Annotated in this window: 48 protein-coding genes and 2 pseudogenes (2 of these 50 only partly in view); 29 read left to right on the top strand and 21 right to left on the bottom strand. The window is 66.8% G+C overall.

The window, feature by feature from the left end; genetic code table 11:
• From AB0L60_RS21225 to AB0L60_RS21205, 5 genes are all read right to left on the bottom strand, one after another.
• Positions 1–965, bottom strand: partial view of a DNA sulfur modification protein DndB gene (locus AB0L60_RS21225; protein ID WP_364616515.1) — the 5' portion only. Its footprint begins 268 nt before the window's first position; only the first 965 of its 1233 coding nucleotides appear in the window; its start codon is at positions 963–965; its stop codon lies beyond the left edge, outside the window.
• A 739-nt stretch (positions 966–1704) separates the two neighbouring features.
• Entirely contained in the window at positions 1705–2343 is a 639-nt protein-coding gene (locus AB0L60_RS21220) for a DUF4352 domain-containing protein (protein WP_364616512.1), read from the bottom strand.
• A gap of 278 nt (positions 2344–2621) precedes the next feature.
• Positions 2622–2951: a hypothetical protein gene (locus AB0L60_RS21215; RefSeq protein ID WP_364616509.1), complete on the bottom strand. Its 330-nt coding sequence runs from the start codon at positions 2949–2951 to the stop codon at positions 2622–2624.
• Between the two features lie 36 nt (positions 2952–2987).
• Positions 2988–3362: a DUF732 domain-containing protein gene (locus tag AB0L60_RS21210; protein ID WP_364616506.1), complete on the bottom strand. Its 375-nt coding sequence runs from the start codon at positions 3360–3362 to the stop codon at positions 2988–2990.
• A gap of 100 nt (positions 3363–3462) precedes the next feature.
• Entirely contained in the window at positions 3463–4398 is a 936-nt protein-coding gene (locus AB0L60_RS21205) for a hypothetical protein (RefSeq protein WP_364616503.1), read from the bottom strand.
• Positions 4399–4556: 158 nt separating this feature from the next.
• Here AB0L60_RS21205 and AB0L60_RS21200 point away from each other — a divergent pair, with 158 nt between their 5' ends.
• The 4 genes from AB0L60_RS21200 to AB0L60_RS21185 all read left to right on the top strand — a co-directional run bounded on the left by AB0L60_RS21200 (position 4557) and on the right by AB0L60_RS21185 (position 14674).
• Positions 4557–6533 (top strand): N-6 DNA methylase, encoded by a 1977-nt coding sequence (locus tag AB0L60_RS21200; RefSeq protein ID WP_364616500.1) that lies wholly within the window; start codon positions 4557–4559, stop codon positions 6531–6533.
• Positions 6534–6632: 99 nt separating this feature from the next.
• Positions 6633–7349 (top strand): hypothetical protein, encoded by a 717-nt coding sequence (locus AB0L60_RS21195; protein ID WP_364616498.1) that lies wholly within the window; start codon positions 6633–6635, stop codon positions 7347–7349.
• A 29-nt stretch (positions 7350–7378) separates the two neighbouring features.
• On the top strand, positions 7379–8827 hold the full coding sequence (locus tag AB0L60_RS21190) for a serine/threonine-protein kinase (RefSeq protein WP_364616495.1): 1449 nt from the start codon (positions 7379–7381) through the stop codon (positions 8825–8827).
• A gap of 120 nt (positions 8828–8947) precedes the next feature.
• A complete protein-coding gene (locus tag AB0L60_RS21185) occupies positions 8948–14674 on the top strand; it encodes an AAA domain-containing protein (protein ID WP_364616579.1) in 5727 nt (1908 codons plus the stop codon).
• A gap of 12 nt (positions 14675–14686) precedes the next feature.
• On the opposite strand, the gene AB0L60_RS21180 is transcribed toward AB0L60_RS21185, so the two are convergent.
• A complete protein-coding gene (locus AB0L60_RS21180) occupies positions 14687–17452 on the bottom strand; it encodes a DEAD/DEAH box helicase family protein (RefSeq protein WP_364616492.1) in 2766 nt (921 codons plus the stop codon).
• 186 nt (positions 17453–17638) lie between these two features.
• Here AB0L60_RS21180 and AB0L60_RS21175 point away from each other — a divergent pair, with 186 nt between their 5' ends.
• Positions 17639–19306, top strand: a complete 1668-nt coding sequence (locus AB0L60_RS21175) for a DUF262 domain-containing protein (RefSeq protein WP_364616489.1) — start codon at positions 17639–17641, stop codon at positions 19304–19306.
• 103 nt (positions 19307–19409) lie between these two features.
• Here the strand turns inward: AB0L60_RS21175 and AB0L60_RS21170 are convergent.
• Positions 19410–19822 (bottom strand): annotated as a pseudogene (locus AB0L60_RS21170) (Fic family protein); the annotation flags it as partial.
• Between the two features lie 395 nt (positions 19823–20217).
• Here AB0L60_RS21170 and AB0L60_RS21165 point away from each other — a divergent pair.
• Entirely contained in the window at positions 20218–20598 is a 381-nt protein-coding gene (locus AB0L60_RS21165; protein WP_364616486.1) for a hypothetical protein, read from the top strand.
• A gap of 156 nt (positions 20599–20754) precedes the next feature.
• On the opposite strand, the gene AB0L60_RS21160 is transcribed toward AB0L60_RS21165, so the two are convergent.
• Complete coding sequence (locus tag AB0L60_RS21160; RefSeq protein ID WP_364616483.1) at positions 20755–21357, bottom strand: YbhB/YbcL family Raf kinase inhibitor-like protein; 603 nt, start codon at positions 21355–21357, stop codon at positions 20755–20757.
• 482 nt (positions 21358–21839) lie between these two features.
• On the opposite strand from AB0L60_RS21160, the gene AB0L60_RS21155 reads away from it, so the two are divergent.
• Positions 21840–22964 (top strand): CapA family protein, encoded by a 1125-nt coding sequence (locus AB0L60_RS21155; protein WP_364616480.1) that lies wholly within the window; start codon positions 21840–21842, stop codon positions 22962–22964.
• Positions 22965–23102: 138 nt separating this feature from the next.
• Here the strand turns inward: AB0L60_RS21155 and AB0L60_RS21150 are convergent, their stop codons facing one another.
• On the bottom strand, positions 23103–24941 hold the full coding sequence (locus tag AB0L60_RS21150) for a long-chain fatty acid--CoA ligase (protein ID WP_364616477.1): 1839 nt from the start codon (positions 24939–24941) through the stop codon (positions 23103–23105).
• Between the two features lie 179 nt (positions 24942–25120).
• Here AB0L60_RS21150 and AB0L60_RS21145 point away from each other — a divergent pair, with 179 nt between their 5' ends.
• Entirely contained in the window at positions 25121–25744 is a 624-nt protein-coding gene (locus AB0L60_RS21145) for an antibiotic biosynthesis monooxygenase (protein WP_364616474.1), read from the top strand.
• Positions 25745–26009: 265 nt separating this feature from the next.
• On the opposite strand, the pseudogene AB0L60_RS21140 reads toward AB0L60_RS21145, so the two are convergent.
• Positions 26010–26241: pseudogene (locus AB0L60_RS21140) on the bottom strand (IS1380 family transposase); the annotation flags it as partial.
• A gap of 402 nt (positions 26242–26643) precedes the next feature.
• Between AB0L60_RS21140 and AB0L60_RS21135 the strand changes: the two are divergent.
• The 5 genes from AB0L60_RS21135 (at position 26644) to gcvT (ending at position 31717) form a co-directional block, all read left to right on the top strand.
• Entirely contained in the window at positions 26644–27372 is a 729-nt protein-coding gene (locus AB0L60_RS21135) for a PHB depolymerase family esterase (RefSeq protein WP_364616471.1), read from the top strand.
• 330 nt (positions 27373–27702) lie between these two features.
• Complete coding sequence (locus AB0L60_RS21130) at positions 27703–28377, top strand: hypothetical protein (protein WP_364616468.1); 675 nt, start codon at positions 27703–27705, stop codon at positions 28375–28377.
• A gap of 2 nt (positions 28378–28379) precedes the next feature.
• Complete coding sequence (locus AB0L60_RS21125) at positions 28380–29384, top strand: exonuclease domain-containing protein (protein WP_364616465.1); 1005 nt, start codon at positions 28380–28382, stop codon at positions 29382–29384.
• 77 nt (positions 29385–29461) lie between these two features.
• Positions 29462–30478: an alpha/beta hydrolase family protein gene (locus AB0L60_RS21120; protein ID WP_364616462.1), complete on the top strand. Its 1017-nt coding sequence runs from the start codon at positions 29462–29464 to the stop codon at positions 30476–30478.
• A 138-nt stretch (positions 30479–30616) separates the two neighbouring features.
• Positions 30617–31717 carry a glycine cleavage system aminomethyltransferase GcvT gene (gene gcvT, locus AB0L60_RS21115; protein ID WP_364616459.1) on the top strand — a complete coding sequence of 367 codons (1101 nt, stop codon included), beginning with the start codon at positions 30617–30619 and terminating at the stop codon, positions 31715–31717.
• 330 nt (positions 31718–32047) lie between these two features.
• On the opposite strand, the gene AB0L60_RS21110 is transcribed toward gcvT, so the two are convergent.
• Positions 32048–32833, bottom strand: a complete 786-nt coding sequence (locus AB0L60_RS21110) for a hypothetical protein (RefSeq protein ID WP_364616456.1) — start codon at positions 32831–32833, stop codon at positions 32048–32050.
• Positions 32834–32996: 163 nt separating this feature from the next.
• Here AB0L60_RS21110 and AB0L60_RS21105 point away from each other — a divergent pair, with 163 nt between their 5' ends.
• A complete protein-coding gene (locus tag AB0L60_RS21105) occupies positions 32997–34097 on the top strand; it encodes a branched-chain amino acid aminotransferase (protein ID WP_364616453.1) in 1101 nt (366 codons plus the stop codon).
• Positions 34098–34184: 87 nt separating this feature from the next.
• Here AB0L60_RS21105 and AB0L60_RS21100 read toward each other — a convergent pair whose 3' ends face one another.
• Positions 34185–34898 (bottom strand): MBL fold metallo-hydrolase, encoded by a 714-nt coding sequence (locus tag AB0L60_RS21100; RefSeq protein ID WP_364616450.1) that lies wholly within the window; start codon positions 34896–34898, stop codon positions 34185–34187.
• 110 nt (positions 34899–35008) lie between these two features.
• Between AB0L60_RS21100 and AB0L60_RS21095 the strand changes: the two genes are divergently transcribed.
• Entirely contained in the window at positions 35009–35329 is a 321-nt protein-coding gene (locus AB0L60_RS21095; RefSeq protein WP_364616447.1) for a hypothetical protein, read from the top strand.
• Positions 35330–35466: 137 nt separating this feature from the next.
• Here the strand turns inward: AB0L60_RS21095 and AB0L60_RS21090 are convergent, their stop codons facing one another.
• Both AB0L60_RS21090 and AB0L60_RS21085 read right to left on the bottom strand, forming a co-directional pair.
• Positions 35467–36432 (bottom strand): carbohydrate kinase family protein, encoded by a 966-nt coding sequence (locus AB0L60_RS21090; RefSeq protein ID WP_364616444.1) that lies wholly within the window; start codon positions 36430–36432, stop codon positions 35467–35469.
• A 203-nt stretch (positions 36433–36635) separates the two neighbouring features.
• The gene (locus AB0L60_RS21085; protein WP_033089671.1) at positions 36636–36986 is read right to left on the bottom strand and encodes an iron-sulfur cluster assembly accessory protein; all 351 of its coding nucleotides are present in this window, start codon (positions 36984–36986) and stop codon (positions 36636–36638) included.
• 238 nt (positions 36987–37224) lie between these two features.
• On the opposite strand from AB0L60_RS21085, the gene AB0L60_RS21080 reads away from it, so the two are divergent.
• Positions 37225–37872, top strand: a complete 648-nt coding sequence (locus AB0L60_RS21080; protein ID WP_364616577.1) for a DUF3043 domain-containing protein — start codon at positions 37225–37227, stop codon at positions 37870–37872.
• 50 nt (positions 37873–37922) lie between these two features.
• Here the strand turns inward: AB0L60_RS21080 and AB0L60_RS21075 are convergent, their stop codons facing one another.
• Positions 37923–38147, bottom strand: a complete 225-nt coding sequence (locus AB0L60_RS21075) for a hypothetical protein (RefSeq protein ID WP_364616440.1) — start codon at positions 38145–38147, stop codon at positions 37923–37925.
• Positions 38144–38266, bottom strand: a complete 123-nt coding sequence (locus AB0L60_RS21070; protein ID WP_364616437.1) for a hypothetical protein — start codon at positions 38264–38266, stop codon at positions 38144–38146. Before AB0L60_RS21070 ends, AB0L60_RS21075 begins: the two co-directional genes overlap by 4 nt.
• 86 nt (positions 38267–38352) lie before the next feature.
• On the opposite strand from AB0L60_RS21070, the gene AB0L60_RS21065 reads away from it, so the two are divergent.
• From AB0L60_RS21065 to AB0L60_RS21040, 6 genes are all read left to right on the top strand, one after another.
• A complete protein-coding gene (locus tag AB0L60_RS21065; protein WP_364616434.1) occupies positions 38353–39318 on the top strand; it encodes a helix-turn-helix domain-containing protein in 966 nt (321 codons plus the stop codon).
• Positions 39319–39378: 60 nt separating this feature from the next.
• A complete protein-coding gene (locus AB0L60_RS21060; RefSeq protein ID WP_364616431.1) occupies positions 39379–39651 on the top strand; it encodes a hypothetical protein in 273 nt (90 codons plus the stop codon).
• A gap of 97 nt (positions 39652–39748) precedes the next feature.
• Positions 39749–41674, top strand: a complete 1926-nt coding sequence (cobT, locus tag AB0L60_RS21055; protein WP_364616428.1) for a nicotinate-nucleotide--dimethylbenzimidazole phosphoribosyltransferase — start codon at positions 39749–39751, stop codon at positions 41672–41674.
• 432 nt (positions 41675–42106) lie between these two features.
• The gene (locus tag AB0L60_RS21050; RefSeq protein WP_364616425.1) at positions 42107–42853 is read left to right on the top strand and encodes an adenosylcobinamide-GDP ribazoletransferase; all 747 of its coding nucleotides are present in this window, start codon (positions 42107–42109) and stop codon (positions 42851–42853) included.
• Between the two features lie 303 nt (positions 42854–43156).
• Entirely contained in the window at positions 43157–43963 is an 807-nt protein-coding gene (locus tag AB0L60_RS21045; RefSeq protein WP_364616422.1) for a DUF4239 domain-containing protein, read from the top strand.
• 42 nt (positions 43964–44005) lie between these two features.
• Positions 44006–44968: a hypothetical protein gene (locus tag AB0L60_RS21040; protein WP_364616419.1), complete on the top strand. Its 963-nt coding sequence runs from the start codon at positions 44006–44008 to the stop codon at positions 44966–44968.
• 25 nt (positions 44969–44993) lie between these two features.
• Here AB0L60_RS21040 and AB0L60_RS21035 read toward each other — a convergent pair whose 3' ends face one another.
• Positions 44994–45857: a MetQ/NlpA family ABC transporter substrate-binding protein gene (locus AB0L60_RS21035; RefSeq protein ID WP_364616416.1), complete on the bottom strand. Its 864-nt coding sequence runs from the start codon at positions 45855–45857 to the stop codon at positions 44994–44996.
• A gap of 147 nt (positions 45858–46004) precedes the next feature.
• Here AB0L60_RS21035 and AB0L60_RS21030 point away from each other — a divergent pair, with 147 nt between their 5' ends.
• The 3 genes from AB0L60_RS21030 to AB0L60_RS21020 are packed head-to-tail and all read left to right on the top strand — an operon-like array spanning position 46005 to position 48669.
• Positions 46005–46880, top strand: coding sequence for a MetQ/NlpA family ABC transporter substrate-binding protein (locus AB0L60_RS21030; protein ID WP_364616413.1), 876 nt, complete (start codon positions 46005–46007; stop codon positions 46878–46880).
• A complete protein-coding gene (locus AB0L60_RS21025) occupies positions 46877–47980 on the top strand; it encodes a methionine ABC transporter ATP-binding protein (protein ID WP_364616410.1) in 1104 nt (367 codons plus the stop codon). Before AB0L60_RS21030 ends, AB0L60_RS21025 begins: the two co-directional genes overlap by 4 nt.
• 26 nt (positions 47981–48006) lie before the next feature.
• On the top strand, positions 48007–48669 hold the full coding sequence (locus AB0L60_RS21020) for a methionine ABC transporter permease (protein ID WP_364616575.1): 663 nt from the start codon (positions 48007–48009) through the stop codon (positions 48667–48669).
• A 28-nt stretch (positions 48670–48697) separates the two neighbouring features.
• Here the strand turns inward: AB0L60_RS21020 and AB0L60_RS21015 are convergent, their stop codons facing one another.
• A complete protein-coding gene (locus AB0L60_RS21015; RefSeq protein WP_364616407.1) occupies positions 48698–50116 on the bottom strand; it encodes a DUF1254 domain-containing protein in 1419 nt (472 codons plus the stop codon).
• A 48-nt stretch (positions 50117–50164) separates the two neighbouring features.
• On the opposite strand from AB0L60_RS21015, the gene AB0L60_RS21010 reads away from it, so the two are divergent.
• A complete protein-coding gene (locus AB0L60_RS21010; RefSeq protein ID WP_364616404.1) occupies positions 50165–50764 on the top strand; it encodes a DUF234 domain-containing protein in 600 nt (199 codons plus the stop codon).
• 90 nt (positions 50765–50854) lie between these two features.
• On the opposite strand, the gene asnB is transcribed toward AB0L60_RS21010, so the two are convergent.
• Entirely contained in the window at positions 50855–52822 is a 1968-nt protein-coding gene (asnB, locus tag AB0L60_RS21005) for an asparagine synthase (glutamine-hydrolyzing) (protein ID WP_364616401.1), read from the bottom strand.
• A gap of 565 nt (positions 52823–53387) precedes the next feature.
• On the opposite strand from asnB, the gene AB0L60_RS21000 reads away from it, so the two are divergent.
• Together AB0L60_RS21000 and AB0L60_RS20995 are read left to right on the top strand one after the other, a co-directional pair.
• Positions 53388–54398 (top strand): cytochrome c oxidase subunit II, encoded by a 1011-nt coding sequence (locus AB0L60_RS21000; protein WP_364616573.1) that lies wholly within the window; start codon positions 53388–53390, stop codon positions 54396–54398.
• A gap of 12 nt (positions 54399–54410) precedes the next feature.
• Positions 54411–54827, top strand: coding sequence for a cytochrome c oxidase subunit 4 (locus AB0L60_RS20995; protein WP_354847810.1), 417 nt, complete (start codon positions 54411–54413; stop codon positions 54825–54827).
• Between the two features lie 132 nt (positions 54828–54959).
• Here the strand turns inward: AB0L60_RS20995 and AB0L60_RS20990 are convergent, their stop codons facing one another.
• Complete coding sequence (locus AB0L60_RS20990; RefSeq protein WP_364616397.1) at positions 54960–55778, bottom strand: SDR family NAD(P)-dependent oxidoreductase; 819 nt, start codon at positions 55776–55778, stop codon at positions 54960–54962.
• A 122-nt stretch (positions 55779–55900) separates the two neighbouring features.
• On the bottom strand, positions 55901–57160 hold the full coding sequence (locus AB0L60_RS20985) for an FAD-dependent oxidoreductase (RefSeq protein WP_364616394.1): 1260 nt from the start codon (positions 57158–57160) through the stop codon (positions 55901–55903).
• A 167-nt stretch (positions 57161–57327) separates the two neighbouring features.
• Here AB0L60_RS20985 and AB0L60_RS20980 point away from each other — a divergent pair, with 167 nt between their 5' ends.
• Positions 57328–57671: the 5' end (the start) of a hypothetical protein gene (locus tag AB0L60_RS20980; RefSeq protein WP_364616391.1), read on the top strand. The gene runs 859 nt beyond the window's last position; the window shows 344 of its 1203 coding nt (coding positions 1–344); its start codon is at positions 57328–57330; its stop codon lies off the right edge, out of view.

The raw sequence follows: 57671 nt of genomic DNA, 5'->3' as shown, positions 1-57671 counted from the left end.
AAGTCGGCGACCTGGTTCGCGGGTCCACCAGTGGTGGGCAGCTCGCAGATCTCGCGCCACGGATCCATATGCTCGGAGAGGATCTCGATGAGAGTGACTGCGTCCGTGACGAATTCGTCGCGTGTCGTCTTGTCGCCGATGAGCTGGGCGCTCTGCTTGGCGACCGAATCTTCACTGAGGGCGTAGTCGTTGAACAGCAGTTCCTTGACGAACTGGCGAACCTGGTTGAGCAGGAACACCGCCTGCGAGGCCTTGGGTAGCTTGCTGGAGGTGGCGTCGACCCGGCCCCGGAAAAGGCGGGTCTGGTCGACAAGATCGGCGAGGACGCCGTTGATGGGTTCGCGGGTGTTGTACACCGCGAGCAGGCTCGCCGGAATCTGCTTGGTCTGTGCAGCATCCGCGAAATCCTGATGAATGCGCTTGAGATCGTCCTCGACGACGATGAGCACCGCGAGACTGTCATCCTCGAAACCGATCTCCAGGTCGAGCAGACCGGGGATAGCGCTGCGGCCGGTGCCGTGCCCCTTGATCGCGGTGATGCGGTGCTGGCCGTCGGTGACATAGAACCGCACGCTGTCGCCGACGACCATGAAACCGAGGCGATTCTTGAAGTTGCCCCGGGGTACGTGCAGTGCCGGCAGCTGGCGGGCGTTCAAGGTGACCGGCGGGAGGATGTAGTTGCCCCGGTTCTCGCGGACGTAGTGGTTGATGCTCTTGACGTGGTCGGTCATCAGCGGGCGGTTCGTCGTATTCGCGGGATCACCACCCTTGTCGGCGGATTCGGCGACCACCTGACGGGTGAGGAACGAGTACGGGAAGGAGGTCGAGATCATCGTCCGAACGCCCTGCTGGAAGACGGTGCACGGGAAGACGCGAGCGCCGGCCGCGGCGGCATCGGCAGATGCGGCCGCCAGTGCGTGATCGAGGCCATCGTGCTCCATGAGTCCCATAGGGTTGCCGGTCATTGAGGGTCCTTTCGTTCGGGAGTAATTGGGTGCGCCGGTCCGGGCCGGCGTGGGTAGTTCATTCGGGGTCCGGTTTCAGCCGTTCGCTCGGCAGTACGCCGACGATCAGGTCTCCGGTTGAATTGCGGTAGCGGACTATTGCGAACCATCGACGGTCCGGTGTCTCGCGCCAGCGCACGATGCTCCCGTACCGCATGCCCTCGTGGGTAGCGATCGTGCAGTCCCGTAGCAGGGATTCGTCGGTCCGACTACGGTCGCATACGGGGCAGGCGAGCGGTGTTGCGCGAGAACATACTTTCTTGTACCCGTGAGGTTCGATGGCTGGGCTGCCGCCGCAACGGTGAGCCAGGGCTCGCTCGACTGCGAGAACATCGCAGTCCCGAGTGGAATGGTGTACAGCGACGGCGGGAAAGCCCGGGTCTACCAGTACCCACACCAGCTCGTCGGGAGAGATCGGATTGGCATGTGTGGGCCCGTAGTTTCCGGGGTCGCGTCTCGAATAGCCCCACCGTCCCGACACATACGGGCCCCAATCCTCGGGAGGTCTCCAACCCGGACCTGATACGTCTGCCCAATGATCCATCGGATGTGCCTCACGTGAAATGTCAAGGTGTGCAATAGTTACCGGCAGACTGTATGAATCTGCCTGCGTTGCAGTACTTTCCGAACAGCTCTATCGATGGCCGTGAGCCCGAGTTCGCCAGTGCCTCGGATGAGTGATTTCGCTGCGGCTTTGCCGCTACCGCAGCGACACCGTCGCCCCGCCCGAGAACATCGAGTCGTGCAGGACGATGTGGTCCGGGGTGGAGTCGGCGGGGAGGTCGTAGACCACCTGGGCGGTAATGGAATTGCCGGGGTTGAGGTTGGCGTAGAGGCTGGTGTCGGACTGGAGGTTCATCGCGGCTGCGGCGTCGTTGGAGAATTTTCGGTTCTGGGCGTCGTAGACGTCCTGGTCGGACGGGGAGAAGCCGTAGGGAACCTTGCCGATGTTGCGGACGGTGAGGGAGATGATGGTGTAGCTACCCTGGGCGGTTTTGCGGAGATAGGGGTTGGTGCCTACTTGCTTGATGCCGGTTTGGATGTCGGTGACGACGAACTCGAACTTGCCGTCGCGGACGGGGGTGTTGAGGCCCGGGGCGGGGGGCTTTTCGGTGGTGGGGGCGGGTGTGCCCGCAGCGGGGGCCGGGGCGTTGCCAGCGGGAGCGGGGGCGTTGCCGGCGGGCGTGGGGGAGCTGGTTGCCGAAGTCGACACGGGTTGAGCGGTTTTGGTGTTCTTGCCGCCGAGCACTCCGCCGACGCCGCAGAGGGCGACGATGCCCGCGATGATCAGCAGGATGATCTTGAGAGCATTCGACTTCTTGGGCGGGACAGGCGCCATGGGGTACTGCGGTGGGTACTGCCCAGGGATCTGCGCCTGAGGGTAGGGCCGTGTGGCCTGGTAAGGCGGTGGCGTGGCCGAATAGGGTCCTGACGTGGGCTCGTTGGGCGGTAGCGGGGGCTGATAAGTCATTGGCGTTCCTGGTATTTCGCTGGGTGGGCGAGGCGGGAGACGGGGTGGTTGCCGCGCTTCCCGCCTCGGAGGCGGGATAGAACGAGCGATGCCGCACGCGACCGGCATGTCGGCTACGCGAGGGCTCGGTTACTGGAAGCGCTCGGTTACTCGAGGGTCCAGGCGCAGCCCTCGACGGTGATGACGTCGCCGGCCTTCAGGCGCACGTAGGATGCACCGGAGTAGGACTGGATGTCCGTGGCCTCGGAATCCTTGGCGCCCTTGTAGGGCAGCCAGGTGATGAAGCAGTAGCCGTAGTCCTGCTCGCGGGGGCCGGGTGTGGAGTACGTGCCGGGGGCGACGTCCTGCCCGACCACCTGCATGCCCTCGTGGAGCCGGGTGGCGGGGTCGGCGTGGGCGGTTCCGATGGTGGCGAGCACGGTGCAGGTCGCGGCGAGGGCGGCTGTGGCGAGAGTGCTGATGAGGTTGTGGCGCATGGCGTTTCAGCTCTTTCGTGTGTTTACGGATAAGGGTCAGAGCTTGTACTGCGGGCAGTACGCGCTGATGGCGGCATCGAGGAAGGTGTAGGGGTACTTCAAGGTGTTGCGGGCTTTCTCGGCGAGCACGATCTGGTTGTGCGCGGAGTTGCCGTAGGCGTCGAGCCACTGGCACTGCGCCTGGGCGAGGCTGATGGCCCGGTCCTGGACTGTGCAGCTGTTCTCGTTCTCATGGGAGGCCCGCAGGAAGCGCAGGTCGGCGGCGCTGCGGGGGCCGCAGCCGGGGCTCGAGGAGCCGTTGGAGGAGCCGCTCGCGGATCCGGTATCGGGGGCGGCCAGGGCGGCGGGCGCCGCGGCGGAGAGGGCGACGGCGGTGGCGCCGGCGGCGAGCAAGGTCGAGAGGGTGCGCATGATTCCTTCTGGAATAGGGTTGATGGGGGATCGCGACGCCCGATGGGCGTGCGGGGTCGCCGCGGCCGGGAGCACCGGCCGCGGGACGTCAGATAGCAAGTCAGCTGCGGCGGAGTCGCCGCACGAGGCGGCGCAACATGGCACGCAGCATGTTTCGAGGCTTGGCGGGAGCCGGAGCCGGATTCCGCTGTGTGGCAGCAGCGTTCGCCTTCGCGGTCGCCTCGGCTTGTCGGCGGGCCGCCTCCGCCCGCTTGATCGGCACCGTACGTGCGGCCACCTCGGCGGGTGACGGCATGGTGCGTGGGGGCAGAGCCACAAGCGCTGGCGCGGCGTTCGGCAGCGGCAGTGCTGATTGCGGTGAGGGCAGCGCCGCAGGTGAGGGCGGCACCTCGGCAGGCGTAGCAAGCGCCTGCATCACGCTCCCGAGCGGCGTACGCGGCGTGAGCTCGGGCGATGCGGTCGGCGCGAACTCGGGCGGTTCCATCGTCGGGGACTCAGAGGGTGCAGTCGTCGCGGGCTTGGGCGACGCGGCAGGTTTGGGCGCGAGCAGCCCCGCTAGCCCTCCCTCGAACGGCGCAGAAGCGGTTCGCATGGCTACCTCGGCCGGTGTCGGCACGGGGGCAGTGTCTGCCGCGATGCTGCTCAGATCCAGTGGCTCCCTGGTGGTTTCCGCCGCTGGGACGTACGCCGATAGGGGGAATACGCGGTAGTGCGATGCCGCGGCCGAGAATGCGACGGCCACGTAGTCCCCGTGCTCCGTGGTCGTCCAGCTGGTGAGGTGCCAGCCGCCGCACGCGGTGCAACGGTACGAATTCTTTTCCCGCCGTGCCGGATTGGTGCGGTCCAAGGTTGCCAGGACGAGATCGGCCTCGCGCTGGGTGGAGTAGCGGATCTTGCCGCAGTCGGCGCAGCGGGGGATCGCGGTGTAGTCGGGCTGAACGTTGTGAGTGCCGGCAACTCGGAGGGATAGCTCGCGGCCGTGGGCCCGGGTCGCTCGGCGGTGAGCGCGGTTGCGGAGATGGCGTTGCCGAGTCATGTCTTCCTCCCCGATCGGCGAGTGGTGGTTTCACCGGGCTCGATGTCTGTGCGATGCAAAACACTAAGATGGCGTGAAAGCATTGTCAATGAGAACGCCAAGATTGATTTTTGCTCATCTGTCGACCAGGGTGGAGGAAGGTACACGAGAGGAGTGGCATGCCGAAGCCCGTGTCAACAGTCAGCGCTGCGGAGATCTCCCGGCTGGCGGGTGTCACCCGCGCCACCGTCAGCAACTGGCGACGACGGCACGCCGACTTTCCAAAGTCCATCGCGGGCACTGAGGCTCGTCCGGAGTTCGACCTGCACGAGGTCCAGCAATGGCTGGCCGATCATCGGCTCGGCTCCGAAACGTCGGCGGTGAACGAGCTGCGTGCGTTTGCCCGCGCACGCACCACACCCGACGCGGCCATGCGTGTGCTGGAAGCACTGAGTCCTACCGGGGCAGGCTGGGCAGCCCCCGATCTCACGGAGGACTTCGCTGACGAGGCGGTGGACATCTTCGAGCGCGCGGCGGACACGGAAGGTGCCCGAACGGCCATCGACATCCTGGGAGAGCGAGCGCTCGAGGACACCACGGCGACCGGCTTGTATGTAACCCCGCCCCGGGTGGCGGAATTGCTGGCAGCACTGGCGAATTCCCCAGGGACGGGTGCCGCGCACGTCGTGCTGGATCCGGCTTGCGGCAGTGGCTCGGTACTGCTCGCGGCCGCCCAGGCCGGTGCGAGTGAGCTCTACGGGCAGGACGCCCTGCCGGTGCAGGTGCAGCGCACCCGGCTGCTACTGGAGGCGGAAGCCAGCGCGCGGCTGGTGGTGCGAGCGGGCGACAGCCTCACCGCCGACGCCTTTCCTGACCTGCGCGCTGATGCCGTGTTGTGCAATCCGCCGTACGGTCAACGTGACTGGGGATCAACGGAGCTGGCCTTCGACCCGCGATGGGATTATGGCCTGCCTCCCCGGGCGGAGTCGGAGCTCGCCTGGGTTCAGCATGCGCTCGCGCACCTACGCCCGGAGGGGACCGCCGTCCTGTTGCTCCCGCCCGCCGTGGCGACGCGTGGATCCGGCCGCAAGATCCGTGCCAACCTGGTGCGCACCGGCGCCTTGCGCGCCGTGATCGGCCTGGCTCCGGGTGCCGCCCAGCCTTGGCATGTGGGCCTACAGATCTGGATCCTGCGTCGCCCGCAACCGGGAGCGCCGGTGCCGGACTCGGTGCTGTTCATCGACACCACCGGCCTTCCCTCGAGCACGGATGGTGAGGACCGCGCGCTCGGCGACGCAGTGCTCAAGGCCTGGCGGGCCTTCGACGGCCCGAGGCCGGAGGATGCGACCGAATCGGGTTTGGCGGTGCCCGTCCGACTGGTGGATGTGCTGACCGAAGAGGTCGACCTCACGCCCGCCAGATATATGAGATCCTCGCTGGACGCGGATACCGTCTCCGATGAGGTCGAGGAGGCGATTCGCCGACTCGATAGCGCGGCGTCGGAATTGTCCTCGGTGACAGGCGACTTGGGTGGATGGTCGGCCTCGCCAGGCAAGTCGTGGCGCTATATGACCATTGCCGACCTGTCGAATCACGGTCAGCTGGAATGGATTCGGTCCGAGCCGCCGAGCGCGGAACCTGCCGTACTGGACGATCAGCGCCGTATTCTCACTGCTCCGGACATCGCGACCGGCGTCCCAGCCTCGGGTACCGCAGCGTCCTCCGCACCGGCGACCAACATTGATGTCGAAATCGGCGACGTCCTGATTCCAACCGTGCGGAGCGACCGCACCGGCGGGCGCAGCGCCCGGGTGGCAACCGCGGAGGATGCGGGGTCGATCCGCGGCCCGCACATCCACACCTTGCGAGTTGATCCGGACCGGCTCGATCCCTGGTTCCTCGCCGGATTCCTGACCGGCGCCGAGAATGTCTCGGCGACACGGACATCCACCGTTCGTTTCGATCCGTCCCGGTTGCGCATCCCGGTGCTGGGACTGGCCGAGCAGCAACGCTACGGCGAGATGTTTCGGCTACTGTTCCTGCTGCGCACCGCCGCGCGGCGTGCTACCTACGCTACTGAGAACGTCGCGGAACTCGTGACCACGGGACTCACCGCCGGAGCGCTGCTTCCCGAGCGTGCCGAGGACCGACAATAAGTGCCATCCATCGCGCGTACCCGACGCGTGGGCTACACCGCTGCTACCGTTACTGCTGGTCGGACAGTTGATGTGGGTGTGGGGAGAGCGGCGGTCATGATGCGCGAGGCCGCGGGGCAGCAGCACCGCACCGTTGTCGAAGGTGAAGACGGTGACGCATCCGAGATTGCCCGCCGCCCGGACCCATACGACGAGTACGCCACCTGCTGCTCGGCATTGCTGGGGCAATCAGCGTGGAGGCCACCGGTATTGGAACCGGACTCCGATTCGCATCCGTCGATTCCCCTGGAAGATCTCGTCGAGGCGGGCGTGATCGACCTCCACGAAGCACCGCCGACCGTCGGGGCCACCGGCGGAGACACTCCCATGTTGTCAGCCAAGGATGTTCGGCTCGGCCGTGCGCCGTCGCGCTGGGGTGATGCCTGCGCGCCGGGCGCGATCGAAATCCGCGTCGGCGATATCGCGGTGGCAATCAGCACCGAGCCGGCCGTCCGGGTCTGTACCGACAATGGTGTGCTGCTCGGGCCGGGCATTCGCCTGGTGCGCGCCGACTCCGACGCCATCGATGCTTATTTCCTGGCGGGGATCCTACGGGCGGCAGTCGAAGCGGCCGACGGGAACCACATCGACATCTACGAAGTCGCCGTTCCGCGCATCCCACTGGCCGAGCAACATAGGTACGGCAAGGCATTCGAGCAGTTGACCGCCCTCGAGGCCGCCTTGCAGAGGCAACGGGCGAATATCGGACTATTGGTACGAACCGGATTCGGTGGGCTGGCTCAGGGCAAGCTCCGCCCCGTAGCTGGCGACGAGTAGGTTGGCGTGTCGGCTTGTCAGGAGTCACGGTGGTAGAAGCGGTGCAACCGCAGGTTGTGGGCGGCCGGTACGAGCTGCTCGACGAGATAGGCGCGGGCGGCATGGGGCAGGTCTACGAGGGGTTCGACCGTCACCTCAAGCGCCGTATCGCCGTGAAATTCACCCACCCGAGCCTCGATCATGATCCTGACTGGGACAAGCGCTTCTTCCGGGAAGCGGAGCTGATGGCCAGGTTCAATCATCCGGGGCTACCGGTGATTCATGATGCCGGGACCGGCTCGCCGACTCCAGGTGGACCCGAACGTCCCTATCTCGTTATGGAATTCATCGAGGGTAAGACCCTCGACAAGCTGCTGGCCGAACGTGGACCGCAACCGGTCGGAGTCGTCGCCAACCTGGGTGGGCAGGCTGCGGCGGTGCTTGCGGCGGCACACCGCAACCGCATCTTTCACCGGGACCTGAAGCCGTCCAACCTGATGCTGTGCGCCGACGGCACGGTGAAGGTGCTGGATTTCGGTCTTGCGGTCGCGCCCGATTCGGATATGACGCGCTACACCATGACCGGTCATACCCTCGGTACCCCGGCGTTCATGGCTCCCGAGCAGGTCGAGGGCGGTGAGGTGGTGCCGCAGACCGACCTCTACGCACTGGGACTCGTCCTGCACGAGCTACTCACCGGCGACCGGGTGATGACGGGCAGTTCGCCGTATGCGGTGTGGCAGAACCAGGTTCATCTGCAACCGCTCGATATCCGGCACGAACGCCCCGAGGTACCGGTCGAAATGGCCCGGCTGATCATGAGCATGCTGGCCAAGTCGCCGGACCGGCGGCCCGACGGTGCCGCGTCGGTGCACGCGGTGTTGGTCCGGCACGCGACCGATCTCGGTGAGCTACCCGAGGTCAACGACAATCACAGCCCCGCACGAATGTACGCCCTCGCTGTCGGCTCGATGGTTTCCGCGCGTACGGCCATGACCCTCGTCGCCCCCACCCACCAGCTGCCCAAACCCGAGGCGCCCCAGCCCCTTATCGCCCCGGCAGGCGATTTCAGCCGGGCCGACCTACAGCGGGCCGTGCGCCGGGCACGCGATTTCGCCGACGAATCCCGCTACGACCCGGCGATCCACGAGTTGCAGACCGTGATGGAAGCGGCTGTCCCGCTGCTGGGTTCGCGCGACGCGGATGTGGTCGAGGCTCGGGTGAAACTGGCCGATCTGCGTTTCGAGAGCGGCGACTACTCGTCGGCCGCCGATATGTACCGCGCGCTGATCGACGATCTGACCGCCGAGCGCGGTCCCTATGACGACCAGGTCATGTACTGCCAGCGGCAGCTCGCCACCTGTCATGTGCAGCTCGGCGACACCCGCAATGCCCTGACCCGGTTGAAGCGGCTGCACAGCCAAATGGCCGTCCGTTACGGCGAACAGGATCGTCGGGTGATCGAGCTCGCCGGGCAGATAAGCCACATCAAGCCGTAGCGCAGTGAATTCGGCAGTTCCGGACCGAGCGGACATGTCGAGTAGCGGATGCGCGGCGACCGTCGATAGCTTGCCGTGGCCGCGATTTCAGGGAAGTTGATGGAGGAGCAGGTGCCGAGTATGGGAGCGGACCGGACGCCCGTCATGAACGATCTCGCCGATCGCGGCGCGCGATTGTTCGAATATCTGGCGAAAGCCCAGACGCTGCGCATGTCCCGCATTCAGGACATTGCCGCGTATCAGCGGGACGGCGAGGTCATCTGGGTCGCCGACCTGCCCGAACATCCGGCCGTCAGCTATCAGCAGGCCGATCCGGGCAAGCCGTTTCTCATGGTGCAGAAGGTGACGATCGGGTCCGCGCCGGAACCGGATTCGCAACTGGGTCGGTGGCTCGACAAAGCATGGGACAACCCGGAACGTGAGCCGGGATTACGCCCCACCCGGAATGGTGAAGCGGGCGAGGTGCTTCGGCTCGATGACCATCCCGAGATTCGCAAAGCCTTCGGAGAATGGTTGCCGCGCTGGCAGGAATGGGCGCGGGAGGCGTTGCCCAAAGTGGCTGTGCGGCGTCTCTATCAGACCATGTATGAGATGTACACCCGCTATGGCGGGGCCACTGAAACCCTCGAAGCCGTTCTCGCCCTGGGCTTTCTGACCTGGCGTAACAGCGAGGTCGGTCTCGTGCGCCGGCATGTGCTCACTATGCCGGTGGTACTGGGGTTCGATTCCGACTACGGCGCGATCTCGGCATCGATCGATCCGGGCGTCACGGGGTACACCGCAGAGTTGCAGGAGATTCTCGATCCGTCGCAGATGTCGGCCGCGAGCGATCTACAGCGTGCCGAGACCGAGGCGCGGGACGGTCAGATCGACCCCTTCGATCGGGAGAATGTTGGCGCGCTGGTGCGCATGTTCATCAACTGCATCAACCCGGACGCGGTGTACGCCGATGACATTCGACCTGGAGATGCGGTGGCGCATCCGGCGGCTGGTTATGCACCGGCCGTCATCCTCCGCAAACGTGGCAATCGGGGCATGGTGACCGCGCTGCGCACCATCGCGGAGACTATTCGTTCCACCGGTGAACTGCCCTCAGGCATTCACAACCTGGTCGACCCGAACTTCGAGCCCGTGCCGGCGCCCACCGCGGGCGATGGTGCGATCGTGCGTGACGGCGCGGATCAGTTTCTCCCCTTGCAGCTCAACGATGTTCAGCTGCGGATCCTCGAGCACGTGGACAAGCACGCGCACACGCTGGTGCAGGGTCCGCCTGGGACCGGTAAGACCCACACCGCGGCGGCCCTCATCACGCACTTACTCGCACAGGGCAAGCGGGTCTTGATCACCGCGCACACCGACCGCGCCCTGCACGAGGTGCGCGCCAAATTGCCCGACCAGATCAAACCGCTGTCCGTCGCGGTGGTCGGCGACTCGCGGCGCGAACTCGAGGACCTCAAGGCCTCGGTCAATCGCATCTCACACGCCGCCGACGAGCATGATCCGGCGGCCGGTGCGGCCGCGGTCGCTGCCAACGACCAGGCGATCGCGCTGGCACGGCAGCGGCGGGCGGCAATCCAGCAGGAACTGCTGACGCTGCGTGAGCGCGATGTCACGACACACTCGGTCGGGGGCTATACCGGAACCATCGCCGATATCGCATTGCGTTGGCGCGAGGCACGATCGGAGTTCGGCTGGATTTCCGAGCTGGTAGTCGACGAGGTCGAGCAGGATTGCCCGATTGCCAGCGAACTTGTCACCGAATGGCGAACGTTGTTGCTGGACAATAATCTCGACGATCCGGAAGTCGCCGCACCCGACATCGTCGCAGCCACGGCGCTGCCGCCGGCGGATCTGTTCGGCCAATGGTGCTCGGCTGAAAAGCAAGCGGCGCAATACCGCCACGGCTACGCGCACTACGACGCCGACCCGGCCGCCGCGCGGATAGCCGGGCTGTCCGGCGACGAACGCCGCCGGGTGTGCGCACTGCTCGACGAGCTCGCCGACCGGTTACGGCACCTGAGCCACCGGACCGAACCCTGGACCGCCACCGCCCTCGCCGATATACACAGCGGACGTGACTTCGAATGGCGTTCCCGGGCCGCGGCTATCGCGGATCTGCTCACGCAGGCCGACGTGGTGGTGGCCGCGCTCGCGTACGCGACCGTCCAGGTGACCGTCGATGACCCGGCGACGCTGCTCGGCCTTGCCGAAAACCTGAAGTCGCACATTGAAACCCATGGCGCACTGAAACTCCATCCCGACGGTCGCCCGAAGGCCGGGCTCACTGCGCCTCGCGTGGTCAAGCTCTCCGAGCCGCTGTTCGAACAGGTCCGGATCGACGGTCGCATCCCCGTCACCGTCGAGCAGCTCACCCATTTCCTGAACGCACAACTTGGCCAGCGACTCCTCGAGCAGCTCGACCTGGCCTGGCCTGGTGGCGGGCAGGCTACCGCGCCGGGTGTGCTGCGCGACCGCGTCGCCCGGCATCGTGTGGCATTCACGCTGCTGGCAGAGGTGCTGGACTACGCGGGCAGGCTCGAGTACACCGCGACCTGCCTGCGGGATCTCGCACTGCCCGTACCGGATTGGGCCGACCCGATCGGCGTGCGCGGCGCGCGGGAAGCATTCGACGCGGTGGACGCGCGGGAGGCGCTCGACCGCGCGGTCGAGCCTCTCGATGAGCTGACCCGACGGCTGGACGCGCTGCGCGAGGATCCCCGGGCCACCGCGACCGTGGATCAGCTCGCTGTCGCCGCCCACGACCGGGACACGGCAGCCTACCGTCAGGCCCACGACCGGCTGGCCGAGCTGAATCAATTGCGCCGCAGGCTCGCTCGCAGGCACGAGATCGACGTGGATCTGACCGCCCTGCCACTGCTGCGCGACGCGATCACTGCCGATCCCGCGGACCCGGACTGGGATGCGCGGCTCGCCGGCTTCGAAATGGCCTGGCGCTGGGCCACGGTCGGGCACTGGTTGACCACCAACAATGTTGGCGGAGTCAACGAATTGTGCCGCCGCCTGGACGATGTCGAGGCCGAGCTACGTGAGCTGGCGGCCGCGCGTGCGGCCACCACCGCGTGGGATCTGGCGGTCGGGCGGCTGACCAATCGCGCCCGGGCGGACCTGCGACACTACGCGCAACTTGTGAAGAGGCTCGGCCGCGGCACCGGCAAGTACGCCGACCGCGATCGGGCCGATATTCAGCGGGCGCTGGGCAACTGCCGTGCCGCGGTGCCGGTGTGGATCATGCCGATCTACCGTGTGGTCGAACAGTTCTCGGTCACCGCCGACATGTTCGACGTGGTGGTGGTCGATGAGGCCTCACAGGCCGGGGCGGAGGCGGTGTTCTTGCAATACCTCGCCCCGCGCATCGTCGTGATCGGCGATGACAAGCAGGTGTCGCCCTCGGCGGTCGGCGTCGACGCGGGCGAGCTGGAACGGCTGGCCAAGCAGTACCTCTACGACGACACGTATCTGTCCTCGTGGTACAACACCAAGCTCAGCCTGTTCGACGACGCGTCCATGCGATACCCGAAGAAGCTCACACTGATCGAGCACCGCCGCTGCGTGCCCGAGATCATCGGATTCTCGAACAAGATTGCCTACGAGCCGGAGGGCGTGCCGCTCGTGCCGGTGCGCCGCTATGGTAGCGATCGGCTCGACCCGATTCGCACCGTGCATGTGGCCGACGGCCATGAGGTGTCCAGCCAGGTCAATCCGGCCGAGGCCGATCGGATCGTCCAGCAGATCGAGAGCTGCCTCGCCGATCCGCGCTACGACGGCAAATCCATCGGCGTCATCTCGCTGCTGGGTACCTCACAGGCCAAGCACATCGCACAGAAACTCGTCGCGCGCATCGGCCCGGAGGAGATGCAGCGGCGCGAGCTGCACTGCGGCGACGCGGCCGACTTCCAGGGCGCGGAACGTGACGTGATCTTCCTGTCGCTGGTGGCCGCGCCCGGCCCGGACCGACGGCTGGCGGCGCAGACCACCGACAGCGCCGCGCAGCGCTACAACGTCGCTGTGTCGCGTGCCCGTGACCAGTTGTGGCTGTACCACTCGGTGACCGCAGAGCATCTACACAACAGCGCAGACCTGAGGCTGCGGCTGCTCGAATACTGCCAGGGCATCGAAGCCCGTACCCACGTGGACGCCGAACCGCCGCAACGGTTTTCCGACGACTACCTTGTCGAGCCGTTCGAGTATCTGTTCGAGCAGCAGGTCTACAACCGCATCGTCGACCGCGGTTACCGAGTCACCCCGCACTACACCGAAACCGGCTACGACATCGATATGGTCGTCACAGGCGGAGGCGGCCAGCTCGCCGTGCATTGCGACGGCGATCATTGGAACGGTCCCGACCAGTATCGGGAGGATCTTGCCAGGCAACGCGATCTGGAACGGTGCGGCTGGCCGTTTCATCGAATCCGCCTGGCGGACTTCATCGTCGACCCGGATGCCTGTTTGGTAGAGCTCTGGTTGCTGCTGGAAGACCAGGGGATTTATCCGATAGCCGAGGAGGAACAGCGTCGCCTGGCGAAATTGCTGGCCGCCGCCGGTCCGGAGCCGGTTGAACCAGCAAGTCCCGAACTGCGAGAACGAGTGTCGCTGGTACCGGTCGAATCAGTGTGGACGACGGAGGAACTTGTCGATTCACGTCTGACGGTGCGGTTGGGAACCAAGGGGGAGGCCGACCGATCGTTGGGCGATGATCCGGCCCCTTCCGGATTCCATAGTGAGGCATCCACCGGGTATGCAGAACCTCCGAGGACTGGCGAGCTGGACGCGTTCGCTGGCGATTGGACAGTGTCAGATGCGAGTTCGCTGTCGGCCAACCTGCTAGGGGATTCGGGAGACGACGCAGATTCGATTCCCTCGTCGGTAGAAGCACCGGCTACCGCGACGGTGGGAGGCGGTACTGCCGAGCCAGCGCTTCAGATGAGTGAGACCGCCGAGCCGATAGGTGAATCCGCGGCGTCCGCCTCTGCTGGCTCGAGCGGAACCGGCACATATGCGGCCGCCCGTGGTTCGTCTGAGATCGATTCCGCACCGTCGATCGTTGCCGCAGCGCTCGGCAACGTGCCTTTGGCGGCGAATGGCTGGGCTGGTTCGACGGATGAGTTTCCCGAAAGAGCATCGAGAAACGGCGGGACTGCAGATCGTAGTGGTGAAACCGCCGCGAACGGCCACAACGGTTCGAATTCGGACGGCCGGATCGACCCGGTTATGGCTGGGCACAACGGATTCGCCGACGACCACGAGCCGGCGGCCGGCCCGGGCGGCCTCGACTCGGCAGCGAACGGTGCGATGCCGGATGGGCGGCGCCTCGTCATCGAATCCTATGTTGCATTCACCGAGCAGCTGGAGAGCCCGACCAGCGCCGACCATGCCACGATCGTCGGGGACTTCCTGCGCATCGTGGCCGTCGAGGGCCCGGTGACCGCGGCACGGTTGCGGGCCGCCTATGTGGCCTCGGCGCGGACCCGGGAACGGGACCACGTTCGCAAGAAGCTGGATATCGCGCTGCGCGCGGCGGTCGCCCGGGGGAACCTGGTGGTGGACAACGCGCTCGAGCTGGACGACCCAGCGCTGCTGACCTATCGGCTGCCCGAACAGCCGGCATCCCGCTGGCGTGGACTGGGCCCCCGCAAGGTCGAGCAGATTCCGCCGCTCGAACTGGCGGAGGTGATGGCCCATCAGGCCGAGCGCCACGGATGGTCCGATCGCGCAACACTGTTCCGTGCGGTCATCAACGCGGTCGGGCAGACCCGCTTGACCGACAACACCATTGCCGCGCTCGCATTGGTGGTGCCGTTGGCGCGGCGGCTCGGCGCGAACGACTGAATCGAGCTCGTCCTAGAGCAAGTCCGCCAGCTCGCGTCCGCGCATGGTGGCCGCGAACCGCAGCAGCTCCGTCCGATTCGGCCCGACCTCGCTCACGGCGCGAGAAACCTCGAGGAAGGTGTCGATCGGGTCGGCGGGCGAGGCCGCCCAATCGATGATGGCGCGCATGGTCCGCCGCCAGGTCGCGGTGTCGCCGTCCCACGGACGCGACAGGTAATAGAGCGTGTCGGCCTGCCACTCCACGAAGCTGTCGAAGTCTGCCCCCGAGGTGGCGTGGCCCGCATGTTTCCAGTAACCGGACACGTCGGGCACGCCCAGCAACTCGGCCACCCGCTCGCAATATGTGGGCCCAGAGGGCACCGGCACAGTAGGGGCAGTGGGCTGCGTTGATGGCCCAGACCCCTTGTACGCGTGCGAATCGGACACGACCGGAGCGGAATCCGCCGCATCATTCTCGGCGTCGGCCCGGTGTGGCGACGGGTCGCCGGTAGTGGGCGGACTCACTGACGCACGACGCCCAGTCGGCTCGGCCGCCCGATCTGCGGACGCGGCATCGGAGATTTCGGCGCCCAATGAGGATTCAAACTCCGCCGCGTGGGCTGTCTTCGCGTTTGTCCGAGTTTCGAACCCCGCCGCAGCGGCACCGGCGGTGTCGGCGGCTGCGACAGACGAGGCAGCGGAGGTTCCAGCCGTCAGTGCCTCGACGTCGCTGGTTCCGGGAACACCTGTCAGGGTGCCGGTTTCAGTCCGGTGCAGTGGCGGCACGAAGACAGGTGCACGTGGGTCAGTGGGCGGGGCCTTCGGTATTTGCGCTGCGGGTGACTGCGGGGCTTGCCGGTCACCGGGGAAGTACCGCCGCGTCGGCATTTGGGCCATCGCCTCGAGCGGTGTGGGCACGCCGGTGCGCACATCGGCTGCGGCTGGGGTCGGCGCCTGTTCCCCGGGAGCACTCGTCGGGTGTTGCAGGCTGCGAGGAACTTCGCGTACCGGTGCGCGGAAGTCGGCAGGGGTCGGATGCCGGGTCCGGTGGGGTTCGCCTGGGGCCGTGCCGGATTCGGTAGAAGGCCGGGGCGCGGGTGTAGCCGTGGCCGATTCGAAGGAGTGTCGAGAATCGGTGTGAGCGGTCTGTTGGGCACTCGAGTCGGATAGCCAGGAACGCAGGATCGACGGGAGTCCGGCCGCATCAGTACTGACGCGTTCCTCGGCAACGGATTCCAGATCACTGAGGAACGCCTCGTGCGCGCCCAGCGCAGGGTCCTCGGGTGTGCCGTAGACGTAGGCCACCACGAAAAGCGCAGCACTGCCAGTAGATTTGGGACGTACTACCCGGCCCATGCGTTGGATCATCTGCCGTCTGCTGCGACTGGCGGCCAACACCATGCCCAGTTGGGCGTCGGGGATATCGATGCCCTCATCGAGCACGCGTGGTGCGGCCAGCGCACGGAGTTCTCCATGCCGGAAACCGGCGATGATCCGCTCGCGCTCGGTGGGCTGTAGACCGGACCCGACGAATCCGCACGAAAGGTCCAGCTGTTGGAGCGTGGACTGGATCTGCCCGGCTGTCGAAGTCCGCTCGGCGAAGAAGATCGATTGGGTATCACGGAGTTCCGCGATGGGCAGGGCACTGACCAGATCGAGCTTGCCCTGGCAGTCGGCCAGCACCTCGCGACGTTCGGCGAAGTACTTCAGGAAGCGCTGCGCCTGGCGCGCCGCCTCACCGGTCTTCTGCTCGGCCAGGCGCTGCACGAAGGCCATGAATTCACCGAAGGAGTCGTCCGGTGCGCCGTACCCGTCGATGAGCACTGATTTGGCCTTGCGTGTCGCCTCGTCCGCGCGGTCGTACTTGGCGCGTTCGCGCGGGGTGAAATGGACCCCCGCCAGCGCAAGTCGCACAGGCGCGAGAATGCCGTCCGCACGGGCGCGCGCGTAATCGCAGCCGGGTACCAGGCCCCCGAAATAGGGGAGCAGGATCTGCTCCACCGCATTGTCGTTGCGTTCGAGCGTGGCGGTCAGGCCCAGACGCCATTCATAGTGCTCGGTCAGGGCTTTCGCGTAACTTCCCGCACCGTAACGGTGCACCTCGTCGGCCACCAGCACTGCGCCGGGCGGGACTTTGAGCGCGGTACTGGACACCGTCTGTACCGTCGCCACCAGGACATCCCACTGCGCCGGCGGCCGAGCCGGGCCCTTGCCGCCGACCCGGTCGATCCGGTGCCCGGGCAGCGCCGAGCGCAGGCGCTCCAGCCACTGGGTCTGCAGGTCGATACCGGGCACCAGGATCACGGTCTGCCGGCCCTCGTCCAGTGCGGTGGCGGCAGCGTGGATCCCGACTGCGGTCTTGCCCGACCCGGTGACCGCCTCGACGATTCCGCGCCGGTCCCGCCGCGCCCACTCCTCCAGGGCCTCGGACTGCCAGGCGCGTAGGGGCGGCCCGGCGTAGCCGGTCCGTGGGGCGACTGGGGCGGCTTGCTCCGAATCCGGTTGCGGTGTCACCGATCGCGGTGGCTCCGGTTGCGCCCATTGCGTGACCAGTTCGGCGGCTGCCTCACGAACTGCCCAGATCGCGGGCTGCTCGGGACCCAGGATCTCGAAGACATTCGGTTCGCTGTAGAGCAGCTGGGTCACCACGGTAGGAGTGACGTCAGTCAGGCCAAGGCTGACGCTGAGTTGTTGCGCAGACTGGCACGGCGTGCCCAGCAGCGCGACCGCGATCCGGCGCGTCAGGGCTGCTCTCGCAGTGTTCTCGGCTGCGTGCCGCACCGTGATCTCCGCGACCATGTTCACCTTTTCCGTGGCCGGACAACTGTGCGAATACTAGCGTCGGCGAGATCGACCGATACAGTGACCGATTCAGCGAGAAGGTACTCGAGCTGGTGTTTTCCGATCAGCGGTCGTCGGAAGCATCCGTATGCGTGGCCGTCTCGGTAGGGTGATCGGCGGACCACTCGAACCAAAGGAAGCTTGGTGTTCTCTCCCGATCAGCTGGTTGTCGTGATACCCCGCGAGGACATCGAAAGCGGGGACCTGGGGCCCGCCCTCGAGGCCCTCAACTCGTGCTTCGTTTCGCCGGAACGCGCCCGAACCGCCATCGGCGCAGTCGAACTGGTCATCGAAGGCTACGAACACATACCGACCGAACTGTTCGAAATGGAACCGGTCCGTCATTTCGTGCGACGGCTCGACGGTGAATTCCCCTACTGGTTGTACTTTCTCGGTCTGGGTGGTCCCTCGCTGCGGCTGATCTTCGGCTGCTTCCTGCCGCCGTTCCTCGACGAGGCCGAGCGACGCCAGCAATTCGCGCACCGTCTGGGGGCGGTGATGGAGAACCGGTGGCTGCCCGCCATGGGTGACGTCGCCGCATTCGCCGGGCTCGCTGCGGCCGAGCTGGACGCCCGCACCGCCAGCGTCTTCGACCACTACTTCCGTTCCAGCGCACCGGCAATCGCGACATCACCGGCCGACACCACTGTGACTTTTCGCGATCAGGCTGCGGCCGTGGTGGAGGAAGTCTTCTACGGTGAGCCGACCGGTGTTGAGATCGAGCGGGACGACCACCCGTTCGACGGCCGCCCGGCCGCACCCTGGGATCCCGAACAGATCCGGATCTCCACCCGCACGTTCTCCCTGCGCAATGTCCTCGACATGATCGACGACGGCGATCTCGAATTGGCCCCCGATTTTCAACGCAATCGGGTGTGGAAGGGACGCCAGAAATCCAGGCTCATCGAAAGCCTGCTGCTGCAGATTCCCTTGCCGGCCTTCTATTTCGCCGAGGACCGCAGCGGGATGTTCCGCGTGGTCGACGGCCTGCAGAGGCTGTCCACCGTGCACGAGTTCGTGAAGGGTGGTTTCGCTCTCGACGAGCTCGAGTACCTCGACGGCGAGCGCGAGAAGACCTTCGCGGAACTGGATCCGCCGCTGCGCCGCCGCCTTCACAACGCCCAGATCGTGGTGCACGTGATCGAGCCGTCCACGCCCAACCGTGTCAAATACGACATCTTCAAGCGCATCAACACCGGTGGAGAGCCGTTGAACGCCATGGAGATCCGGCACTGCATGAGCAGTGCGCGTAGCCGGAACCTGCTCAAACGGTGTGCCTCCGCCGAGGTCTTCCACGCGGCGACCGGTGGCGTGCTGCGAAATCACGTCCGCATGAACGACCGCGAGGCCGTCCTGCGTTTCCTGGCCTTCTATACCCTTCCGGATCTGCAGGAGTACGACTCCTACGGGTCGTTGGAGAACCTGCTCGACGCCACCACCGAACTCATCGACGACGTCGGCCAGATCTCTGACGCTCACCTCGAATCCTGGTTCGCCGCCTTCGAACGCGGCATGATCAACGCGCGAATCATTTTCGGCGACTATTCCTTCCGGCGCTGGCCCGCCGGCAACGATCGGCGCTCACCGATCAACCGGGCGCTGCTGGAAAGCTGGGGCGTCGTCCTGTCCGCCTACCACCCCGACCAGCTCGAGCGCGCCCGTCCCCGAATCGTCGCCGAGGCTCGCGCGGCCATGGCGAAGAACAACGAATACATCGCCGCGATCAGCGCCTCCACCGCCGACCCCAAACGCGTACGGGTCCGCTTCGAGGTCGCGCGCCGGATCGTCGAGGACGCGGTCGCGCTGTCGTAGGCACGGGTGTTCGCTGTGCATCCCGCCCACCGGCCGGACCCCTCGTTCGGGCGCTGGCCCCGGTTATCCCGTCCGCGTTGTTGATGGCGTGGGTCGCGCCGACTGCCATGTACTCGACGAATGTGTCGACGTCACCATTACGAAATCGGTTGAGGTGCAGGAAGTACCGGCCGGTGTCCGCCAGCATGACCGACGCCAGCGGTAGTCACTCGGCGGGTGAGGCCGCGGCGGCGGAGCACGGCAATGATCAGTGCCCGTCCGATGCGCCCGTCCCATCGGTGAACGGGTGGATGGACTCGAACTGGGCGTGCGTGATGGCGGCTTGCGCGAGGATCGGCAGATCGTCCCGGTTGACGAAGACCCGTAGATCGGCGACCAACTCGGCGACCAGTTCGGGGGCGGGACATGTGCGGCGTTCATCGGCGTGTAGTCGCTGCCTCCGATCCAGTTCTGCACATCCCGCGGCTGTCCCGCATCGCGAGCCGGGTAGTAGTCGATGGACATCAGCAACCGATGTGGGTGGCCAGTTCATGATGCGGTCTCGTTTGAGTTAGTCGACCAACTCTGCGCTTGGCTGACTTTATAGGTGTTAAACGTAGCTAGCGCCGACCTTGATGTACTTTGCGTGCTCCTCACGCTCGGCGGTGAAGGCCCGGTTCATCAGGGACGGTGAGCAGTGGGAGGCGGCGGGCTGACGAGCCGCGACCGAAAGACATCGGCGTGGATGGCCTACTTCGAGTCTTTGCCGTAGCCGAACTGGGGGCGGGGCCCAGCTGATCTCTTCGACGAAGGGGCGCTCGAGCAGGCGTGGTTCGGAGCAAGCGACGTCACGTGGGAAAAGCGGGCCGATCGTTCTTTCTCTCCGGCATTTGGGCCTTGCTGCTGAGACCTAGAGGAGTGATCGTGGATTGATGACAAATGTCTCGAATCTGACCGCGCCGGAACGACGCCAGCTGGCCCAGCACACGCTGGACTCGCTGACGGACCGGGCGGGGCATACGTTGACGCAGGTGCGGTGCGGTTGTGGTCACCGCGTGGCCGCGGTGTTCGATACGCCGGCCGGCGCGGTGTATCAGTCGGCGACCGGGCCGCACGCGCATGGATCGCGTGATTTCGTCGATGCTGCGCACAGCGCTCACGGGCACGGCACCCGGTATGCGGATTTGCTTGCCGGTGATGGCTTTGTCGATGACGCGTTGCCCGCTTCCTGCGAATGCGGGCCGCACACCCTCTCGCGGTTGCGACTCCAGCAAGCCGTCGCGAACCACGAGCATAAGATTCTGCTGCCCTGATCAGCCATCACAAGGCCGTAGCCGTGCGTCACCAGCGGCGCGGAGCCGGTCTGCCCCGAAAGCTCAGCCGGTAGCCGTCCTCAGCGCACTCCTCCCGCGACCCCCGCCCGCCCTTGGAACCGGCGGCCGCCGCGGCGTGCCATGCGCTCGAGTGGCTCAGTTCGAGCTCAGGGCGGAGTTGAGCGTGTAGGTGCCGACGAGGTCGGCTTGCCCCAGGACGTGGCCGGTCATCGCTTGGCGCAGCTGTTCTCCGGTCACTGGCCGCTGTAGCGGCAGCCGTTCGACATCCAGGGCGCTGACGGTGAACACGTAGTGATGGATGCGCTGGTCGTTCCAGGGCGGGCAGGGGCCGTCGTAGCCGTAATGATCCATTTTCGCACTGCTGAAGTCGTTGAGGCCGTACCGCGCGTTATGCGGTGTAGCCGGACCCGGCTTGCCGGGTGTGCTCTGGAGGCTGCCTGCGGCGATCTGCCGCACGTCGGCTGGGATATCGAACAGCACCAAATGGTAGAAGTCGTTGCGCGGCAACTCCTCCGGCACCGTTCGCCCCTCGACGTTCACGTCCGAGCCGGTGCGGGGTACGTCGATGTCGCAGCATACGACCGCGAACGATCGTGTTCCCGCCGGCACCTCGTCCCATGCCAGATGCGGGTTGCGATTGGCGCCCGCCCGGACATGGTGCGCGGCATCCGGCACGCCGTAGGCGAACGTGGCCGGAATGCGCGCATTATCGTCGAACGAATCACTTCGGACCTTCATAACGATGCCTTCCACTCATGCGGCCCGATAAGCCTCCGCTATTCACGTGGCGATGGCGATGAGGTCGCAATCAACACAGCTCGTCGGTGGGATCATTCTGCGGCGTTCCCGCGCCATTGGGGGAATCTCATCTCGTCGGTCGACCACACTGTCGTCCGAACCTCTGTCTGAGCGAATCAATTCGTGCGATACATAGATTCTGCGCTTCTGCCCCGCCCCCGCCCAGAAGCGAAGGTCATCGGAGCGGTTTCCCCACCGCTACAATGGGCATTACGGACTACTCGCGCCCGCCAACTCAGTGGAAGAGGATTACCGCGGCCGGCCGCTTTCGAGTCGGTCGTGAACGGTCGGATGACATTCGGTCGCTGGGTTGGGGACCGTCGGCCCGAGCGAGTCTGGTTGGGGCCGTGAATCATTGATGAAGCCGGGCAATCCCGGTGTCCTGCCCGAAGTGGTGAATCGATCGATAAACGATGACGCAGATGAGTAGTTCACCGCAACAGCGTCCGGTCACCGTGCTGCTGGGCGGTGATGTGATGCTCGGTCGCGGCGTCGACCAGATCCAGCCGCATCCGGGTGATCCGCTGTTGTACGAACCGTGGGTCGAGGATGCCCGCCGCTACGTCGAGTTGGCCGAGAAGACGAACGGGCCGATACCGTACCCGGTCGACTTCGACTGGCCGTGGGGCGACGTCGGGCCGATGCTCGACCAATTGGCACCCGAGGTCCGGCTGATAAACCTCGAAACTTCGATCACTATCGACGGCGTATTTGCGCCCGCCAAGGGCATCCACTATCGGATGAACCCCGCCAATATCGCGACGCTGAAAGCGTTTCGGCCCGACGCCTGCGCGTTGGCGAACAACCACGTCCTCGATTTCGGAAACCGCGGTCTGCGCGACACGCTCGACGCGCTCGAGGCGGCGAGTATCGGCACAGCCGGGGCGGGAACGAGCATCGACGCGGCCTGCCGCCCGGTGGTGGTGGAGCCGGGCACCGGGCGGCGGGTGGTCATCGTCTCGGTCGCCAGCACCAGCAGCGGCGTACCGCTGGCGTGGGCCGCGCAGCATGATCGGCCGGGAGTGTGGCTGCCCGGTGTTCCGTTGGGCCGTGGTGTCGCCGACCGTGTCGCGGCGGAAGCGTTGGCGCACAAGCGTCCCGGCGATATTCTGATCGTGTCCGTGCATTGGGGCCCGAACTGGGGCTACGAGATCGGGCTGAGCGAAATCCAGTTCGCGCACAGGCTCATCGACGCCGGCGTCGACATCGTGCATGGGCATTCATCGCACCATCCTCGCCCCGTCGAGATCTACCACGGCAGACCGATCCTCTACGGTTGCGGTGACGTCATCGACGACTACGAAGGCATCCCCGGATATGAGTCATATCGTCCCGAACTGCGGCTGCTCTACCTGGTTTCGGTCGAGCCCGGCGGGCAGTCGACCGGAATCCGGATGCTGCCCATGCGGATACGCCGCATGCGGCTCGAACATGCTTCCCGGGCCGATGCCGATTGGCTGGGTAAGACGCTCACTCGCATCAGCCGCCGATTCCACACCCATATCGACCGCGGAGCCGACGACCTGCTCGAGATCCGCTGGGGCTGAGCCGAACTCACGCCCAGGGCCGAAACGGATCCAGAGTCCAGGGCCTCCGCTCACTGCCGCGGCACCGACCCGTCGTCTTCGCCGAGATGGTCAACTCGTCGCCCACGGTCTGCTCGACGCGAAAGTTATCGATCAACTTCAGACATAGAGGGCGTCGATGCTGTCGGCGAGGCTCTCGATGACTATCTTGCGGCGCAGTTTCATACTCGGTGTGAGATCACCGGTCTCGACGGACAATTCGTGGTCGATGATGTCGAACTTCTTGATCTGTTCCCACCGATTGAGCTGGGTGTTGAGGTGGGCGACGTAGGTCTCGATCACGTCGTGGGTCTTCTTGTCCCGCGCGATTTCGGCGAGCGGTTTGTCTGCCAGACCGTGCTTGCCGGCCCATTCGGTGATGCTCTGGGTGTCGAGGCCGACCAATGCGACGCAATAGGGTCGTGTCTCTCCGTAGACGATGAATTCCGCTGCGTACGGACATATTCCCTTGAACGTGGCGGCAATCGCGGAGGGCGCGACGTACTTGCCCTGCGAGGTCTTGAACAAGTCCTTCTTGCGGTCGGTGATGTGCAGGAATCCTTCTGCGTCGATCTCGCCGATGTCGCCGGTGCGGAACCAGCCGTCCGCGTCCAAAGCCTCGGCGGTGGCATCCGGGCGGTCGTGATAGCCACTCATCACACCGGGACTTCTGAGCAGGATCTCGCCGTCCTCGGCGATCTCGACCTCGGTGCCGGGGAACGGTTTGCCTACGGTTCCGAAGCGGTAGGCATCCGGCCGGTTGATGAACGAGGCGGCGGCGGTCTCGGTCAGGCCGTAGCCTTCGAGAACGATGATGCCGATCGCGTCGAACCACTGCGCGACATCGCGGTCCAAGGGGGCCGCTGCCGAAACGAAGAACCTCAGCCGGCCACCGAAGCGTTCACGGACCTTGGAAAGCACCAGCCTGTCGGCGACCTTGTGCTGCAAGGAAACCAGCAACGACGGATCCCTGCCTGCCTGCCTGGCACGCGAGACCTTCAGGCCAACCCCGACCGCCCAGTCGAAGAGCTTCTTCTTGATCCCGCCTTCTTCTGCCATCATGCTCTCGATACGGGCATGCGCCTTTTCGAAGATGCGAGGGGCGGCCGCCACGATGGTGGGGTGCAGCATTTCGAGGTTGTCCACGATTTTGTCGACCCGGCCATCGATCGCCGTGGGAAAGCCGATCAGCGGTGACAGTGCCAACATCACCTTGCCGAAAGCGTGGGACAGCGGCAGCCACAGAAAGTTCAGGTCGTCGGGGCTGAGGACGTTCAACGCGTCGATTGCCGCGGCGCTGTACGTCCATGTGGAATGCGGCAGCCGAACACCCTTCGGGGTGCCTGTCGTCCCAGAGGTGTACATGATGCTGCTCAGGTGCTCGGGCCGGATGCCGCGGATGCGGTCGGCGACCGCGTCGGGGGATTCGGCGAGCAGTCGGTGTCCGAGTTCTTCCAGGTTGTCGAGAGTGATCACCCAGTCTCCGTCGCCCTCGCCATCGAAGATCACCACCTTTTGCACGTCGGGCAACTCGGCGCGATGCTCGATCAGCTTGTCGACCTGTGCCTGATCCTCGGCAACCACGATGCGGCTGCCCGAGTTGGCGACAATGAACGCGACGCCGGGGGCGTTGGTGGTGGGGTACACGGTGGTGGTGGCCGCGCCGGCGCACATGACGGCGAAGTCGGCGAGCACCCATTCGTAGCGTGTGGACGATGCAAGCGCCACCCGTTCCTCAGCCTGGATTCCCAGTGCAATCAGCCCGGCGGCGAGTATGTCGACGCGGTCACCGAACTGCTTCCAGGACACACTGGTCCAGCGCTCGCCATCAAGGAATCGAAACGCCTCCGCCTCTGGAGTCTCGGCGATGCGGTCGACCAGCATCTGGGCAACCGATGATGCCCGGTCCTCGATCTTGCTGAGATCGGTAAGTTCCTCGGATTGCCGGAGGAACGTCATTACTCAATTCTAGGGATTCCCCGGCCGATCGATGAGGCGCTTGGACGAAAAAGGTGTGTAGCCGGGACTGCCCGATGCCGGCGGGTCGGTCCGCTATTGCCCTGGTGATCGGGAGGGGGCACTGTGAGAGGCACCGGTGGCGCCACCGGGCGCTGCCTCTGGCAGAAAGGAGGTGGATCGTGTTCGCACGGTCTACCACGCTTCAGGCGCAACTTTCCGCTCTCGAATCCGGGATCGCACATGTGCGGGACGAGGTTATGCCGGGGCTGGAGGGCATTCCCGGTTGTATCGGACTTTCGTTGCTCGTCGATCGGCACACCGGCCGGTGCATCATGACGACCTCATGGGAATCCGAGGATGCCATGCGGGCTAGCGCTGAGCAGGCGATCCCGCTTCGCAATCGCGCGGCGGAGATATTCGGCGGCAGTCCGATGGTCGAGGAATGGGAGATCGTGGCCATGCATCGCGCGCATCTGACGCCGCAGGGTGCGTGCGCGCGTGTCACCTGGGTGAAGACCGATCCCAGCAGGATCGACAACGCCATCGAGGTCTACCGGGACCACACCTTGCCCGGTATGGAGCAGCAGCTCGAGGGGTTCTGCAGCGCGAGCCTGATGGTGAACAGGTCGTCGGGTCGTGCCGTCTCGTCCAGCGTCTACGAGAATGCCGAGGCGATGGAACGCAATCGGATCGCGTCGGCCGCGTTGCGCGTGGACGCCGCCCGGCAGGCACGCGTCGAGGCCGTCGACGTCCGCGAATTCGAGTTGGCATTGGCGCATTTGCGCGTCCCCGAACTGGTCTGACCTCGAGCGGGGGGCAGCGAAACGGCAGGCCGACACCGCAGGTTCGACACGTCGGGTCCGTCCTCGAGCAGGTGGTCACCGAGCACGGCCGCAGCGCGCAGCCGTGCTCGGTCGGTCGGGGCAGTTTCCCGGCGCGCAACCGCATTTCCACGATCGCCGGCGCGGCGCGGCGCGGCCGGTGACTGATCGCGATCGCCGGTGGCGAAAGCTCTTTGCGCAGGACATGTTTGCCCGCAATCTTGGTGAGCACTGGATTCCAGTTGATTTGACGGTCATGCCCGAAACTGAACTCCCGCAACAAGGTTCCGATCGTCGACGGCGCATACACCCGGTCGAACACCCGGCTCATGCCGCCGCCGCGCAGCACGTCGACATCATCGATGCTTTCCGTGCGCACACATCCGGGCGATCAGTGTCGCCAGCTTCCTCGCTTGCAACTCACCCGGTCTGGGCTGCTAGGCCAGCCGCATCACTGGCGCCGGACCGGCCCGCGACACGCGTTTCTAGATCATCGAGCACCGCTGACTCCGGGCGAACATATGCGAAACTTGCCCCCGCAGTGCCCTTCTAGACCTGCCTGAGCACAGCGATCATCCCAGCTCGACGGGAACGCACATCGCCGATCACTACGACATGTGATCGGCGGGGATGCTCGCGCCCGTGCCCATATTTTCGTCATCATCACTACCCGCGGGACTGCCTATTGGATCAACGCTGGGCGGTCAGCCCTGACGAGGAGGAGTTCGGCGATGAGTTCCCTACGCGTCGGCAGTGTTTTGAGCACTTTCCTGGCAGCCGTTGGGGTGATTGTTGCCGTCCTTGTGCCGACCGGGCCGATCGCTGGGGAGGCTTCGGCGGCGGGCTGCACGCTCGCACCGACCGGCGGCACTGTCACACGAATGATCGGCACTCGCAGTTACACGCTCAATGTGCCGCAGGGATTGGCAGGCCCGGCGGTTGGGTTGCTGATCAGCCTGCACGGCACCGGCGACACCTCGGCAGGCATCGAACGCGAAACCGGATGGAGTTCCTACGCCGCTGCTCACAATTTCATCGTCGCCTACCCGCAAGGCACCGAGTTCGACAAAACCTGGCACTTCGAGCAGGGGTCTGTCGACGTCACCTTCCTCGAGCAAGTCGTCACCGACATCGAATCGACCTGGTGTGTCGACACCCACCGCGTCTACGCCGACGGCTGGTCCGATGGGGCGATCATGTCTCAGCGAATGGCCTGCGACGCCGCGGACCTGTTCGCCGCTGTCACCTCGTGGGAAGGCACCGACCCGACCGATCCCAACCCTCTCGAACCCAGTGCCGTCGGCACCCCGTGCACACCGAGCCGCCCTATTGCGGTCGGAATATTCCAAGGGGCGTTCGACCCCATCTCCAACCTCGCGGTCGGCCTCGCAAACGTCCGTGACTGGATCCGCCGTGACCGCTGCCCAGCGACAGCGGACCCCACCTCCGACCGTTACGGCACCCATACGAACTATCAGCCCTGCGCCGCCGGGACGAACGTCTCGTGGCGAGTCGAATACAACACGACACACCAGTGGCCCACCGGCGCCATCGGCCAGGATCTACGCGATCAGCTCTGGAACTTCCTCGATTCCCGCACTCTCCCATGACCACTGAGACGTAGCTACTGCGCCGCCGCTGTCTCTGGGCTGTATCGCATGCCGTCCATGCATTGGGCTCGGGGCGTTTTCTTGGTGCGGGGCAGGGTTTTTGTAAGATCAGGTGGTGCAGCCAGAGGTGGCCAGGGTCGACGGCGGCGTGGCGCGGGTCGGGCTGTGGGCTTCGGTACTGCGGGTCGAGTGCGTGGCGGCGCGCGGGTTGGAAACCAGGTCGGTCGGAACTGTTTGGGTCCGTTGATGATTCGCGTGGGGTTCGCGGATGCTTGTCGGAGGGATGCTCTAACGTAGCGCGGTATCTGTCCGTCACGACCGTGGAGCGTTATGGCTGCCTCGTTCGACCTTCATACCCTGGCGGTGCTCGGTGCGGCCGGGGAGCGGCTGGTCATCTGGCATGTGAATGTGGGTGCGGCGCTGGGGGAGTCGCGGCTATCGGGCGCTTGGGTGCTGGACCGGTCGCGCGCGGCGGAGATCGAGAGCCTCACAGCAGGATATCCGATCGTTCAGGCAGGCAATGACGCTCCTGGTCCCGAAGCAGTGGGTAACGACGCCCAGACGGCCGGTACGGTGGGTTTTCGCGCTCTGCAGGCCGGGACGGCGGGCGATGGTGACCAGTTGGCGGACGTGGTGGCCGCTGCGGCGGTCGCGGACGGTCCGAATATCGGGGCTGCCGGGATTGTCGATGTCGATGCGACTGTCGAAACCGTCCGTGCCGCAATCGAATCGGCCGACCAACGGTTTCTCGAACATCAGGATGCGAGCGGTGCGAAGCTCACCAGGCCGCAGTGGCCGGTGATCGTGACGCCGGATGAGGTTGCGCTGCCGCAGTTTCGGGTGGATGTGGCAGATGATCACATTCGGCCGGTGCTCGCGCTGGCGCGGGGGCTCGCGGATCTGGCGGATGCGTGGGCGGCGTTCGAGTCGCTACGGCTCGCCCGGCCATTTCTGGAGGACCTCGGTGGTGCGGCCGCACGGCCGTTGCCGCTCGCGGTGCGGTGAGTATGGCGGGACTGTCGTTCGCCGCCATCGATGTCGAGACCGCTAATTCCGCGCGGGGCAGTATCTGCGCCGTCGGTGTCACCGTCGTGCGGGATGGGCGGCGCGGGGAGACCGCATCGTGGCTGTGCCGGCCTCCCTCGGGGCTGGACATCTTCAACTGGCACAACATTCGCGTGCACGGGATCTCGGCGGCCATGGTCGCCGACAAGCCGGAGTTCGCGCAGCGCTGGCCGGAAGTGGAGAGCCTGGTGGGCGAGCTGCCCGTCATCGCCCACAATGTCGGATTCGACAGCAGTGCGATACGGGAAGCATGTGGCCGCAGCGGAATTCGGATACCGGCCTGGTCCTACAGCTGCAGCCTCGCCCTCGCCCGCCGCCACCTGAGCCTGGACAGCTACCGCCTGCCCCGCGTCGCGGCTGCCCTGGGCATCGACTTCACCGACCACCACGACGCGGCCGCCGATGCCGCCGCCGCGGCCGACATCGTGATCGCCCTGGCTGCCCGGGCCGGAGTCGATTCGCTGTCGGCGCTCGAGCACATGGTGGTCGACCGGCCCCTGCGGGCAGATAGGGCATCGCGAACGTCCGCAGCTAACACGCTGATGCCCGCTGTGCCGCCTGCGGCCGAACGCCCATCGCGTCGATCCTGGTTCGGCCGTGAGGAATTGGTGCTGCCGGTGGTCACCGGGGCCGATCCATCGCACCTGCTGTACGGCGAAATCGTGGTCTTCACAGGTGATCTCGCCGCCATGACCCGTCAGGAAGCGTGGGATGCCATCGCGGCATGTGGTGCGACTCCCGCGCGGAACGTCACTCGGCGTACGACTCGGCTGGTCATTGGTGACGGCTTTCGTGGTGTCGATCCCGACGCGTTCACCACGATGAAGGCGCGCCGGGTCGCCGAGTTGCGGACGCGGGGGCAGCGGATCGAGGTCATGGACGAGGCCGCGTTCGTGGCCTGTGTAGGTGCTGGGACCGGGTTGTCCGGAGGTCGGGGCGGGGCGTGAGAAGTGCGTTGTTGCGTGGTTTGGGCGGGCTCGGTAAAGAAGGTGAGGGGAATCGGTCGAATGAGTTAGAGGCGGAAATGACGAGTGCAGGTGGTCGGCGTCGGTGGGTGGCGGCGGGAATTGCCTTGGTGGCGGTGGGCTTCGCTGCGATGCCGGGGCTCGCGTTCGCTGCGGAACCGCTGAATTCCGGTGCGGCATTCGCGGCCGACGGCTCGCATATCGACCATTTCGTCGAGCGGGACGATCGCAAATCCACTGTATTCGTGTATTCGGCTGCGATGAACCGCGTCATCGAACTCTCGGTCATTCGCGCCGCCGACAATTCCATGCCGCGTCCGACGCTGTATCTGCTCAATGGCGCAGAGGACGGCATCGATGGGAACGGCAACGAGGTCTCCTGGGAGACCCGTACCGATGTCGTCGACTTCCTGGCCGACCAGAACGTCAATGTGGTGAACGTCCTCGACGGCCGCTACAGCTACTACACGGACTGGCAGTCGGACGACCCGATGCTCGGCCGCAACAAGTGGACCACCTTCCTCACCCAGGAACTACCGCCCGTCATGGACTCGGCCCTCGGTGCCTCTGGCCGCAATGCCCTTGTAGGAGTATCGATGTCGGCGACCTCCGCCCTCGCCCTCGCCGAATCCGCCCCCGGCCTCTACCAGGGCGTCGGGTCCTTCAGCGGCTGCGCCCAGACCGGCACCGACCCCGGCCGCCGCTACCTGCAGGCCACGGTTCTCTCCGGCGGCGGCAACCCGTGGAACATCTGGGGTGTCGACGGCTCCCCGGCCTGGACCGCGAATGACCCGTCCACCCCCGTCAACCTCGAGAAACTCCGTGGCACCGACCTCTATGTCGCCGCAGGAACCGGCTCGAACCCGGCCGCGGCAGGCGGTGGCCAAGTCGGCGCGTCCAGCACGGCACTCGAATCCACCGTCGAAACCTGCACCCGCGCCCTGCAATCCAGCATCGAAGACCTGAACATCCCGGCCACGTTCGATTACCTCCCCGGCGGTGGCCACAACTGGACCTCGTGGCAGGCCGACTTTCACAACGCCTGGCCCGGAATCGCTCGCAGCCTCGGCGTGTGACTCGCAGGCTCGATGTGTGACTCGCAGCCTCGGCCTGCGAGTCACAGCTTCGGCCGGCGAATCGAGGCACCACGCCGGACGGCCACGCGTTCGGTTCCGCTGTCACTCGGGTGCGGGCGGGCCGATAAGCTGCTCCGGGTGACCGACGAGAAGCTGCTGCAGGGACCCATCCACGCCGTCCATGTCGACCTGGGCGCTACCTTCGCTCCGTTTGGGGGGTGGGAGATGCCGGTTTCGTACGCGGGGACCGTGGGGGAGCACACGGCGGTCCGTACCGCTGTCGGGCTTTTCGACGTCAGCCATCTCGGCAAGGCGACGGTCAAGGGTGCGGGTGCGGCGGCTTTTGTGAACTCGGCACTCACCAATGACCTGAATCGGATTCGCCCGGGAAAGGCGCAGTACACGCTGTGCTGCACGCCCGAGGGCGGGGTCATCGACGACCTCATCGCCTACTACGTGAGCGATGACGAGATCTTCCTGGTGCCCAATGCGGCCAATACCGCGACCGTGGTGGCGGAGCTGCAGAAGGTCGCGCCGGAGGGCATCGCTGTCACCGACGAGCACCGCGGGTACGCGGTCTTCGCCGTGCAGGGCCCGCGGTCGGCGGAAGTCCTCGCCAAGCTCGGCCTGCCGACCGACATGGAGTACATGGCCTACGCCGACGCCGAGTGGGACGGCCGCCCGATCCGGGTGTGCCGCACCGGCTACACCGGTGAGCACGGCTACGAGCTGCTGCCCCGCTGGGCGGACGCCGAGGCCGTCTTCCGCGCGTTGGTGAGCGAGGTGCAGGCCGCCGGCGGCCAGCCCGCCGGACTCGGCGCGCGCGACACTCTGCGCACCGAGATGGGCTATCCGCTGCACGGACACGAACTGTCGCTGGACATTTCGCCGCTGCAGGCCCGCACCGGCTGGGCCGTCGGCTGGAAGAAGCCCGAGTTCTGGGGCAAGTCGGCGCTGGAGGCCGAGAAGGCCGCCGGTCCCCGTCGAATCCTGATGGGGCTCAAGGCGATCGACCGGGGCGTGCTCCGGCAGGGCCAGACCGTCATGCGCGGCGACGCCCAGGTCGGCGAAACCACCTCCGGCACCTTCTCGCCCACCCTCAAGGTCGGCATCGCCCTGGCTCTGCTCGACACCGCCGCGGGCCTCGAGCCCGGCGACGAGGTCGAGGTCGATGTCCGCGGCCGCCGTCTGCGCTGCGAGGTCATCCGCCCCCCGTTCGTCGAAACCCGCACTGCCTGATCAGGTTTCCTGAGCCGCGGATCCGACCAGCCGCCTCAGTCGACTACGACGCCATCACGCATTGTGGACGACTGGTGGGGCCGGTCGGGCGTGGCGGTGGTTCCCAGGCTTTTCCTGGATCACTTCGCCGCGACCAGCCTGGTCGCCGAACAAGCATCCGGCCGCGCCATCGCCTCAGCTGAGCCCAGATCCCCAGCCGTATTTGGCCTCGGCCACAACAATTCCCCGGCCGCACGAGGCCTCACCCCTTCAGAGCCCACGGCCCGCCCCCAGCGTGGCGACTGCATCGGAGTCCCGGCTGCTGCACCAGGGCTCATGCTGCTTTGGGTCTCAGCCGCACCAGGTGCCGACGACGTCGTTGTCCTGTTTGCAGGCTGCGGCGTCGAGTCCGGCGGGGCGGAGGGAGGTGAACATCGTCCGGATGGTGTCGTCGGTGGCCGTGCCGTCCGAGCCCTGGTCGGCGTAGAGGACCATGACGACGGACTGGCCGTTGTTGCCGGGCACCGCGACGGCGTGGACGATCGAGGCGGCCGGGTGCGAGCAGTCGTTCGGGCCCGGGTTGGCGAGGGTCGCTGTCACGTGTGCAGCGGGTTTGCCCTGCACCGTGAGGGTTTCGACGGTGCTCAGGGTGTAGGTGGAATTGGGGCGATCGTCGTTGGCCCCGGCTACGGTGGCCCAGCTGCCGGCCACGTCCTTGGCCGCGGCGGACACGTCGCCCAGTTTGGAGCCTGTCACGCCCGCGATGGCTTTCGAGTGGTGGCCGTCGCAGGCCTTCGGGGAGAGTTCCGCCGCACCGCTCATCACCACGCGTCCGCCGCCGCCTTCGAAGCCGACGACGGTGGTCGGTGTCGGGACCGTCCAGTCCTGCGGCACGTCGTACACGGCATTGCGCGAGATGGAGTAGGACGTCTGCCATCCCGGCGTGAGCGACGCGATGGCGGATCTCGGTGCGCTCGCCGTCGTGGTGGGTAGCGGTTTGGTGCGGGTCGCGGTGTCCTGCGGCCCGTATTGGTCTGCGGGCAGCGCGGTTCCGGTCACGGTGTGTGCGGGCGTCAGCGCTGCTACGACGAGGATGGCGACCAGGCCCAGCACGCTCACTGCGATCAGTGCGATCACCAGCGGCCGGTGCGAACTAGGCGGCTTCGACAGCGGATGCTTCGGATACACGCCGTCCACCCTATCCAGGGGCAGGGACGACGGCCGGTCACCGAACCGTCCGGGCGGTCGACAGAGGTAGCCCGCACCAGCCGGTCGATAGGGGCGAATTAGACTCCCGATCATGACTCTTGCCGCACAGTTCACCCGTGTACCGCATCCCGCGCCACTACCGGCGGAGCGGCGGCAGGAGATTCTCGCAGAGCCGGGGTTCGGACGCTACTTCACCGATCACATGGTGTCGATGGATTACGTGGACGGGCAGTGGACCAACGGCCGCGTCGAGCCCTACGGCTCGCTGGCCATGGACCCGGCCACCATGGTGTTCCACTACGGCCAGGCCATCTTCGAGGGTCTGAAGGCCTACCGTCAGGCCGACGGCAGCATCGCCACCTTCCGGGTGGATGCCAATGCGGCGCGTTTCCGGCGCTCCGCCGCGCGCATGGCGATGGCGCAGCTGCCCGAGGAGCTGTTCATCGAATCGATCCGCCAGCTGCTCGAGGTGGACGCGGCCTGGGTGCCCGCCGCCGGCGGCGAGGAGTCGCTGTACCTGCGGCCGTTCATGTTCTCCACCGAGGTCGGGCTGGGTGTGAAGCCCGCCTCGTCCTACAAGTACCTGCTGCTCGGCGGTCCCGCCGGCGCGTACTTCCCGCGCGGCCTGAAGCCGGTCAAGGTGTGGCTGTCCACCGAGTACGTGCGCGCGGCTCCCGGCGGCACCGGCGAGGCCAAGGTGGCGGGCAACTACGCCGCCTCGCTGCTGGCCCAGCAGCAGGCCGCCGAGAAGGGCTGCGACCAGGTGGTGTGGCTGGACGCCTGCGAGCACAGCTACGTCGAGGAGATGGGCACCAACAACCTCTTCTTCGTCTTCGGCAGCGGCTCCGACGCCCGCCTGGTGACCCCGGAGCTGTCCGGCTCGCTGCTGCCCGGCATCACCCGAGACTCGCTCATCACCCTGGCCGCCGACTCCGGTTACAAGGTCGAGGAGCGGAAGATCTCCGTCGCGGAATGGAAGAGCGGCGTCGAATCCGGTGAGATCACCGAGGTTTTCGGTTGCGGCACCGCGGCCGTGGTCATCCCGGTCGGCTCGGTCCGCTCCGCCGACGGCGAATTCACCATCGGCAGTGGTGAACCCGGCGAGGTGACCATGGCGCTGCGCGAGAGCCTCACCGGCATCCAGCGCGGCACCTTCGCCGACAGCCACGGCTGGCTGCGCACCATGGCCTGAGCGGCCCGCGGAAGGAAAAGCGCCCGCCCCGAACGAATTCGTGGCGGGCGCTGGGCATTTCGGAGGGACATCGCCCGCAGAAGTCGGTCAGCTGGGCATGAACATGTGCCACTGCTCCAGCGTCTGGGGACGCATGACGTAGTTGTGTTCCTTGATGTGGGTGAGCGACGCGCTGGGCTCGTCCGAGTACCAGTGGCCCGGGTAGACCGTCGGGTTCGACTTCAGGTCGGCCAGGTAGCGCAGGCTGCGGAACATGGCGTCGGAGTCGCCGCCGGGGAAGTCGGTGCGGCCGCAGCCGTCGACGAACAGGGTGTCGCCCGCGATCAGCCGATCCTCGAACAGGAAGCACTGGCTGCCCGGCGTGTGGCCGGGAGTGTGCAGAAGTTCGATCTCGAAGTCGCCGACCGCGACCTTGTCGCCGTGCGCGTGGCCGGTCAGCTCGCTGGGCGCGATGCCGGTGACATTGGCGACCCAGGGCAGTTCCTCGGCATTGACGTGGACCGCCACATCGGTCTTCTCCAGCAACTCCTTCACACCGCGCAGGGTGAAGCCCATCATGGTGCCGCCGACGTGGTCGGGGTGGTGGTGGGTGGCCAGGACTCCGGTCAGCCGCATGCCGTCGGTCTCGGCGATGTCGGCCAGCTGCCCCGCCTCGTAGGCGGGGTCGACGACCACGCATTCACCGCTGTCCCGATCCCCGATCAGGTAGGCGAAGTTGCGCATCTGCGTGGCGATCGGATCGCCCACGGCCCAGTCGCGCCCGGAGAGCAACTGGCGAAAGTACAAACGGTCGGAGGCCATGCCTGACAGCGTATTGCCCGCCCGCCGGAACCAGGCATCCGGATCCGCGCAATATGTCCGAAATTGCCGTTTGACCAGGGGATTCCGCGCTGGTCGCCAACGTTGTCGACGTGCCGAACGGTGAAATGTACATTGACCTGGTAATGGCTGTCCTGCCACGGGCGGCCCGGCACTTCTCGGAGAGCCTTATGACCGCCGGAACATACGAGTACAAGAGTGAGTTCGCCCGGCGTTACTTCAGTCGGGGCGAAGCTGAGGGCCAGGCCAAAGGGGAGGCCAAGGCGCTGCTGGCAGTTTTGCGGAGCAGGGGGATCACCGTGGATGAGTCGACCGTCGCTCGCGTCGGGGCGTGCACCGATATCGAGCAGCTCGACGTATGGCTCGACAGAGCGGCTACAGCACGCTTTGCAGACGAGGTGTTCGGGGACTGACGTCCGGTCGCACTCGAGACCCCGGTGCCGACCTTCGCCCTCCGACGTCGGTGAAGAGGCCGGACACGCTTGCCGCGACACGAATCTGCACGCCGATTACGTGATCGGCGTGCAGATTCGATAACTGTCGTGGTTGGTCAGCGCAGAATGGCCTCGATCTCGTCGGTGGCCTCCGGGCCGTAGGCCTCGCGCAGGCGCTTCATGGCGACGTCATGGTCGAGGGTCCAGTCCTGGGGGCCAACGGTTTCCAGGACCAGGACCGCCACCAGCGAGCCGAGCTGGGCCGAACGCTCCAGGGACAGGCCCGCGGACTGGCCGGTGAGGAAGCCCGCGCGGAAGCCGTCGCCGACGCCGGTCGGGTCGACCTTGGCGATCTCGGGGACCACGTCGACGTGCAGTTCGGCGCCGTCGCGGTCGACGACCTTGGCGCCCTTCGAGCCCAGGGTGGTGACGCGAATGCCCACGCGCTCACCGATTTCCGCCTCGCTCAGGCCGGTCTTCTGGAGCATGATGCCCCATTCGTACTCATTGGTGAACAGGTAGTCCGCGCCGTCGATGAGGCGCAGGATGGTCTCGCCGTCCACCAGCGCCAGCTGCTGGGAGGGGTCGGCGGCGAAGCGGATTCCGGCGGCGCGGCACTGATCGGTGTGGCGCAGCATGGCTTCCGGGTCGTCGGCGCCGACGAGCACCAGCTCCAGGTCGCGGCCCAGCTGGGTGATGTCGATCTCGCGGGACTCGGTCATGGCACCCGGGTAGAAGGAGGCGATCTGCGCCATGGTCTCGTCGGTGGTGCAGACGAAGCGCGCGGTGTGGGCCTCGGTGGAGACGCGCACGGCCGAGCAGTCGACGCCGTTGTCCTCCAACCACTTCCGGTACTCGCCCCAGTCCTGGCCGACGGCGCCGACCAGCAGCGGGGTGCGGCCCAGCACGCCCATGGCGTAGCTGATGTTGCCGGCCACGCCGCCCCTGCGGATGACCAGATCATCGACGAGGAAGCTGAGCGACACATGCTGCAGCTGGTCGGCCAGCAGCACATCGGAGAACTTGCCCGGGAAACGCATGAGGTGATCGGTCGCGATGGAAGCGGACACGGCGATGGTCACGGGGTAGATCCTTCGGTGACGTGCGGCTGCGCACCGGGATGCGGAGATGACAGACGCGGGGGCCGGCGGTGGATGACGCGGCCGACAGGCCGCAGTTCGAAACTACTCTGCCCGAGACAGGGTATTCCAGATCTCGTATGAGTCAGCGCACACAACAGCGCGGAACATCCGGTGTCGGACGTTCCGCGCTGGCGGACGCTATATCAGTTGAAGCTGTCGCCGCAGGCGCAGGAGCCGGTGGCGTTCGGGTTGTCGATGGTGAAACCCTGCTTCTCGATGGTGTCGACGAAGTCGATCGAGGCACCCTGCACGTAGGGGGCGCTCATCCGGTCGACCGCGAGCTTGACGCCGCCGAACTCCACGACCAGGTCGCCGTCGAGGCTGCGGTCGTCGAAGAAGAGCTGGTAGCGGAGGCCCGCACAACCGCCGGGCTGGACTGCGATGCGAAGGGCGAGATCGTCGCGGCCTTCCTGATCCAGCAGCGCCTTCGCCTTCGAGGCGGCGGCGTCGGTCAGAGTCACACCGTGAGTGGTGGTCTCGTTCTGCACAGTCATGAACTCTCCTAAGGGGACCTGTTTTCAACCCGTGAAGGCATGGCCGCCACCTCCCCGGGCCCGTTTCGATGGCTACCAACACCTGCTGGCAGGCGATTATTCCCCATCCTACGCGGCGCGTATTCCCCGGACGGCCCAGGTTGTGCAGTCGCTGACAGATAGCTGGTGAGGTGTGCGACACAACAATCGGGGAGACCAGGATTTTCCGGCAGACATGGCATCGAATAGCCTGGTCGGCGTGAAGTTCCTGCGCCGTGGCGAGTCCACCCCCACCTCCGACAGCTCCAGCACCGATGCCGTCGCCGCGGTGGAGGACAAGACCGTCACCCTGGGTAAAGGGCGGCCGACCCCGTCGCGGCGGGAAGCCGAGGGTCGCCGCCGCGGTCCAGTGGCGCCCGCGCCCAAGACCGCCAAGGAGGCCCGCGCCCGCCGCAAGGCGCTGCGCGGGACCAAGGAGGAGCGCAAGGCGTCCTCGGCCGAGCGCAAGGCCGATATGAACGATCGGCGCTCGCGCATGCTCGCCGGTGAGGAGCAGTTCCTGCTCCCGCGCGACAAGGGCCCGGTCAAAAAGTACGTCCGCGACATCGTGGACGCGCGCCGCAATCTGCTCGGCCTGTTCATGCCGCTGGCGCTGGTGCTGATCCTCAGCATGATCCTGTCGCCGGCGCTGCAGGCGATCGTCACGCTGGCCATGCTGGTGATGATGCTGTTCATGATCATCGAGGGCGTCGTCCTCGGCCGGATCGTGAACAAGCGGGTCCGGGAGCGCTACCCGGACACTGCGGATTCTTCGTTCTCGCTGGGCTGGTACGCCTTCGTGCGCGCCTCGCAGGTGCGCCGCATGCGTGCCCCGAAGCCGCAGGTGAGCCCGGGCGACGCGGTCTGATTACCGTCGGCGCTGGACGGACTCCCTGACGGGCGGTGTCTCACCGCCCGTCAGTTGTGTTCGCGGTAGGTCGACAGGGCGCGGATCTCGAGCGCCATGCGGTCGCGGTCGCGGTCGACGACATGGCTGGAACCGGTCATCTCCCAGGCGTTTTCGCGGTGGAAGGGGACGGCTCGGCCGGCCGCGGCCAGCAGGGCGACGATGCGGCGGAACAGGGTGACTGCCTCGGGGGTGCCGGTCGCGGTGCGGAACTGACCGGAGGTGATGGTGGTCATGCGCGGATCTCGCTCTCATCGAGAGGTTCGGTGGTGTCTCCGGCCATGAAGCCGAAGGTCAGGGTGCCGAGCGCTGCCATGGCGGTTCCGGCTGCGACGATTGCGGACAGTGCTTGCATGGCAGTAAGTTTTCTCTAGGGAAGTTCCTGCCAACAGTGGCTGTTCTGACATTGTTCGCAAATATCCGGCCAGAGGGGATCGGACCATGCTCTCGAAGGTCGCCGTCGTACTCAACGACAACCTCGCCATGTTCGAATTCGGCGTCGTCTGTGAGGTTTTCGGCCTCGACCGGACCGCGGACGGACTGCCCGCCTTCGACTATCGGGTCTGTGGCGCGGAGCCGGGGAAACCGCTGAAGTCCAGCTCACCGGGCATTCACGTGACCCCGGAGTACGGACTCGAGGAGCTGCGCGACGCGGATCTGGTTGCCATTCCGGCCTTTCCGATCTTCGCGGACAATCCCTTCGACCAGCGCGTGGTGGATGCCGTGCGGGACGCCGCGCAGGCCGGGGCCACGGTGCTCACGGTGTGCTCGGGGGCCTTCCTGGCGGGTGCGGCCGGGTTGCTCGACGGGCGCAAGTGCACCACGCACTGGCGGTATGTCGATCTGCTGGCGGAACAGTTTCCGCAGGCCACCATCGATCCCGATGTCCTCTACGTGGACGAGGGCAATCTCATCACCAGCGCGGGCACCGCGGCCGGCATCGACGCCTGCCTGCATCTGGTGCGGCGCGAACTGGGCAGTAGCGTCGCGAACGCCATCGCCCGCCGCATGGTGGTGCCGCCGCAACGCGATGGCGGGCAGCGGCAGTTCATCGAGCGGCCGGTGGTGGACTGCGATTCCGACAGCCTGAGCGAGACCCTGCACTGGATGGGTGAGCATCTGGAACTTCCGCACACGGTCGAAGCGCTGGCCGCGCGTAGCGCCATGTCGACGCGCACGTTCGCGCGCCGCTTCGCCGCCGAGACCGGGACGACGCCGGTGAAATGGCTGACCGGGCAGCGGGTGCTGCTGGCCAAGCAGTTGCTGGAGGACACCGACCTGGATCTCGAATCCCTCGCTCACCGTTGCGGATTCGGGTCCGGGGCGCTGCTGCGGCATCACTTCCAGCGGGTGGTGGGGATCGCGCCCGTCGAGTACCGGCGGCGGTTCGGCGCCCGCGTGTCTTGAATTGGCGCTGCTCGAAACGGGCGCTGTCCGAAGCGGTGCCTCCGGCTACGATGCGCAACCGTGCGTTGGGGAGTGATGATCGCGGCCGTGCCCTTGGCGGTGCTGGTGGCCGGTGGGACCGCCGGGTGCAAGGATCCGCGGAATGCGGCGGGGGACTGTGTGGTGGGGACTTCGCCCGAATCGCATGTGAAGCCGGCGCCCTGCTCGGGGCGGCACGACGGCAAGATCATCGCGAGTGTGAACCATCGATCGGACTGCCCGCAGGGCACGGACTGGTCGTATACCGCCAAGGACCTGAAGGTCATGTGCGTGCACAACGAGCAGAGCTCCTGAGCCGCACCCGGACGCGGGCGGTGCGACTGCCGTCCGCGGGCGTGTGATCGTCGTGCCTACTCGGCCGGAGCACAGCTGCAGTTGATACCGTGCTGACGTGTCGCACACTGCTCAGACAACCGATCGGCCGTTGCGGACCCTGGTGCTCGGTGGCGCCCGGTCCGGGAAGTCGGCTTACGCGGAACAGTTGGTCGCGTCGGAGGCGGTGCGGTACGTAGCCACCGCGGTGGCCGATCCGGCCGACGCCGACTTCGCCGAACGTATTGCGGCGCACCGGGCTCGGCGGCCCGCGAACTGGAAGATCGTGGAGGGCGACGCCGTCGCCGCACTGGCCGAGGCCACCCCCGTCACCCTGGTCGACGACCTGGGCACCTGGCTGACCGCGCGGCTCGATGCGCGCGCCGCCTGGGAGTCGCCGCGCGGCGTCGTCGCGCCGGATATCGACGCGCTCGTCAGCGCGGTGGCCGGATACGGGCAGCGGCTGATCATCGTCAGCCCCGAGGTGGGGCTCGGCGTCATTCCGGCGACCGCCTCCGGTCGTCTGTTCCGCGATGAGATCGGCACGCTGAACCAGCGGCTCGCGGAGGTTTGCGACGAGGTCTTCCTGGTGGTGGCCGGGCAGCCGATGCGGATCAAGCCCGACGTCGCGGCCGTGCTCGCGGATGCGGCCGGAGCGAATTCTGCCGCCGCAGTGGCGACTTCGGCCCATGCTTATGGAATCGACGCGGATGGAGCTGCGGTGCAGCCGGTTTCGGCCGCTACCGCGGAAGCTGGATCGATCGGCAGCGGTGCGATGCCCGCCGCGGCGGCAGTTGGCACTTCGACCGCGCAGGACAATGCGACGGCGGTCGGTGCAGATACCGCGACCGGCAGTGCGGACCTAGCCGGTGCGGGCTCCGCGACTGCGGCGAGTGCGACCGGGGACATCTCAGGCGCCCCGGTTCTGGCCAAGCCCGTGCGGATCTCGTTCGGGCCGGTGCAGGGTCCCGACGCCGGGGTGCGGAAGGCCGCCGAGGCGCGGCAGTTGCAGCTGACCAAGCCCGCCGGGGCGCTGGGGCGGCTCGAGAAGCTGGCCAACTGGGTTGCGGCATGCCAGGGTGTGTGCCCGCCAAAGCAGTTCGAGCGGGCTCGGGTGGTGGTCTTCGCGGGCGATCACGGGGTGGCGCGGCACGGGGTGTCGGCCTACCCGAGCGAGGTGACCGGGCAGATGGTCGCCAACTTCCTGAACGGCGGGGCCGCGGTGAACGTGCTGGCGCGCCTGGCCGATGCCACCGTCCGGGTCGAGGACATCGCGGTGGAATCCGATACCGCGCCGGAGATCTCGCGGCACAAGGTGCGGCGGTCCAGCGGCTCCATCGATCGTGAGGACGCGCTGACCGAGGCCGAGGTGCAGGCGGCGCTGACCGCGGGCGCGACCATCGCCGACGAGGAAATCGATTCCGGCGCAGACCTTCTCATCGCCGGTGACATGGGCATCGGCAACACCACGCCCGCCACCGTGCTGATCGCGGCCGTCACCGACACCGAGCCGGTGATCGCCGTCGGCCGCGGCACCGGCGTCGACGATGCCGGATGGATCCGCAAGACCGCCGCCGTCCGCGACGCCATGTGGCGGGCCCGCCCGGTGGTCAAGGACCCGGTTGCCCTGCTGCGCACCGCATCCGGCGCGGACTTCGCCGCCATGGCCGGCTTCCTCGCCCGCGCCGCGGCCCGCCGCACCCCGGTCATCCTGGACGGCGTCGTGGTCACCGCCGCCGCCGTGGTCGCCGACCAACTGGCCCCGGGCGCCCGCGCCTGGTGGGTGGCGGGCCACCGCTCCAGCGAGCCCTCCCACACCATCGCCCTCCAGCGCCTCGACCTCGACCCCCTGGTCGACATGAGCATGCGCCTGGGCGAAGGCTCCGGCGCGGTCGCGGCCCTGCCGCTGCTCCGCGCCGCCGTCGCCACCCTCGGCGAGATGGCGACCTTCGACTCCGCCGGAGTCAGCACCGCCGACGCAGGCGCCGAAGCCGCCGGTGCCTAGCTCCCCACCGCTCGCGGTACCGAGCGCCGCCTCGCGAGACGCGGTGCCGCGCAACCCGGTACGACGCCATGCGGTCGTAACGTCCCGGCCGAATGCCGCCGCCCGCGACCAGCGCACCCACGGCAGCTCCGCTGGTATGCCCGAACGACTGCGCTTGCGCGTCGGCTCTATCAGTGCGCCGGAGCGACTCAGCTGGTGTGCCGGTTCTATGAGTGCGCAGGAGCGACTCAGCTGGTGTGCCGGTTCTATGAGTGCGCCGGAGCGACTCAGCTGGTGTGCCGGGTTTGTGGATGGGCCGGAGCGGCTGGAACCGTGCGCGGGATCTGCGGGAGTGCAGGCGGGGCCAGGGTGGTGCACCCGGGGTTCCGTGCCCGGTACCGGGGTGGTGGGAGCTGCGAAAAGGGCAGTGTGGGAACGGTTCCGGGGGATCGCGTGAACGCGGTTCGGCTGGCGGTGTCGTGGTTGACCGTGCTGCCGGTGAGGGGGCCGGACGAGGTGGATCGGGCCGTGGCGGGGCGGGCGATCGCCTGGGCGCCGCTGGTCGGGGTGCTGCTCGGGGGACTGGGTGCCGGATTGCTGTGGGGGCTGGGCGCATTGGGGGCTGCGTGGCTGCTGGCCGGATTTGTGGGGGTGGCCGGGCTGGCGTTGATCACGCGGGGGATGCATGTCGACGGGCTGGCCGACACCATGGATGGGCTGGGGAGTTATGGGTCGCCGGAGCGGGCCCGGGAGATCATGAAGAGTGGTGGGGCGGGGCCGTTCGGGGTGGCGGCGTTGGTGTTCGTGATTGGGATTCAGGCGGTTTCGCTGGGGGCGCTGGCCGGGGGCGGGCGGTGGCTGGCGGTGGTGGTTGCGGTCGCTGTCGGGCGGGTCGCGGTGGTGCTGGCCTGCCGGAGGGGGATCGAGGCGGCTCCGGGTGCGGGATTCGGGGCGCTGGTGGCGGGGACGCAGCATTCGGTGCTGGGTTGGGTCTGGGGTGGGATCGCGTGTCTCGCAGCGGTGTTCGCCACCGGGAATCCGTGGCAGGGGCCACTGGCCGTAGTGGTGGCACTGGCGGGGGCGATGCTGCTGGTGCGGCACTGTGTGCGGCGGTTCGGCGGCCTCAACGGTGACGTGCTCGGTGCTGCACTGGAAGTGAGCGTCACGGTCGCTGCCGCAGTGCTGTCGTTCGCCCGCTAGGTGCTGCGGCGGAATTCCTCTCCGCCGGCTGCATGGGCTGAAGGTCGGTGCCATCGGCCGGGAATTCGGCAGCCGGCGCCAAGCTCGCGGGGATCGGGACGAAGGTGCCGGCGGGCGGCATCCGTGGGGCTCAGTCGATGAGCACTGCGACACGCCCGAGTATGGGAAATGTCGAGGCGCGCAGTGGATTTGCCGCATTCGTCGCGACCGGGTGGCAGTTCGTGTGCCCTTCGCGATCCGACCGCACGGTGGCCGCGAATACCTCATGATCGCAACTGCCATGGGTGGGAATGGAGTCGTGCAATGCTCGGAATCCTGATGCAGCTGGGTGTGCTGGTGTTGTTCGCGGTGGTGGCGGTGGGGGTCTTCGTCGTCGGTGATCGGGTGCGGCCGAAGTCGTGGCGGCACAGCGACGATGCGGGGGCGGGGCACATGATGCTGGACATGGTCAATATGTTCTTCGCGGCCATCGTGGCGTTCGTGGTGGTGATCCTGTGGGAGCAATACGACACCTCCCATCAGCACACGGTGAGCGAGGGCAAGGCGCTGGTCAGTGTGTACGAGACCGCCAATGACATGCCGGCGCAGGATCGTAAGCAGATCCGGTCGCTGGTGACCGACTACACCAAGCAGGTAATCGGCGACGAGTGGAAGGTCATGGACGAGCAGCGGCAGCTGAGCCCGGCCGCGCAGGCGACACTGGACGATCTGCGCCAGGCGGTGGCCTCCGCGCCCGCCACCGACGCCGATGCCAAATCGACCCAGGACAAGGCGCTCACCGCGGTGGACGCGATCGCCGAGGCTCGCTACGACCGCGGCCTGGATGCGGCATACCGACTGCCTGGATTCCTTTATGTGGCACTGTGGTTCGCGACCGTCATGCTGCTGTTCGGCACCGTCTTCTCCGGCGTAGTGGTCACCAAACGCAGCATCCTCATGACCGGACTCTTCGGTGTGGTGATCGGTGCGGTCATCGTGGCCATCTACCAGCTGGACCAGCCGTTCTCAGGCGGCAACCACGTCTCCAAGGACGCCTACGAGCTGGCCCTGGCCCGCTTCCAGCACATCGCCTCGGACGCGCCGGTGGCGAGCGGCGGCAATCCGCGCTGATCTGCTCGACCGCGCAACCCGCACTTGGCTTTCGGAGGCGACGTGGACAGAACTCGAAGAACAGCACGAGGATTCGCGGCGGCGATCGCGGTGCCACTGACCGCGGCGCTGCTCGCCATTCATCCGAAGGTCGCGGCCGCCGATCCCGGACTACCGGAGCTGCCGTCGATCGGTGAGATCATCAGCTGCAGCGCGGCTCCGGATACCGGGGCCGCACCGATCGACGCGTCGACGGGGAACGCGCTCGGGCTGGGCACAGGCAGCAGCTACACCGGAAGCCAGGGCGGCGCGGGCAAGGGCGGGGCCACCACCGGCAGCTCGGCGGGAGTGGCGCAGAGTCCGGTGGCCGGATTCCGGCTCGGTACCGGCGCATCCGACAGCGCGGAACCAGCGGACGGAACCGCGCCGCGCACAGCGGATCTCGCAATACCCGGACCGGCCGAGAGTCCGGCCGCCGCCTCGAACACCCTCGGCGGCCTGCTCGGCCTGAACTCGGGCAGCGTGCTCACCGCCTGTGCGGGCAGTGCTGTGCTGGGCAGTGCGGCACTGGGTTTGGGCATGCTGACCGGCAGCAGCATGGGCTCGGGATTGATCGGCCCCGGCTTCGTTCCCGGGTCGAGCGGGCTGGTCGGGCCGGGCTCGGCGGGAGCGGGCAGCGTGGCGGTGGGCAGCGCGGCCACCGGAAGCGCGCTGCTGACCTGCATGCTCATGCTGCCGGTGCCCATGGCGCCGGGACCCTGTATCCCGCTGCAGATCCCGCCCGCGCCTGCCATTGTGCCCGCGGCCGCACCGATACCCGTACCGGCGCCTGCGGCGATTCCCCCTGCGCCGGTGCCGGTTCCGCCGCTGCCGCCCCCACCGCCGCCCGTCGAATACGCCGCCCCCGTTCCACCCGAGCAACGGCTACCGCTGACCGCTCTCCAGGTCATGACGGTCATGATCATCACCATCATTGCCGGGGCCCGTGCCCGCCTCGCCCGCGCCCACCGCGGAGCGGTCGACTAGCGGGAAGCCGTCGACGAGACGAAAGTCATTGCCGGAACTTGGCTTCCAGATCGGCGGCGGTGGCCTGGAGATCGGCCGCGGCGTTGGTCTTGAAAATGCCCTGGAATCCCGCCTCGGCCTTGATCGCCGCCTCCACCTCCGGGTCGTGGTAGATCTGCGTCAGCTGCACGTACTTCGGGTTGTCCTTGTCGGCGGCCCGCCCGGCGAAGATATTGATGTACTGCTTCAGGTCCGGACGGTTCGGGTCATCGGTGTAGATGATCTGATCATTGGTCAGCCCCGCCTGCCGCGCCCAGGTGTCGTCCACGTAGGCGGCATCCACGCTGTCCAGTGACGCGGCGGTCAGCGTCGGATCGATGGTGGTGAGCCGCACCTTGGATGCGGACTTGTCGACGTCCTCGAGCTTCGAATCCCACGAGCCGCCGTTCTTCAGCACGATCAGCCCGGCGGCGGCCAGGTTGAGCAGCGGCCGGACCTGATTGGCGGGATTGTTGCTCAGGGTGATCTCCCCGCCCTGGGGGATCTCCGACACGGACCGGTGCTTCTTCGAGTACAGGCCCAGCGGGTAGATCTCCGTGGCCCCGATCGGTACGAGCGTGTCGTTGTTGCGGGCGTTGTAGTTGGCCAGATACCGGATGTGCTGGAACTTGTTGAGGTCGATGCGGCCCTGGGACAGCGCCGGATTCGGCTGGTTGTAGTCGGTGAAATTGGTGAACTCGACCGTGATGCCCGCGGCGGCGGCCTTCCTCTTGAACACCTCCCAGTGCGGTTGTGAGAGATCGTTCACGCCGATGCGGACCACGTCGCCGTGGTGTTCCGTGCCACAGGCGGCAGTCAGGGCCAGCGCGAGCAGGACCGGAATCACCAGGAAACGGCGGAATTTTCGCATTTCAGGCACCGTAGGCGAGCGGTCGGCGCGGCCGGAAGCGTTTGGCTCCCCCGGATCGCAATCATTGCCCGGCGATTGCCCGCACGGTTGCATGGCCGGGTTCGATTTCCACCTGTCACGAAGCAGTACAAGCATGCGGGAGCACGAGTGAAATTCCATCGGGTACTGGCGATCCCGGTCCTGGTAGCAGCCGTCGCGAGCCTCACCCTCACGGCCTGCGGCAGCAGCGGCGACTCCGGCGGCACCACGGTGCGTATCGGCACCACCGAGTCCGATCCGCACTGGGACGTTTTCAAGGACAAGGCCAAGGAACAGGGCATCAACCTGAATATCGTCCACTACTCGGACTACTCGCAGCCGAATACGGCGCTGGCGCAGAGGCAGATCGATGTGAATCTGTTCCAGCACCTCCAGTTCCTGGGGCAATACAACGTGGCCAACAATCAGGATCTGACGCCGATCGGGGCCACGCAGATCGTGCCGCTGGGGCTGTACTCCAAGAAGCACAAGTCGGTGGCCGAGATCCCGCAGGGCGGGGAGATCGCCATTCCGAACGATCCGACCAATCAGGCGCGGGCGCTGTTCGTCCTGCAGGCGGCCGGGCTGCTGAAGATCAACGGGTCCGTTCGCCAGCCGACGCCCGCCGACGTGGACAAGGGCGCGTCGAAGGTGAAGGTGACCGCGGTCGACGCGGCGCAGACGGCGCTGTCGCTGGAGTCGGTGGACGGGTCCGTCGTCAACAACACCTACCTGCTCAAGTCCGGCATCGATCCGAAATCCGCGCTGTACAAGGATGATCCGGGCAATCCCGGCGCCGAGCCGTACATCAACGCCTTCGTGACCCGGGCCGCGGACAAGAGCAATGCCACCTACCTGAAGCTGGTGGACATCTTCCACAGCCCCGAGGTGCAGAAGTCGGTGCAGGAGGATTCCAAGGGCACCGCGCTCGAAGTGACGAGGAGCGGGCCCGAGCTGGAGCAGATCCTGGCGCGGGTGCAGCAGACCATCCGCGATACCAAGTGAGCGACGACGGTGCCGCAGACGGCGGGAACTCGGCCGCGACCGGCGGGAGCTCCGTCGCGGCCGTCGAATTCCGGTCGGTCACCAAGGTTTTCCGGACCGGCAAACAGCGCCACACGGCGCTCGACGGCATCGACCTGCGCATCGAGCAGGGCGAGATCTTCGGTGTGATCGGCTATTCCGGCGCGGGCAAGTCCACGCTGGTCCGGCTGATCAACGCCCTGGAGCAGCCCACCGAGGGCACCGTGCTCGTCTCCGGAGACCCCATTACCGGCGTCCCGGAAACGCGGGTCCGACAGCTGCGCCGCGATATCGGCATGGTGTTCCAGCAGTTCAACCTGTTCCGCTCGCGCACTGCCGCCGGCAATATCGAATACCCGTTGAAAGTGGCGGGCTGGCCACGTGCGCGGCGGAAGGCGCGCGTGGCGGAACTGCTGGAGTTCGTGGGACTTTCGGACAAAGCGCGCAGCTACCCGGACCAGTTGTCCGGCGGCCAGAAACAGCGCGTCGGCATCGCCCGGGCACTGGCCACCTCGCCGTCACTGCTGCTCGCCGACGAGGCGACCTCGGCGCTGGACCCGGAGACCACCGGCGAGGTGCTGCGACTGCTGAAGAAGATCAACCGCGAGCTCGGCGTCACCATCGTGGTCGTCACCCACGAAATGGACGTCATCCGCGCGGTGGCAGACCGCGTCGCGGTGCTGGCCGAGGGCCGAATCGTGGAGTTGGCCAGCACGTTCGAGGTGTTCTCCGCACCCGCGGCTCCACCCACTCGATCATTCGTCGAGACGGTCCTGCACAACCGTCCGACCGCCGACGAACTACAGCGGCTGGGAGAGCGGCGCGCCGGCCGCCTGGTGACCGTTGCCGTCGACGACGAGCACGGGATCGGTCCGGCCCTGGCCGCCGCCGGAGCCCAGGGCGTCAGCTTCGAGATCGTCTTCGGCGGCGTGAGCACCTTGCAGGACAAGACCTTCGGCAGCCTGACCCTCGCCCTGGACGGCCCCGAGGACGCGGTGCGCCAGGTCGCCGAGCGCCTCGAGTTGGGGGCGTCCGTTCGCAAGGTGGCGGTGGAGGCTGAGAGCGATCGGAGGAGTGCATGAGTGGCGGTGTGAGCAGTCTGGCTGCCGTGCATACGGATTGGGATCGGCTGCGGCCTGTTCTCAGTGAGGCTGTTGGGACCACGATCTACCTGGTGCTGCTCACCTTTGTTGTCGGGGGCACTATCGGGCTGGCGTTGGGGACCGCGCTCTATACGACGCGCAAGGGTGGGTTGCTGGCGAATGCGCCGATCAATCTGGTGTTGAACGTACTGGTGAATGTGGTGCGGCCGATTCCGTTCATCATCTTGCTGGCTGCGCTGGGGCCGGTGACGCTGAAGGTGATCGGGACGACGATCGGGACGGATGCGGCGGCGTTCGTGATGATCGTGGCGGCTTCGTTCGGGATCGCGCGGATCGTCGAGCAGAATCTGGTGACCGTGGATCCGGGGGTGATCGAGGCGGCGCGGTCGATGGGGGCGGGGCCGCTGCGGATCATTCTCACGCTGCTGATTCCGGAAGCGTTGGGGCCCTTGGTGCTCGGGTACACCTTCGTCGTGATCGCCATTGTCGATATGTCGGCCATGGCTGGGACGGTCGGTGGTGGCGGGCTGGGTGACTTCGCGCTCGTGTACGGCTATCAGCGATTCGACTGGCAGGTCACGCTGGTGGCGACGCTGATCATTATCGCCGGGGTGCAAGGCATTCAGTTCCTCGGCAACTGGCTGGCCCGCCGGGTGCTGCGCCGGTGAGGACGCGTGCGACCCGGCGGGACCTCGGTCAGCTCAGCTTCTCCAGCTTCGGGACCTGCCACTGCCCGTTCAGCACCTCGTCTTTCGGCGCGTACAGCCGCAGGGTGAGGGAGAACGGGCCGGTCTCCGGAATGGGCAGCCAGTGGCCGTCGGGCACGTCCGCGCCGGGATCGGCGCTCTGCACGGCGATCTCGACCGTGCCGTCGGCGGCGGGTTTGAGCGGCACCAGGTGGCCCACCGAGTAGATGCCCGCCGGATTCTGGATCAGGTAGCTCTGCTCGTCATAGGCCGTGAGCGACCAGAACGCGCCGACCGGCGGCAGCTGATCCTTGGCGAAGGTCACCCGGAATCGGTCGCCGCTCTCGGCGTTCGTGTCGATGCTCGGGTACACCGCGTCCCGGGGCAGATTCGCGCCCAGGCCGACCGCCGCGACCTGCGCGCGCAACATGTAGTTCGTGCCGTACGTGCCGATATTGAGATCGAAGGTCCAGTCGTTCTGATGCTGGGCCTTGGGGTCCCGGTAGGCGGCGAGCTGTTTGCGGGCATCGGCGACGGCCGCGGTGAGGACGTCCGGGGGCGCGGTGCTCCCGGTGGCGTCGGTGGTGATGCCGATGGCGGCGAATCGCTTCATGGCATCGACGTCATCGGGCGCGGGCGGGTTGCGGGCCATCACCGCGCACACACGGGTGAAGAAGGTGGGGCCGTCCATCTTCATCACCATCTGGGCCGGGACGCCGCCGCCCGCGAGCTGGGCGCCCGGGCCGCCGTGCACCGCGCTCGGGTCGTCGCTCCAGATGCTCAGCGGGGCCAGCTTCAGCTTCTGCTGCAGAGCCCGCACGTGCTTGATGTCGTTGTCGCCCTTGTACTCGATGCGGCCGAGCAACCAGCTGGTGTCGGTGGGCATGGCCAGCTGGGTCATGCCGTCGGGCACCGTGCCCTTCCAGCCCGGCCCGGTGACCAGGTAGGTGTACGGCGGGCTCGGAACCCCGTCGTCGAGCCGGGGGTTCGTGCTGGCCGGATCGTGCACCGTATTGGTCCACGCGTCCAGGAGCTGCATGAGCCAATATCGGCCGGATTCGATGGCGGGCACCTGCACCACCATCGGCTCGGCGCTCAGGTCCAGCCAGGCCTGCGAGTAGAGGGTGTCCAGGTTGAGCCGGACCACCTGCTTCTCCTCCGGCGTGGGCGGATTCTGGTGCACGAATTGATTGGCCGGGCCGCCGGTTTCGCGGGTGACGTCCATGAGCACCAGCGGAAACCCGAAGATGTAGGCATCGGTGGCGATGGCCCTGGGGTCGTTGGCGGCCGGGGTGGTGCTGGTCGCGGTCGAGCTGCTGCCCGACTTGCCGCAGGCGGGCAGGCCGAGGGTGGCCAGCGCGGCGGCGCCGAGTCCGAGGGCCGTGCGGCGGTTGACGCGCGGGGCGTCGCCAGTGGACGGGAGATCCATTGATACCGAGTCCTTTCCGAGAAGGTGTGGTGGCGAGGAGGACTTCCGGTGATACGAACACCCTATTGCAGTAGCACTGCAAGTTTAGTGGCTAACCAGTGGTTACCGTACTGCTGCGGCAGCGCAGGGGCGCGCAAAATGAGCTCGGCCGATCTGATCGTCACCGGCGGACCGATCGTCACCGTCGACGGAACCACCCATCGGGCGAGCGTCGGAACGGGTACAGCTTCCTGGCCTATCGGCCCACGAGTCGTCGAAGTCTCCTATGAGTGGACGACGTGGCGTGGCCGCGCGGTAGAACCGGTGATCCGGGAATCACTGCTGCGCTTGCTGCCCAATGCCCGATGGCCGGAAACCGAAGCAGTGGGCGGCTGGTGGAATCGGCAGAACAATCCCGAGCTCGATTTGATCGGTGCCGATCGCGAACCCATCGCGGGTGCAGTGCGTTTCATCGGATCGATCAAATGGCTGGAGGATCGACCCTTCGATCGCCACGACTACGATGCCCTCGCACGCGGTGTGCTCGCCGTGCCCGGCGCGCAGTTCGAAACTCCTTTGGTGGCGGTCTCGCGCTCCGGGGTGGACGGCGACCTGCCGGTTGCGGCCCACTGGGGGCCGGAGGATCTGCTACTGCGTGCCTGGCACTGAACAGCGGAAGAATCCGCCTGGCAGGCGTCGCGCCGAAAACATAATGGCCGCACACCCGGATGGGTGTGCGGCCATTAACGTGAAGCCGGACTACAGGTTGACCGGGTAGGTCGGTTCCTGGATCTCGGGCTTGATGCGGTTCTCGACGAAGATGCCGTGCCAGATCATGAAGACGATCAGGGTCCAGAGGCGGCGGCTGTGGTCGACCGGGCCGGTGCGGTGGGCGTCCAGCATGGCCAGGATGGCCTGCTTGTTGAGCAGGTGGTCGGTGCCGGACTCGGTGATCTGGGCGCGGGCCCAGTCGTAGAGCTCCGGGCCGCGCAGCCAGTGGCGCAGGGGGACCGGGAAGCCGAGCTTGGCGCGGTTGAGGACGTGCGGGGGCACGATGTCCGTGAGCGCCTGGCGCAGGGCGTATTTGGTGGTTTCCTTGGTGATCTTCTGGTCGACCGGGATCTTCTCGGCGACCTTGAAGACCTCGGGGTCCAGGAAGGGGACGCGCAGTTCCAGGGAGTTGGCCATGGTCACCTTGTCGGCCTTGACCAGGATGTCGCCGCGCAGCCAGGTGAACAGGTCCAGGTGCTGCATGCGCGCCACCGGATCCCAGTGGTAGCCCTGCATGGCGTAGATGGGGGCGGTCACGTCCTGGTGGGTCCACTCGGGGCGGAATTCCCGCAGCACCGAACGCAATTGGGCGTCGTTGAAGCTGCGGGCGTTGCCGTAGTAGCGCTCCTCCAGGGTGAGCGAGCCGCGGTGCAGCAGGCTCTTGCCGCGGGTGCCCTCCGGAATCCGGTCCGACAGCTTGCCCGCCAGCCTGCGCAGCGGCTTGGGCAGGAATTCGAAGGGCTTGAGCGACAGCGGTTCCCGGTAGATGGTGTAGCCGCCGAACAGCTCGTCGGAGCCCTCGCCCGACAGCACCACCTTGACGTGCTTGCGGGCCTCCTTGGCCACGAAGTACAGCGGCACCAGCGCCGGGTCGGCCACGGGTTCGTCCAGGTACCAGACGATCTCGGGAATGGCGGCCGCGTACTCCTCGGGGGAGACCATGCGGATGTAGTGCTTGGCGCCGATGGCCTCGGCGGTCTCGGCCGCCACGTCGGCCTCCGAGTAGCCCTGCCGCTCGAACGCCGAGGTGAAGGTCAGCAGGTTCGGGTTGTGCCGGATGGCCAGCGCCGCAATGGCGGTGGAGTCGATACCGCCGGACAGGAACGCGCCGACCGTGACGTCCGCGCGCATGTGCTTGGCGACCGAGTCCTCGAGTGCCTCCGCGATCTCCCGGTACCGCTTGGCCTCCGAGCCCGCTGCGAACTTCCGCACCCGGAACTGCGGGTTGAAGTAGCGGGTCACCCGCGGGGTCTCGCCCGGCTCGACCCAGGCGTAGCAACCGGATTCGAGGCGGCGAACATCCTTGTGCAGGGTCTCGGACTCGGGCACGTACTGCAGCACCGTGTAGTGCTCGAGCGCGCGCGGGTCCAGGTCATCGGAAAGCTCCAGCGCCGGAAGCAGGCCCAGCAGGCTCTTCTTCTCACTGGAGAAGGCGGTGCCGCCGGCGCCGGTGGCGACGAACAGCGGCTTGATGCCGAACGGGTCGCGCGCCAGGAACAGCTTGTTCAGCTGGGTGTCCCAGATGGCGAAGGCGAACATACCGCGCAGCCGGCTCGGGGCCTTGGCACCCCAGTAGTGGAAGGCGGCCATGATGGCCTCGCCGTCGCCCTCGGTGCGGAACATCGGCTCATCGCCGAACTCCGCCTCGTGCGCCTCCTTCAGCTCGGCGCGCAGCTCGAGATAGTTGTAGATCTCGCCGTTGAAGGTCATGGCGTACCGCTCGGGGTTCTCCGGCGGACCCCAGCGCAGCGGCTGGTGCGAGTGCTCGATATCGATGATCGACAGGCGGTTGAAGCCGAAGATCATGCGGTCGTCGTTCCAGGTGCCGCGCTCGTCGGGGCCACGATGGCGCTGGCAGTGCAGGGCCTCGTACACCTGTGCCGCGGTGGTTTCGACCGTCCGCCCATCCGGAGTAGTAGCCGTTGTAGCTGTCAGAAATCCGAGCAGACCACACACTGCGCCGAGAACCTCTTTCCGGGGTCTAGGGATTGGGGCGTACCCGCACGGGCACGCTGAACGCGAAACCTACTGCCCGAGTATGCCGTACCGGGGCGGATCATGCTCAGCCCGTATCCAACACCGATATGTTCGCAGCCCGCCTCGGTCTGGACTGCGCTCCGCCTCCCCGCGCTTGTAGCGGAAGCCGGAGCGAAGCGGAGGAGCGGAGGAGGGAAGACCGAGGTGACAGGGCTGCGAACAGCCGGAGCGAAGCGGAGGCGATTGGACAGAGCGTGTCGAAAGGGACCCAGTCACAACAGGGGCGGTTCTTTGGTCTACGCTGCGTAGTACTTGGGAAACTCTCAGGGTCGGTTGCGCGTTCGCGCGTATCCTCCCCGAGGTCCAGAACTGTGCTGAAAATGTGTCGCCCGGCGGAAGGGAGTCCGGGCGACGCGGTGTCGGAATGACGACCAGGAAGGCGTTGAGCGTGGCGCACAAGGCGAGCGAGGCGATAGGGGCACGACCCGCCCGGGGTCGGCGGGGCCGCATCCTTCGGCGGGCCGGGCTGGCGGTGTCCTTGGGGATGACCGCGATGCTCGTCTCCGGCTGCTCGATCGACAACCCGTGGCTTCGGTTCGGCTGGCCTTCGGGCATCACGCCGCAGGCCACCCGCATGCGCGAGCTGTGGACCTGGTCCGTGCTCGCCGCCCTCGCGATGGGCGTGCTGGTCTGGGGCCTGACCTTCTGGACCATCGCGTTCCACCGCAAGAAGCCGAACTCCCCGGAGTTCCCGCGGCAGACCGGTTACAACGTGCCGCTGGAGCTGAGCTACACGGCGATCCCGTTCGTGATCATCGCCGTGCTGTTCTACTTCACCGTGGTGGTGCAGAACTACGTAAACGAGAAGGTCGGCAACCCGGACGTCACCGTCGACGTGACCGCCTTCCAGTGGAACTGGAAGTTCGGTTACCAGAAGGTCGACATGCAGATCGACGGCCAGCCCGCTCGGTACACCTATGACGGCGTCGACCACCAGCGCCAGGACATGAACGCGGACATCCAGGAGCGCTACAAGGAAGCGACCAAGGATGGCCACCCGCAGCCGGGCCCGAACAATGGCCTGCCCGCGAACGACATCTCGTACCTGCACTACGACAAGGTCGAGACCGTCGGCACCTCCAACGAGGTTCCGGTCCTGGTCCTGCCGTCCGGCAAGAACATCGAGTTCCAGCTGGCCGCCGCCGACGTCATCCACTCGTTCTGGGTGCCGGAGTTCCTGTTCAAGCGCGATGTGATGCCGAACCCGAAGCAGAACAACTCGGACAACGTCTTCCAGATCACCAAGATCGAGAAGGAAGGCGCGTTCGTCGGCCGATGCGCCGAGATGTGCGGCACCTTCCACTCGATGATGAACTTCGAGATCCGCGTGGTGTCCCCGGCGGACTTCCAGAAGTACATGGACGCGCGGACCAAGGACCACAAGACCAACGCCGAGGCGCTGGCCAGCATCGGCCAGTCGCCGGTGGCGACCTCCACCAAGCCGTTCAACACCGACCGCAAGGCGCGCGGTAACGAACTCGCCGACGCCAAGTGAGGATGAACTGACATGAAGGTCGAAGCTCGCATCTTCGAACTGATCACGGTCTTCTTCGTGATCGTGGCCGTCGTGTACGGCTACTTCACCGGCCGCTCGCGCACCGGCGTCGAGTGGGCGGGTACCACCGCCATCGTGCTGTCGGCGGGTCTGGCCCTGATCGTGGCCACCTACTTCCGCTTCGTCGCCCGTCGTCTGGACCTGCGTCCCGAGGACTACGAAGAGGCGGAGATCGTCGACGGCGCCGGCGACCTGGGCTTCTTCTCGCCCGGCTCGTTCTGGCCCATCCTGCTGGCCGGTGCGGGCTCCATCGCCGCCCTCGGCTTCGCGTTCTTCCAGTTCTGGCTGATCGGCCTCGGTGTGATCTGCATCCTGGTCGCCGCCGGCGGCCTGGTGTTCGAGTACCACCTCGGCCCGGAAAAGCACTAACGTAGGTCACGAAGCGCCCCACTCGGAATCCGGGTGGGGCGCTTTGCTGTTCGCGTATAGGTCGGGAATGTGACCGGGGGAGAACGGGTTTCGGGCTCGCTGGGTGCGAGTCCGGGAGACCTTCGGTCGGGCTCAGATGCCCAGGGCATGCTCGAGACGGGTGGTCCGCGGGGACATGGAGGTCAGACCCAGGAGGGCTCGGGGGAAACGGGGCTGGATCTGCGGCGGGCGGGTGCGGATGGCGGTTTCGATCCAGCGGGCGGTCTCGGCGGGGTCCTGGGCGGGGTTCTCGGTGCGGTAGGCGGGGGAGCCGGAGTCGAGTGTGAAGGCGGGGTACCGGACCGTGGTGACGTGGATGCCGCGGGGGGAGAGTTCGGCGTCGGCGCATTGACCGAAGGTGGTCCAGGCGGCCTGGGCGCTGGCGTAGGCGGCGAAATTGGGGGCGGCGCCGGTGTCGGCGCTCCAGGGGCCGACATTCACCACGTGGCCGGAGCCGCCGGCCAGCATGGCGGGCAGCAGGCCGAGGGTCAGGCGCAGGGGGCCGAAGTAGTAGGCGGCCATCATGCGCTGGTAGTCGCGGAAGCGGTCCAGGGATTGCAGCACCGGGCGGCGGGTGGGGCGGCCGGTGTTGTTGACCAGGACGTCGACGGTGTCGAACTCGGTGAGCAGCCACTCGACCAGCTGATCCACATCGCCGAGGGCGGCGATGTCGCAGCGGAACCAGTGGGCGCGGCCCCCGGCCTCGATGATGGTGGCGCACTCCTCGACCAGCTGGGAGCCGTTGCGCGCCACCAGGATTACCTCGGCACCGTGAAAACCCAGTAGTCGCACGGTCTCTCGGCCGATCTCCGAACAGGCGTCGGTGACGACGATTCGTTTGCCCTCGAAAGGGCGTTCCCCCGCGAGGGATCCGGGGGTGCGGGGACGGCGGGCAGCACGGAATTCGATCATGGGACAGGCAACCTTCATCTGAGGATTGAGCATGAACCATGCACCGGCACCCCGCCGACAGTGCCGATACCGCCGCCCCGCCCGGCTGCTAACCGATAGCCGGGAGTGCGGCGGAACACATTCTATTCGGTCGGGTCATAACGCCGGGCGCGTTCGGCGAGACAGATCTCGTCGATTGCGGACACGATGTCCCGCAACAGCTCCGAGGGCAGCGCCGCCGGTCGCAACCGGCAGGTGAAGGTGATGAAGCCGTGGTCCTCGTTGTCGAGTTCGCGCAGGTAGCGAGACCGTACGCCATAGGTCATGGCGGAGATGACGGTGAAGCAGCCGGTGCGTTCACGGTGCCCGGCGAACAGGTCGTGCAGGCCGTGGAAGACGCGGGCGTAGGAGGACAGGGGCGCGAAAACCGAGACGCGGTAAGCCGGTCCGCGCTCGGAGGAGCTGATGACGGTGTCGGCCAGGTACTCGGCGTCGCGCAGGGTCAGCACCTTCGGAGCGAACATGAGCGCGCCGGCGGCGGCATTGCGGACCGGCATACCGGCGCGGCCGCCCGCGGATGCGGCGATGGCGCCCAGCGACTTTCGGGCGCGCGCGCCGACCTCGCGGCGGGCGCGCAGCGAGAGGTTGGGGGTGGTGGGGTGCAGGCTCGACCACTGTCCGAAGCGCACGGTGCCCAGCTGCACGGTGCCGGTACCGACCGGCCGGGCAACTTTCAGGGGCGCGGTGTCCACCCAGCGGCCCACCTGCAGCATGGCGTCACCCGGCGACTGGATCTCGCGGTAGGAGTGCTCCACCCAGGTGTCGAAGTCCAGGAACCGGTGCGCGTCGGTGGTGAGCCAGGTGCGGTCCTTGTCCACGCTGGTGACCTCGAGCGTCAGCGCGGTGATGATCCCGGTGCGCCCGCCGCCGCCCAGGATCCGGCGGAACCGCTCCGTGTGATGGGTGCGCCCGCAGGTGCCGAAACGCCCGTCCTGATCGACGTATTCGAGCTCGGCCACATTGTCGCTGAACATGCCGAAGCGATGCGACGCCGCCGACAGCCCGCCCACCGCCGCGAACCCGCCCGCCGTGATGTCTCGATGGTCGCCGACCACGGGCAGCCCGAGCCCGTGCGCGCCCAGCGTCCGGTCGATGTCGTAGAGGCGCGCCCCCGCCTGCACCCGCACCGTCCGGGCGTCGGCGTCCACCACCTGGACCCGGTTCATCTTCCGCAGGCTCAGCACGCTGCCCTGATCGGGCAGCGCGAGCTCGTCCTCCGGCCGTTCCCCACCTCGGATGATCAGCGGTTTCGTCGAACGACGTGAATCCCGAACGGTCCGAACCACATCCGCGGTATCGCGGGGCAGAAATTCGTCGGGGTGGGTGGAGACGGGCGTGCTCATGGCGCTACAGCTAACCATAGTCACGCGCATTGTGCTCGTCCTTGGACGGGCGTCCTAGTGAGCACTGCGCGGACACGCCGTGAACAGCGCGTTTTAGGTTGTGGGACACAGGTTCCCTGCGGGTTTGCGGGGCGCGTTTGTCACCCCTCGCGCGTAGAGTCCGGGCCATGAGTTTCCTGGGCGGGATGTTCGGTTCGCCACGAAATCGGTTCGGCAAGAAGGTCTTGGAACAGGTGCTCGGCTACGAGGCCGTGGAGACCGCGCACTTCGACACCGAGGCGTTCGAGATCGGCTACCGGCTGAAGAACGGGTACGTCGCCAAGATGAACCTGGGCACGCTGTACCGCCGGTTCGACGGGAAGATCACCGCCGGGCTGTTCCAGGCCGTCGACAACCTCATCCTGCCGCCGGAGGCCCCGCAGGGCTGGGAGCAGGTGGCGCCCAGGCTGCGACCGGTGCTGCGGAGGGCCGGGTACGGGTCCGGGGCGATACGGGTCGGCGAACTGGAGGG

The sequence above is a fragment of the Nocardia sp. NPDC051981 genome, assembly GCF_040680715.1.
Lineage (GTDB): Bacteria > Actinomycetota > Actinomycetes > Mycobacteriales > Mycobacteriaceae > Nocardia.
This window is presented reverse-complemented; position numbering and strand designations above follow the sequence as displayed.

What these genes read in the sequence shown, in the direction of transcription:
- AB0L60_RS21215 (WP_364616509.1), bottom strand. Translation starts at nt 2,951, where the DNA reads ATGCGCCACAACCTCATCAGCACTCTCGCCACAGCCGCCCTCGCCGCG.
- AB0L60_RS21045 (WP_364616422.1), top strand. Translation starts at nt 43,157, where the DNA reads ATGCTCGGAATCCTGATGCAGCTGGGTGTGCTGGTGTTGTTCGCGGTG.
- AB0L60_RS20985 (WP_364616394.1), bottom strand. Translation starts at nt 57,160, where the DNA reads ATGAGCACGCCCGTCTCCACCCACCCCGACGAATTTCTGCCCCGCGAT.
- AB0L60_RS21035 (WP_364616416.1), bottom strand. Translation starts at nt 45,857, where the DNA reads ATGCGAAAATTCCGCCGTTTCCTGGTGATTCCGGTCCTGCTCGCGCTG.
- AB0L60_RS21015 (WP_364616407.1), bottom strand. Translation starts at nt 50,116, where the DNA reads ATGGATCTCCCGTCCACTGGCGACGCCCCGCGCGTCAACCGCCGCACG.
- AB0L60_RS20990 (WP_364616397.1), bottom strand. Translation starts at nt 55,778, where the DNA reads ATGATCGAATTCCGTGCTGCCCGCCGTCCCCGCACCCCCGGATCCCTC.
- AB0L60_RS21220 (WP_364616512.1), bottom strand. Translation starts at nt 2,343, where the DNA reads ATGGCGCCTGTCCCGCCCAAGAAGTCGAATGCTCTCAAGATCATCCTG.
- AB0L60_RS21185 (WP_364616579.1), top strand. Translation starts at nt 8,948, where the DNA reads ATGGGAGCGGACCGGACGCCCGTCATGAACGATCTCGCCGATCGCGGC.
- AB0L60_RS21135 (WP_364616471.1), top strand. Translation starts at nt 26,644, where the DNA reads ATGATCGGCACTCGCAGTTACACGCTCAATGTGCCGCAGGGATTGGCA.
- AB0L60_RS21160 (WP_364616483.1), bottom strand. Translation starts at nt 21,357, where the DNA reads ATGAAGGTCCGAAGTGATTCGTTCGACGATAATGCGCGCATTCCGGCC.
- AB0L60_RS21000 (WP_364616573.1), top strand. Translation starts at nt 53,388, where the DNA reads ATGACCGCGATGCTCGTCTCCGGCTGCTCGATCGACAACCCGTGGCTT.
- AB0L60_RS21075 (WP_364616440.1), bottom strand. Translation starts at nt 38,147, where the DNA reads ATGACCACCATCACCTCCGGTCAGTTCCGCACCGCGACCGGCACCCCC.
- AB0L60_RS21065 (WP_364616434.1), top strand. Translation starts at nt 38,353, where the DNA reads ATGCTCTCGAAGGTCGCCGTCGTACTCAACGACAACCTCGCCATGTTC.
- AB0L60_RS20995 (WP_354847810.1), top strand. Translation starts at nt 54,411, where the DNA reads ATGAAGGTCGAAGCTCGCATCTTCGAACTGATCACGGTCTTCTTCGTG.
- AB0L60_RS21070 (WP_364616437.1), bottom strand. Translation starts at nt 38,266, where the DNA reads ATGCAAGCACTGTCCGCAATCGTCGCAGCCGGAACCGCCATGGCAGCG.
- AB0L60_RS21200 (WP_364616500.1), top strand. Translation starts at nt 4,557, where the DNA reads ATGCCGAAGCCCGTGTCAACAGTCAGCGCTGCGGAGATCTCCCGGCTG.
- AB0L60_RS21155 (WP_364616480.1), top strand. Translation starts at nt 21,840, where the DNA reads ATGAGTAGTTCACCGCAACAGCGTCCGGTCACCGTGCTGCTGGGCGGT.
- AB0L60_RS21085 (WP_033089671.1), bottom strand. Translation starts at nt 36,986, where the DNA reads ATGACTGTGCAGAACGAGACCACCACTCACGGTGTGACTCTGACCGAC.
- AB0L60_RS21120 (WP_364616462.1), top strand. Translation starts at nt 29,462, where the DNA reads ATGACGAGTGCAGGTGGTCGGCGTCGGTGGGTGGCGGCGGGAATTGCC.
- AB0L60_RS21165 (WP_364616486.1), top strand. Translation starts at nt 20,218, where the DNA reads ATGACAAATGTCTCGAATCTGACCGCGCCGGAACGACGCCAGCTGGCC.
- AB0L60_RS21105 (WP_364616453.1), top strand. Translation starts at nt 32,997, where the DNA reads ATGACTCTTGCCGCACAGTTCACCCGTGTACCGCATCCCGCGCCACTA.
- AB0L60_RS21210 (WP_364616506.1), bottom strand. Translation starts at nt 3,362, where the DNA reads ATGCGCACCCTCTCGACCTTGCTCGCCGCCGGCGCCACCGCCGTCGCC.
- AB0L60_RS21100 (WP_364616450.1), bottom strand. Translation starts at nt 34,898, where the DNA reads ATGGCCTCCGACCGTTTGTACTTTCGCCAGTTGCTCTCCGGGCGCGAC.
- AB0L60_RS21130 (WP_364616468.1), top strand. Translation starts at nt 27,703, where the DNA reads ATGGCTGCCTCGTTCGACCTTCATACCCTGGCGGTGCTCGGTGCGGCC.
- AB0L60_RS21195 (WP_364616498.1), top strand. Translation starts at nt 6,633, where the DNA reads ATGCGCGAGGCCGCGGGGCAGCAGCACCGCACCGTTGTCGAAGGTGAA.
- AB0L60_RS21150 (WP_364616477.1), bottom strand. Translation starts at nt 24,941, where the DNA reads ATGACGTTCCTCCGGCAATCCGAGGAACTTACCGATCTCAGCAAGATC.
- AB0L60_RS21180 (WP_364616492.1), bottom strand. Translation starts at nt 17,452, where the DNA reads ATGGTCGCGGAGATCACGGTGCGGCACGCAGCCGAGAACACTGCGAGA.
- AB0L60_RS21205 (WP_364616503.1), bottom strand. Translation starts at nt 4,398, where the DNA reads ATGACTCGGCAACGCCATCTCCGCAACCGCGCTCACCGCCGAGCGACC.
- AB0L60_RS21125 (WP_364616465.1), top strand. Translation starts at nt 28,380, where the DNA reads ATGGCGGGACTGTCGTTCGCCGCCATCGATGTCGAGACCGCTAATTCC.